This window comes from Mesonia algae, assembly GCF_003253545.1.
Taxonomy (GTDB): domain Bacteria; phylum Bacteroidota; class Bacteroidia; order Flavobacteriales; family Flavobacteriaceae; genus Mesonia; species Mesonia algae.
This window is the reverse complement of sequence record NZ_QKYV01000009.1, coordinates 1-57671: the sequence shown is the minus strand read 5'-3', so window position 1 is coordinate 57671 and position 57671 is coordinate 1. Positions and strand designations below refer to the sequence as shown.

Genomic DNA, 57671 nt, shown 5'->3' with positions numbered 1-57671 from the left:
AAACATATTGTCCTTTATCATTTGTTTTTCCGCTCATAGCATATAAACGTTCGATAAGTTTTTGACATATAGAAGATTTCTCTCCTAGCCAAATAGGTGTTCCTACAACCAAAATATCTGCATCCATTATTTTTTCAAATAAGGCTGGCCATTCATCGTTTTCCCATCCGTGTTCGGTCATATCAGGATATACTCCCGTAGCTACATCGTGATCTATTAATCGGATTTCTTCTACACTCACATTTTCTTTTCCCATAATTTCTTTAGAAACCTGAATAAGTTTAGAGGTATGACTTTTTTGCGGGGATTTTTTTAAGGTACAATTAATATAAATTGCCTTTAAATTACTGAAATCTGGCTTTTTCATCTTTTTACATTTTAGGTGCTATGGTAGCATGTTGAATCATTTTTTTACTAAGATAAGTAAACCGAATATACAACATTATTGCCGAAGCAGATAAACCTGCCAAAAGTCCTAACCAAATTCCCATACTTCCTAAGGCTTCTGCTTTCCCTAAATAATAAGAGATTGGGAAACCAATAATCCAATAGGAAATAAAGCAAATCATCGTTGGCATACGTACATCTTGCAATCCGCGTAAAGCACCTAAAATTACTACTTGCAAGCCATCACTCAATTGAAATAATGCCGCTACAATTAACAGTTGTGAGGCTAAAAAGATAACTTCGGCATTATCGATATAAATTAGAGGCAAGAGGTCTTTTAGCAAAATAAAGCCAATTGCAAATATCGCTTCTATGAAAAAAACCAACAGAAAGGTAGAGATAGCAATTCTTCTTAATTCTTTAAAGTTCCCCATCCCCTTTTGATTACCCACACGTATAGTTGCCGTAACTCCTATCCCTACCGCAATCATAAATGTCATGGAGGATAAATTGAGCGCCACTTGATTAGCCGCTTGAGGGTTTGTTCCTAAGGTTCCTGCTAAGAAAATAGAAGCGGTAAAAATTCCTACTTCAAATAACATTTGTAAAGCTGTAGGAAAACCTAAATCCCACAAACGTTTAAATACTTTCTTTTGAAGTGATTTTTTGGCCCATACAAAATAGGTGGCGAATTTTTTCTTCGATTTTAAAATATAGAAGAGAAAAAAGAGCATAAATACTCGAGAAATCAAAGTCCCTATTGCCGCTCCTTCTAATTCTAAACGAGGAAAAATCCAAACCCCGTAAATTAGCAAATAATTAAAAAGCACATTAACTAGGTTGGCTATAATCGTAGCGTACATCGCATACTTAGTTTGTGAAAGCCCGTCGCCAAACTGTTTAAAAGCTTGAAAAATCATTAATGGTATTAATGAAAAAGCAACTATATCTATATATGGCATCGCAAGGTTGACCACTTCTTCAGGTTGACCTAAATGATACAATAAGGGTTTACACGCTAATAGTAATAGAAAAAGTAGAATTCCGTTAAGGCAACACATCACAATCCCATGTTGAAAAAAAGAACGTCCTTTTTCAATATCATTTGCTCCATCTGCCTCTGCAATAAGCGGGGTAATAGCAAAACTAAAACCTATACCTATAGAAAGCGCTATAAATACCAAACTGTTTCCTAATGAAACTGCAGCCAATGGCGCGGCCCCTAATTGCCCTACCATAATATTATCTGCCAATCCTACTAAAACATGGCCTAACTGCCCCATCATTACAGGAAAAGCAATGTTTAGATTTTTCTTAAACTCCTTGGTATAATTAGATAGTTGCAACTTGCTAGATTTTGGGCAAAGATATTTTAAATATGTGCAACCTTATATAGTTTTGAAATAAGTTTTATGATGACTTTAATAAAAAATGGAGATGAATTGAATAATTTACTGAAAAAATAAAAACCGATTTGTACACTAACAAAGTTATTCCTAAAGTTATCTTGCCTGAAGTTGAAAAAGCACTTTCTTTTTATCCTGAATTGAAGGATGTTCCTATTACTTTTCAGTTTAAAAAAAGCATTAAAAAATCTACTATGCAGGCTCAACCCAAGTATAAAAGTTTTTTTATGCCGAAACATAAAAGGGAGTATATTATTTTAATTAGTAATAAATTTCATATTGAACAAGAGGAATACAAGATTACCGATATGGACAAAGATGTGCTTACTGGGTGGATTGGTCACGAATTAGGTCACGTGATGGATTATAAAGATCGCAGTACTTTTGGAATGCTTATTTTTGGATTAAAGTACTTATTTTCTTCTGCGCATATTCAAGAAGTAGAACGCGCTGCCGATACCTATGCTGTGCAACATGGTATGCATAAATACATTTTAGCCACTAAAGATTTTATTTTAAATAACAGCCATATTTCTCCTGAGTATAAAGCACGTATAAAGCGTTTATATATGTCTCCCGAAGAAATTATGGAGTTAGTAAATACGCTTGGTGCTAAAAAAACAGAAGAAGAAGTTGATAAAGAATTAGAAAAATCTGCTTTATAGGTTCTCTATAAAGGCTTGAAATTCTTTTAATTTTTCTTCTTTCATCACTTTTTCCATCTTTACTTGTCCGCCTTTTTTCTTATTGGCTCCACTCCATTCGTAAAAAGTGTTTAGCGGTAGAACTTTGACTTTTACCCCTTTCAATGCTTTTCCCCTAGCCACTCTATAGTTTTTATTGGCATTTTTTAGACTTTCATCTAACTTATTGGCCAGTTCTTCTTCACTGACATTTAATTCACTGTCTGAACCTAAATACCATTGGTGGTAAAACTCATTTTCAATTTTAATTGCTCCTACTGTAAACTCTGGCAACTGTATATCGTATATATCCTCTAAGTCTTTGATAGCGTCGTTCATTTTATTTACTGAAAGTTGAGAACCCACCACGTTGAGGAAAAATTTAGTTCTTCCTGTAATTTTGATTTCGGCTCTCTCTTTATCGGTAAATGCAATCGTATCTCCAATGATATAACGCCAAGCTCCAGCGACCGTACTCATTAGCAATACATAGTCTTTTCCCTCTTCTACCTCATCGATAGTTTGTACAGGAGCATCTTCAGTTAATGAACCATCTTGCTGAATATAATCTGGATGAAAGGGAACAAATTCAAAGAAAATTCCGTTATCTACCACTAATTTCATAGCGTGTGTTTCAGGTCTGTTTTGAAAAGCGATAAATCCTTCTGAAGCTAAGTAGGTATCGATCACCGTTATAGGTTTACCCAACAAGGCATTAAAACTTTTTTCATAAGGCTCAAAAGCGACTCCTCCAGAAGTATATACTTGCAAATTGGGCCATATTTCGTGAATATGAGCAGCTTTATGGTAAGCAATCACTTCTTTTAACATCAATTCCATCCAAGAAGGAATTCCGCTTAAAGCGCCAATATCCCAATTCTTAGCATTTTCGGCAATATGTTTTATACGTTCATCCCAGTCATCTATCTTTGCAATATCTTCTCCTGGCTTGTAATATCCTCTAAACCAAAAAGGAATATTACTCGCACTTATACCGCTTATCTCGCCTTCTAAATGTCCTTCGTGTTCTTTTAAATTGGTTGAACTCCCTAACATCATAATTTCCTTCTCAAAAAAATCTGATGGCAAATCAAAATTAGAAAGCGCGGTAACTTGTTTAATTCCTGCTTGGCGAATGGCATCTATCATTTCTTCTGTTACCGGAATTCTTTTGCTGGTTTTCCCTGTAGTACCCGAACTTAAGGCATAATAACTTGGAGAACCTGGCCAGGTAATATCTTCGCTACCTTCGTGCAACTGGCTCCACCAACGTTCATTTAAAGTATGGTAATCAAAATAAGGAACTTTCTCTTGAAAAGTTTTTACCACATCTTCTGATTCTAAAATACTTGAGAAGTTATAAAATTTACCAAAGGAAGTGTCTTGCGCTTTTTCTAGCAATTGTTTTAAAACTTTCACCTGACTTTCAGCTGCATTTACTTCGGTAGAAATGCTGCCCGTCACGTCAATAACTTTTTTAATGATAGATCCAATAATTGCCATAGCCTAATATTTTTATCAAATATAATTTTAAACTTTTTTGTGTAAGAAGAGCCCTCTATAAAAGTTTGTTAATAATGTTTGTTACTCATTAGACAATTCATTTATATAGTGTTGTAAATGTTCTAAAACCTTTGGTTCTACGGTTGGTTCTTGTACGTCTACATATTCTTGCAGTTTATCTTGTAATATTTTTGCTACCAAATACCGCGCGGTATCTTTATCGTCTGACGGGATTATATACCAGGGTGCGTTCTCTGTAGAGGTTTTATTGATTGCTTTTTCATAGCAGTTTTGATATTCTTCCCATAGTTTTCGTTCTTCTAAATCTCCTGGAGAAAATTTCCAGGTTTTCTCTGGTTTTTGCAATCGTCTAAGAAGTCGGTTTTTCTGTTCTTCTTTAGAAATGTGGAGAAAAAACTTAAAAATAATAGTGCCATTTTGAACTAGTGTCTTTTCAAAATTTTTAATTTCTTCCATTCTAGTTTCCCAAAATTCTTCATCTATATCTTCTAAACTATGAATGTGGGGTATTTTTTCTCCCAAAATATATTCGGGGTGAACCCTTGTAATCAATACATTTTCATAATGAGTCCTGTTAAACACTCCGAATTTCCCTCTTTCGGGTAAAGCAATATAATGTCTCCATAAGTAATTGTGCCGTAATTCTTTTTTTGAAGGTGTTTTAAAACTATGCACTACTACTCCTCTAGAGTTAAAGCCTTGAAACACCTCTCGTATTAAACTATCTTTTCCTGAAGTATCCATTCCTTGTAAACAAACCAATACCGAATATTTACCGTGTGCGTAAAGTTTATCTTGCCATGTGGCTAAGGCTTTTCTAGTGTTCTTAAGTTCCCTTTTTATTGTTTTTTCTTCCGCGTTAAGCGAAAATGAAGTACTTACTTCTTTTATTTTGATAGGTTGATTGACCCTAAACTGATTGCTTTTAATATCTTTCATCATAAATATGGATTAGAAACCTAAATATACAATCTTTAAGACACTTTATTTTTTTATCTTAGCGCCCTAAAATTTTCACATTGAATAAAGAAGTTATCATAAATCGTGTTGCCGAAATTTTAAAAGAAACACCGGCATCGATGCAGATTGTTAAAAAAGGTGGGGATCGTGATGCTCGTTTTAAATATTTGGCCCAACATATGGTTGAAAAAGCTATCGATAACGATGCATTGATTCTTTCTTCTAATAAAATGGGTATTGCTATTGTTTTACGCAAGAGTAAAAGTAAAACCAGTTTTTTTAAAGAAACCTTTGAAAATATTAAACTGGTGCTCAATGTAACTGGTTTTAAAAATGTGTTGACTATTTTAAAAAACCAGAAATACATAAAAAATCAACGTCCCGATAACGAAGATTATTTATATTGTTGGTTTTGGGGAATTTCTAAAGATGCTCGCGGTGCTGACACCCAAGTGGGTAAAGAGATGAAGGATGAATTTCTACGTCGTGCGCACTTATACAATTTACCTCTTTATGCAGAAACACAAACCCGAAGAAACACAATTGTTTATCAAAAATTTGGATTTAACTTGTTTCATACATGGAATCGAGAGGATGGGAAAACCATGTATTTTATGAAATACGACCCTACTACACAAGAAGATAAATTCACCAAATAACTTGTCCTAATGTTGGATAATCAAAACCAAGATTAAGGATAACGCAACATTTGCCTAGCGCTCACAACCTACCACTGTTTTAAATGAGCGCACTAATTAATTTTTTCAGTAGAAAAATAATTTTGTAGTATAGAGATTCGGTTCATTAATAAAAAGTTTTAGCTTGAGAAAAACTAATATTCAAAATCTGAATTAACCAACTATTACACGCCCACGAAAGATGTAATAATTTTAGGTTTTTGATCAATCACATTTTCTTAAACAAAGCTTGTAATCTCCGTAATGATTTCAGTTTTTATTAGGATGAAATTGCAGTTTATTTACCTGCAAATAATTTTACTGTTTTATCATCTATAGTTTGTGTGGTGCTTAATATAATTAAGCGCTCTACCACATTCCTCAACTCTCTAATGTTACCTGTCCAGTCATATTCTTTTAAGAGTTCTAAAGCCTCTTTGGAGAAGCTTTTCACAGCAGTACCTTGTTCTTTGGCTATTTTTTCAGCAAAATAAGAAATCAACAGAGGAATATCTGTTCTTCTATCGTTAAGCTGAGGTACTTCTATGAGAATTACCGCTAAACGATGGTATAAATCTTCTCTAAAGTTCTTTTCTTTAATTTCCTCTTTTAAATCTTTATTGGTCGCTGCAATTACCCTTACATCTACTTTTATATCTTTATCACTCCCAACACGTTGAATTTTGTTTTCTTGCAAAGCTCGCAATACTTTCGCTTGCGCGGAAAGCGACATATCCCCTATTTCATCTAAGAAAATGGTTCCTCCGTTAGCAGCCTCAAACTTTCCTGCCCTGTCTTTATTAGCGGATGTAAAAGCACCTTTAACGTGACCAAATAGTTCGCTTTCTATGAGTTCTGCCGGTATAGCAGCACAATTCACCTCTATAATGTTTCCTTTAGATCTATTACTTTTTTGGTGTAGCCAATGAGCTACCAACTCTTTTCCCGTTCCGTTGTCTCCTGTGATAAGTACTCGAGCTTCTGTAGGAGCTACTTTCTCTATCATTTCTTTGATTTTCTCTATTTCTGGAGAATCACCAATCATTTGATAGTTCTTACCTACTTTTTTCTTTAATCGTTGGTTTTCTACGACTAGTTCTTTTCGGTCTAAAGCAATTCTAACGGTATTCAATAACCTATTTAAATCTGGCGGTTTTGAAATGTAATCAAAAGCACCTTTTTTCATCGTTTCCACGGCAGTGTCTAAATCACCGTGACCCGAAATCATAACCATAGGAATTTCTGGTTTTATTTTCTTAATAGCTTCTAGCACTTCAACACCATCCATTTTTGGCATCTTGATGTCACAAAGTACCAAATCGTAATCTTGATCTTTTATTTTTTCTATTCCCTCAAGACCATCTTCAGCTTCAGCTAACTCATAGGTTTTACTTTCTTCTGATAAAATCTTCACCAATACTCTACGTATGGCAGCTTCGTCTTCGATTATTAAAATTTTAGGCATCTATATTTTAAATTTTATTCCTGTTCTTATGTAAAAAGTATTGTCGTTTTCTATAACGTACACATCTTCTCTATTGTTATCTCTAATTCTATATTCGTTGTATACCGTATGTCCTGCATAAAGGTAATACTGCAAGTGATCTGTAAAATAAAACTCGTAACCCAGCCCTAGTACTACGTTGGTCATAGAAATATTTTCGCCTACCCTATCGTTATTTGGAATTCTAACATTATCTTGAATATTGGCGAAAAAATTATCTAAAGTGGCAAAAGCCTGCAGGTGGTTTTTTTCGTTAAATGTATATCTTATTAAAGTTTTTGGAACTCCTACTGTATACGACCAAGTTTCGTTTATTTTTCTAAAATAATTTACTAACGGGATGGGGTAGTTCCTCCCTGGAGTCGTGCTATAAACCAAACCTAAAATTAACCTATATGGTTTTCCTATTACTGCACCTTCTTCGTTTCTTTCATTTACATCATTAATAGCGTACAGTGCTCCCATATAGATAAAGTCGTCTTTCCCTAAACTGGTATTTAAAGTAGATGCAATTCTTACGCCTCCCTTTCCTGCAATTCGCCAATTGGTGTTTTTAAGCTTTTTTACGTATCCTAAAGAAGCTTCTATTCTTTGTGTAGATTTAATTCTTTCTCTGTTGAAGGGAACGTCCTCTCTAAAGTCTAAATCTAATTTGCGATATTCCGCTCCAAAAATGAGGTAGTCATCCTTTATAGGAATGGGAGCTTGTATTAAAGCTCTAAATCTATTTAAAGACTGATCGCCATCGCTAAACGGAACTCGCATATATTCTATTCTTGCAAGATCTGTAGTTTGTGCTTTCAACCCAAATAGACAGGTAGAAAACAGCAGCAGCAATAAACTGTTAGCTCTAAAGAAATTTTTCATATAAATTTTGAAGTGGTTAGTTGGTACCCAATATAGGTATTTACAACAGACTCTTTAAAGCATTAACTTATATTTGACGCTATTTCGTATATTTTATTAATATTTTAACCATTTAAATAATTCTTTATAGGTTGGTTTTTTTCCATACATTAGAATACCAACACGATATATTTTTGCTGCCATCCAAATGACTAAAAATACCGAAGCAAACAAAATACCTAAAGAGATAAGAACTTCCCACCAAGCAACCCCAAATGGAATACGCATTAACATTACGATAGGTGATGTAAGCGGTATGTACGAAAATATAGTTGCCACAATACCATGTGGATTTTCTACTACCGAAAAGAAGCCTACATAAATCCCTAACATTAAAGGTAAAATGACAGGAAACATAAATTGTTGCGTATCGGTTTCACTATCTACAGCAGCGCCTATGGCTGCATAAATCGAACTATATAAAAAGTAGCCTCCAATAAAATAGACCAAGAAAGCTACAATAATACTCGCCAATGGGAGTTGAAGAACATCATTTACCAATAATTGTATTTCATCTGGATTTACAGAATTCGCCGCAGCCTCCCCTTGAATAGAAGTACTTTCTATCCCAAAAATGGCAGTGACAGAAAATAAAAGAATGCTTCCGAATATAATCCATATGACAAACTGAGTAATTCCTGCAAAACTGGTTCCCAAAATTTTCCCCAACATTAGTTGAATCGGCTTGACCGAAGAAATAATAATTTCTATAATTCGGTTTGTTTTTTCTTCAATCACACTGCGCATGACCATATTACCATAAATAATAATAAACATCATCAATAAATAGCCTGCTGCTCCGCCAAAAAACATTTTCACATAGCTTGCCATTTTAGAGGTAGCTTCTCCCGAAAAGTTTTCCATTTTAATGTTTACTTTCGCTTTAGCATTATCTATAGTCGCTAAATTTACTCCAGTGCTTTCTAATTTTCTATCGGTAAGCACATTGCTTATTTTCTGTTCCAAATCCGATAAGAAAAAGTTGCTGGGAGCTTCTTGTGCAAAGAACTCGATATGACTGGCAATCTCTTCATCTGTTTTGCCTGCGGGAATATAAAGCAACCCATAATATTCTTTTTTATCTACCGAATCTATGGCTGTGGTTAATTCTAAATCAGAAAAATTAAGGTATACGGTATTTTTTTTATCTTGAAGTTCATCAAAAACCATATTGGTAACATCGTGCACACCAATAATTTTTTCTTCGTCGTTATTTAAACTCGTAAGGTATGCGATTAACATAATCATACCCACCATAATCACAGGGCTTAAAAATGTCATAACCACAAAAGTTTTATTTCTTACTCTTGCTAAATACTCCCTCTTTATAATTAATTTAAGGTTACGCATGTTGTCCTACAGTTTTAATAAATATATCGTTTACAGAAGGTACTACTTCTACAAAATGATTGACTTGACCGAGTGTAATTAAATGATGAAGCAAATCGTTAGCGCTCGAATTTTCAGGAATTTTTATATGAAGTTTTACATCTTCGTGAATACTGTGATAATGCGCAGGAGTTACTTCAAAATGATGGTTTAAATTCTCTAACATTTCATTTCGCTGCCGCGGACTTATTCCTACTTGGTAGGTATTAGACCTAAAATCTTTCTTAATATCGGCCACTTTTCCATCTAACATTTTATTAGACTTATGGATGAGTGCCATATAATCACAAAGCTCTTCTACGCTTTCCATACGGTGAGTAGAAAATAGAATGGTTGCACCGTCTTCTTTTAACTGAAGTATTTGATCTTTTATTAAATTAGCATTAACGGGGTCAAAACCACTAAAAGGTTCGTCAAAAATCAATAATTTAGGTTGATGAATTACCGTAACAATAAATTGAATTTTTTGAGCCATGCCTTTAGAAAGCTCTTGTATTTTTTTGTTCCACCAATCCCCAATCTCCAATCGATCAAACCAATATTTTAGTCTAGAAGTAGCTTCTTTTTTAGAAAGCCCTTTTAATTGAGCTAAGTACAATACCTGTTCTCCTACTTTCATGCTTTTATATAGACCACGCTCTTCTGGCAGGTAACCAATATGTTGCACGTCACTAGGCTGCAAAGGCTGACCATCTAGTAATACCTTACCAGTATCTGGCATTGTAATTTGATTGATGATTCTTATAAAAGTGGTTTTACCAGCTCCATTTGGCCCTAAGAGTCCAAATATACTTTGTTCTGGCACTTCTATAGAAAGATTATTTATCGCTTTATAATCTCCGTATGATTTTGACACGTTTTGTGCTACGAGTAAATTCTTCATAGTTGCTTTTGAGTGGATAAAGGTAACAAAACTGAAGTCTTTTAAAATACAAAACCCACCCTTAAATCTAGCGGAAATAAGGGTGGGAAAAAAATTGCTATGAAAAAGAAAATACCACTATAATTAAATAGTGATATTCAAATATATATAAAATTTTGTTAATAAATTAACTTATGAAAACATATCTTTAACTTTTTCAAAAAATGATTTATCGCTTTTTTCAGGATTTGGCTCAAAGTTACTATCACCACTCATTTGTTCAAAAAACTCTTTTTGTTCTTTAGATAAGGTTTTAGGAGTCCATACATTTACGTGAACTAATAAATCTCCTTTACCATAACCATTAATGCTTGGAATTCCTTTTCCGCGTAAGCGTAAAATTTTACCACTTTGAACTCCTGGTTCTATTTTGATTCTTACTTTACCATTTACTGTTTGTATTTCTTTAGATGCTCCTAAGGCTGCTTCAGAAAAACTTACGTAAAGATCGTAATGTAAATTATCTCCTTCACGTTGTAATTGATCGTGTTCTTTTTCTTCAATGGCTACTAATAGATCTCCTGCAATACCGTTACCTGGTGCATCGTTTCCTTTACCAGAAACTTTTAACTGCATTCCTTCTACTACTCCTGGTGGAATTTTTATAGAAACTGTTTCTTCATGAACTTTTAAACCTTGAGCATCTGCATCGGCAGGTTTTTTATCGATCATTTGTCCAGATCCTCCACATACATTACAAGGAGCTGCTGTTTGCATTCTCCCAAGAATAGTGTTGGTTACTCGGGTTACTTGCCCCATACCATTACAGGTAGAACAGGTTTTATATGTAGTCCCTTCTGCTTGAACTTTTCTTTTAACTTTTATTTTTTTCTCGGCACCGGTAGCAATTTCCTCTAAGGTAAGTTTTACACGAATACGTAAGTTACTTCCTTTAGCGCGACGTTGACCTCCACCGAAGCCTCCAAAACCTCCGCCTCCGCCACCAAAGGCTGAGCCAAAGATATCGCCAAACTGACTAAAGATATCGTCCATATTCATGCTTCCTCCACCGCCAAAGCCACCAGAACCATCAAATGCAGCGTGACCCATTTGGTCGTAACGTGCTTTTTTGTCAGGGTTGCTCAAAACATCATAAGCTTCTGCAGCTTTCTTAAACATGTCTTCGGCTTTGGTATCATCTGGATTTTTATCGGGATGATACTTTACCGCCATTTTGCGATATGCTTTTTTAATTTCTGCTGCAGTAGCGCCTTTGCTAATTCCTAATATGTCGTAATAATCTTCTTTCATCAAATTTAATTTTTATGAGATACCTTATTTACCAGTTACTACTTTTGGATATCTAATAATTTTTTCTCCTAAGGTATATCCTTTTTCTACTACGTCAACAATCTTACCTTTCATTTTCTTATCTGGAGCAGGGATTTGTGTGATTGCTTCATGTAAATCTGCATCAAATTTATCTCCAGCTTTAACAGCGATAGGCTCTAATCCTTTACTCTTAAGAGTTTCTCTTAGTTTATTACTGATTAACTCTACACCTGTAAGCAAGTTTTTGTCTTCGGTTTTTTGGATTTCAACCAATGCTCTATCAAAATCATCTAATACAGGGAGCATAGATTGCATTACTTCTTGACCTGCTGTTTTGAAAAGCTCTATACGTTCTTTACTTGTTCTACGCTTATAGTTTTCAAATTCAGCAAAAAGACGTAAAAACTTATCTTTCTCTTTTTCTACTTCTTGTTTAAGTTTCTCCTCTTCAGACAGTTGCTCTTCTTCTGCTTCCGCGGAAGCTTCTTGATTTTCAACATCTTCAATTGCCTGATCTAAAGTCTCTTCTACTTGATCTTTCAAAGATTCTTTTGCCTGTGATTCTTTATCTTTACTCATCGATTTTCTAAATTTTTCAAACATAATGGCAAATCTACTGCCATTGTTGTAAAAATGTCAAAATGTCACCAGTATTTTTTTAATATTTTTTTATGATTTGAATTGATGCTCTTCATTTAAATTTGCCGCAAATTAAATAACTCAAAATCTTACACATGAAAAAAGTATTTTTAAATGCAATGCTAGTAGCTTTCATCGGTTTTACTACTGTTTCTTGTAAAAATGAAGCAAAGAATGAAACTAAAGCTAACGATGCTGAAGAAGTAGTAGAAGCTACTGAAGAAGCACAAACTTTTATGATTGACGCTGCTAACTCTAAAATTGATTGGGTTGGATCTAAACCAAGCGAAAACCATACAGGAACTTTAATGGTTAAAGAAGGTAAGTTTTCTACTATGGGAGAAGATTTAGAAAGTGGTACAGTTGTAATTGATATGACTTCTATTACAGTAACCGATCTTGAAGGTGATCAAAAAGCTAGCTTAGAAGGTCATTTAAAAGGAACTGCTGAAGGGAAAGAAGATCATTTCTTTAACGTAGAAAAGCACCCAGAAGCTACTTTTGAAATTACTAAATTAACAGAAAAAGAGGGTAAGAATTGGTTGTCTGGAAACTTAACTTTAAAAGGTACTTCTAAAAACGTAGAGATTCCTGTTACTTATTCTATGAATGACGATCAGTCTACTTTAAAAATAGAAAGTGAGCCTTTTACAATTGATAGAACAGACTGGAATGTAAACTACGGTTCTAAATCTGTTTTTGACGATTTAAAAGACAAATTCGTAAATGACGAAATTGAGATTACTTTTATGCTACAAGCTAAAAAAGCTTAATCTTTTTTTAAATTTATAGAAAAGCCACAATTTAAAATTGTGGCTTTTTTTATTTTAATAGGTTCTTTAATGCAGGAATAATATGCGTATATCTATACTTAAACCCGTGAGTATCTATTTTTTTATTACTTACTAATTGGCTAGACAATACGATGAGAGACATTTCTCCTAAGATTAATTTAAGCATAAACGCTGGCACATTCGGAAGCCAAAGCGGCTTATCTAATATTTTTGCAATCGTATAGGTAAATCTTTTATTACTTACAGGGTTGGGAGCTACGCCGTTAAAAACTCCATCTAAGTTATTTTCTAAAGCAAAGACAAATATTCTAGATAAGTCTTTAATGTGAATCCACGATTGCCACTGCTTTCCGCTTCCTAGAGGTGCTCCTAAGCCTTTTTCTATAGGTTCTTTCATTTTCTCTAATGCTCCTCCATTTTTAGCTAAAACCACACCAATCCTAATTTTAGCTACATCTATCCCGAGTGATTCAAATTGATTGACGGCTCGTTCCCATTTTACTACTACATTCCCTAAAAAATTATCGGCTACTTGCGGACTGTCTTCGTGATAGAGATTTGTAAGACTATCTGGATAAATCCCAATAGCACTTGCAGATACTATTTGTGTAATCTTATTTTCTTGGGAGGCTAACAAATTGTAAAGTACATTGGCAGAATCTACTCGGCTATCTATAATTTTCTTTTTCTGCTTTTGCGTCCATCGCTTAGAAACACTCGCTCCTACGAGGTTGATAATTTTATCTACGCCCTCAATACAATTAGCATCAATTTCATTTTCTTTAGGGTTCCAATAAAATCCCTTATAGTTTTTAGAGTGTTCTATCTTTTCCTTACTGGTGGTAAGGTAATGAACTTGATAGTTTTTCTCTAAGCAAAGCTGTGTGATAGAAGATCCTATTAGCCCTGTCGCCCCAGTAATTAATATCTTCATTTTTTATTTTGAAAGTAGTAAATTGTAAGCGTGAACATCCTATGTTTAATATAGGTTTAACAGCCAAAAATGAAATTTATGATTTGTTTATCAATTGTTTTTCGTCGCTCTTAGCATTTCCCGTTTTCCAGGTGGACCTTCTAATCTTTCTACCGTAAAACCTACGTCTTGCATAGCTCTTCTTACACTACCTTTAGCAGCATAAGTAACTAAAACTCCTTGATTTTTTAAAGCTTCATACATTTTTTTGAAAATAGAAACCTCCCATAATTCTGGTTGTACTCTTGCTCCAAAAGCATCAAAATAAATAAGGTGGAATTCATTTTTATTTTCAATTTTATCAAACATTTTTTCTTCTTTGATCAATTGAAAGTTCTCATGAATTAATAATTTCTCTTCCCATTTTCCTGCATGCATGGTTTTAAAGTACGCTTCCGCGGAAGCGTGATCTAAAGCAGTAGCATAATTAAGTTGTAAGACTTCTTCTTGAGATACCGGGTAACCTTCTACACCACAATAGTCAATTTTTCGATTTTGATTTTTGGCTTCTAAGCAAGTAATAAGTGCATTTAGACCCGTACCAAAACCAATTTCTAAGATATGTAGTGCGTTGGTCGTAATGGGAATATGAGAAAGCCCCATTTTTATAAACACGTGATAGGCTTCTTGAATAGCTCCGTGTTTAGAATGATACTGTTCATTCCAATCGGGTAAATGGATGGTGGTAGAACCATCTGCCGTGGTCATTATTTCTCTTTTCACAATTTAGCGAATAAGCAGTTTCTTAATTCGTGGGATAGGCCCCGTACATTTTATTTGGTGACAACTAATGCAAAGATTAACCGCTTTATTGTAAATTTCTTTTTGAGAAAGCGAGTCTTTTATTAGTTGTTCTTCATATTCTACAAACAGCTTTGCTTTTTCTTGATAAAAAATATCATTATCGGTGCTGTCTGTCATTCTAGCATAAAAAAGCTTTGTTGGCTCAAAGTTTAAAGTATCTACTTTTTCTCCAGCTACAATTTGACTTTTTATACGCTTATGATCTGCATACATTTTTTCCATAAAAGAAGCCATTTCAGACATTTGATATAGCTGAAATGGCTCTTCTTTTGAAATACTTTCTTCTTTACTTTTTTTATTTTGTTCCTTGTGATTACAAGCCACTAAAGCCAATATAAAAAGAATGTAGAACGCTTTCTTCATACTTATTCTTGGCTAGGCTCTTCCATTAAAACCCCTGTTGCCATAAAAGCATATTCTACTTTAGGTGTTGTTATTGCAGCAATTTCTTCTTCAGATTTTCCAGCATCTTTAGCATAATGCTGAAGTTCTTCTATAGAAGTTTCTGTTACAAAGGCTTTTCCTTCTACAATAGTTTCTCTGTTTTCTGCGTTCAAAGGAACGAAGAAACTGTAATCTTTAAAACGCACGAAAGAGCTCAAAGAATCATCTAATTTTAACGTCATCCAACAACCCTTCTTTTTACAAACCTTATCAACTTCAGATTTAAATTTTACCTCTACCGTATCTCCAGTCTTCATCGAAGTAAACTTCTCCTTCATTTCTGATGCAGATAAACCCCCTTCTTTATCTATATTCTCTCCAAAATTAGCATAAGTAACCTCTGCACTTGCTATAATTTCGTTTGTGTTTTCTTTCTCAACTTCTCCTGAAGTATTTTCCTTTTTATTAGCATCTTGGCAAGCAATTAAAGCTAAAGCACTTAATACAAAAATTATTTTTTTCATAAATTAAAACGTTATTAATAATTTGTTTATATTTTGTCAAAATTAAGAAATACATTAGTTTTTCTTATACCTTTATTTTAATACTTTTGTAAAAATTAAATATTACTCCATGAACACTCCACATAAGGGCTTAGATATTACTACAGCTAAGTCATCTCGATTAGACCAAGTAGATTTTGACAATCTAGTTTTTGGTAAGTATTACGCTGACCACATGATGATTTGCGATTACAAAGACGGGGCTTGGCAAACACCACAAATTATGCCTTACGGACCTATGGAAATGGAGCCTTCCTCAAAAGTTTTTCATTACGGACAAGCTGTTTTTGAAGGAATGAAAGCTTTTAAAGATGCAGATGATAAGGTGTGGTTATTTAGACCTGAAGATAATTTTAATCGTATTAATATTTCTTCTAAGCGTATGGCTATACCAGAGTTTCCGAAGGAGTACTTTTTCGATGCTTTAAATACGTTATTAAAATTAGACAGCGAATGGATTAAAAAAGGAGACGGTAACTCTCTTTATATTCGTCCGTTTGCGATTGGTACCGAATATGGTGTATCTGCTTCTCCTTCTAATGAATATAAGTTTATTATTATTTGCTGTCCAGCGAAAGCTTATTATTCTACTCCAGTGAAAGTTTTAATATCTGATCATTACAGTAGATCTGCAGATGGTGGTGTAGGTTATGCAAAGGCAGCTGGTAATTACGGAGCTTCTTTTTACCCAACAAATTTAGCTAAAGAAAAAGGGTACCAACAAGTTATTTGGACCGATGCTAATACACACGAATACCTTGAGGAAGCAGGAACTATGAACGTGTTTTTTAGAATTGGTGATAAATTAATCACAGCCCCTACTAGCGACCGTATTTTAGACGGTGTTACTCGTAAAAGTATTATCGATTTAGCTAAACACGAAGGAATTGATGTAGAAGTGCGAAGAATAAAAGTAGGCGAAATTGTAGAAGCCGCAAAAAACGGTACCCTAAAAGAAATTTTTGGTACAGGAACTGCTGCTACTATCGCTCAAATTTCTGGTTTTGAACAAGACGGTACTTTCTATGATCTTCCCGAAGTAGAAAACCCTTACAATGTAAAATTGAAAAAAATGCTACAAGATATTCAGTACAACCGAGCCGAAGATCCTTTCGATTGGCGTTATGCTGTTGAAACAAAATAAATTAAAAAAACGCTGTAAATTATTACAGCGTTTTTTTATATAATTAATAATAAAAAGTATAATTTAAGAGTTCTATTTTTATACAAACCAACACAGATTGAAAAATGAAAAAGCGCATTTTAAATATTTTTATTTTCTCCTCTATTTTAACAACACTCGGATTTATAATGGATGGTGATCCCAAAGAACCTAGCATGCTTTTAAGGTTTGTTGAATTCTTTGGGATGCTTGCCATTGTATTTCTATTTACCACTAGCATCTACTTTTTACTATCTTTTATCACTAAGCAGCTAAGACGCTCGTAGATAAATTGTTTATTTACCTAAAATGTCATCTATATTAGGTTTAAAATAGTTAGGTCCTTTTAACACCTTACCATCCTCTCTGTAAATCGGTTTCCCATCAGCTCCCAATTTACTCATATTGCTGCGTTGTATTTCATCAAATACCTCTTCAATTTTATATTGCATACCGTGTTCAATAATAGTTCCGCAAAGTATATATAACATATCACCAAGCGCATCGGCTACTTCTGTCAAGTCATTATTATTAGCTGCTTCTAAGTATTCTTCATTTTCTTCTTTCATTAAATGATATCGTAGTAAATTTTTAGCTTCTCCTAGATCTGCTACAGGTTTCTCCTTTACTCCTAATCCAAATGCTTCGTGAAATTGTTTTACCGCACTTATTCTTTTTTTCATAATGTTTATAGTCTTAATTTTGCACAAAAATAAACGATATGTTTACCCAAGGACAATATTTTTTTGCAGGCTTTTTTGTTGTAGCCTTTTTTATTTTAATTGTAATCAGTTATCGTAAAGATTTAAAATTACACAAAAAATATTATAAAGGAAGTTTATACGTACTTGCCGGATTTCTACTTTTTATTGGTCTTTTATTTGTGATTAAAAAATTCTTGCACTAATTCTATCTTTCTTTTTTAGAAATAAGAATTATGTATCTTCGTAAGGAGAGCACAACTTATGAGAGCAAAAGTACAAATAGACCACAAAGAATTTACTGTTAACCTCAATCTACCCATAGATATTTCTTTAACGCTTAGCGCGGAAAAAAATAATCCCTCTGCTTGGTATGTAGATGCTCCTAAAATACAACCTGTTAAAGATGGAGACTGGGACGCAAAAGTGAGTGAAGGAGCCTCGGTTAACTTTAATAACATATATTTTAATCCGCATGCACACGGTACGCATACCGAATGTGTCGGACATATTTCTAAAGAATTTTACAGCATCAACGATTGCTTAAAACAGTTTTTCTTTACCGCCAAAATCATCACTTTAACTCCTGAAACATTGGGTAAAGATTTAGTTTTTAGTAAAAAACAAATCGAACTAAAATTCCGTCAAGGAGAAGCGCAAGCTATTATAATTCGAACTCTTCCCAATTCTGAAGCAAAGAAAAACCGACAATACAGCCATACCAATTGGCCCTATTTATTGGAAGAAGCGGCAGAATATCTTAAAGAATGTGGTGTTGAGCATTTATTAATCGATTTGCCATCGGTAGACAAAGAAAAAGATGACGGAAAACTTTTAGCACATCACGCCTTTTGGAATTATCCTGAAAACACGAGATTTTCAGCTACGATTACCGAAATGATTTATGTGCCAGAAAATGTGGCTGATGGAAATTATTTACTTAATCTACAAATAGCATCATTTCAAAACGATGCTAGTCCAAGTAAACCTGTATTATATAAAATTGAACCTTAACGTATGGAATTATTGTTTTTAGGCCTCGCGGGGGGAGCAATAGCCGCTTATTTTATCTATTCTTTTTTCAATAAAAATAAAAAGAAAGAAAAGGAACAGCAACAATCGGTTGTACTGATGGAAAAAATAAGGGCAGTTTGTAAATTTATAACTGTAGAAGGTGACTTTTCTGAAATTTACCACTACGCTAATGTTAAGGACAAATGGATCAACCTATTTTTAGGAAGTAAAAAAGCTTTAGTATTAATTGAAGCTAAAGCACATATTGGGTTTGATTTAACGAAAATTAAAATGAATTCTGATGTGGAGAAAAAAACCATTTATTTAAGCAACTTCCCACAACCCGAATTACTGTCTATAGAAACCGATTTTAAGTACTACGATAAGAAAGAAGGCTGGGCAAATCCTTTCACCTCTTCAGATTTGACTGATATTAATCGAGAAGCTAAGCAATATATTGTAGAGAAAATTCCGCAAAGCGGATTGTTAAAAGAAGCTTCTAATCAGGCTTTAGATACCATTCAACTCATGGAAAAATTGGTAGAAACCATCAATTGGAAACTGGACTATTCTTCTTTAGAAACCGGAGAAAATCCCACATATTTGAAAGACAGTAGAAATACCATTGAAAAACCATAAGCATGCAAATTGATGAATTAAGAGATTATTGTCTTGCTAAAAAAGGTGTTACCGAAGATTTTCCTTTTGATGAACATACTTTGGTGTTTAAAGTAATGGAGAAAATGTTTGCGTTAGTAGGATTAAAAAAATGGGAAGCAGGAGATTGTGCCATTAACTTAAAATGCGATCCCGAAAAAGCGATTGAACTCCGTGAAGAATATCCCGATGAAATTTACGGGGGTTATCATATGAGCAAAAAACACTGGAATACCGTTGTCATTAATGGTCCGCATTTAACACGTAAAGAAATACAACATTTTATCAACCATAGTTATGAATTGGTAATAAGTAAACTGACTAAAAAACAAAAAGAGGAATTGAATAAACTTTCACAACCTAAACTAATTTAAATGCAAGATCCAAATCATATTTATTCTTCCCATATAAAAGAATTTCAGCTTCAGCTTAAAAAGTTAAAAAAACAGCTTTTTGCGTCGAGCATGTTAAGGTTAGTCATCTTTTTACTTTTTGCTTTTTTAATTTATTTCTATTCTAGTACGACTTCTCTCGTTTTACTTTTTGTTTTTCTAGGAATTGCCTCTTTTCTGTTTTTAGTTTCAAGGCATAGCGATCTTCAGCAGGAAAAAGAGAAATTAAAACAACTTATTGAACTGAATGAAACCGAAATTAGAGTTTTAAATCGGGATTTTCATGATCTACCTAACGGAAAAGAATTTGTTAATCCACAACACGAATTTAGTCAGGATATAGATTTATTTGGCAGTCGTTCATTTTTTCAATACCTCAACCGTACCGCACTGGCTTCAGGTAAACAAAAATTGGCCGATTTATTGAGCAGTAATAATATTCAGTATATTCAGGAAAAACAAAAAAGCATTCAGGATCTTGCTGAAAAAATAAATTTTAGACAAGAATTCACAGCCATCGCTAAAATGGCTAAAGTAAAGATTAAAGCCCCTATTATATTACAGTGGTTCAAAAACTACGAAGCTTTTGTTCCTTCGGTATACAAATGGTTACCCAAAGCATTTTCAGTGGTATCCTTACTATTATTTATAGCATTAGCCTTAGATTATATTCCTTGGTTTTACTTGGGAGCTTGGTTTATTGTAGGCTGGATAATTATTGGACGATTTGCTAAAAAAGTAAATGAACTTTCGGGTTACGTAAGTGAAATACAAAGTACTTTTCAGCAATATCACTTGTTATTGGGCTTGATTGAGGATACTAATTTTCAAGCAGAATTTAATAAGGATCAACAAACAAAGATTCAAATAAAGCATAAAAAAGCTTCTACCTTAGTCAAAGAGTTTTCTAAAATTATTGATGGCTTAGAACGAAAGAATTTTATGATTTTCGGTCAGGTGATTAGCGGGTTTATGCTTTGGGATTTGTGGAAAGCTTATGAAATCGAACAATGGATTGAAAAATACGCTCACCGTACTGAAAATTGGTTTGATGCCATAGATTATTTTGATGCTTACAATTCGCTTGGAGGGTTTGCCTTTAACCATCAAAACTATACATATCCAAAAATTAAACAAAACGGTATAGTTTTGAAAACAACCGAAGCTGTGCACCCACTAATTCATCCAAAAGATGCGGTAACCAATGATTATCAAATTGATCAGCAAGAATTTTTCATCATTACTGGTGCAAATATGGCAGGTAAAAGTACGTTTTTACGTACCGTATCTCTACAATTGGTAATGGGAAATGTAGGACTTCCCGTTTGTGCCAAAACTTGTGAATATTCGCCCATTAAACTTATTACTAGTATGCGAACGGTAGATTCTTTAGCAGATGAAGCTTCTTATTTCTTTTCGGAATTAACTCGATTGAAATTTATTGTAGATGAAATTAAAACCGATCGTTATTTTATTATTCTCGATGAAATTTTAAAAGGAACCAACAGCACAGATAAAGCCATAGGTTCACGAAAGTTTGTTGAAAAATTGGTTGGCTCTCACTCTACTGGAATTATAGCTACACACGATCTTAGCCTTTGTGAAGTTGCTAATGAATTACCACAAGTAAAAAATCATTATTTTGATGCCGAAATCATTAACAACGAACTTCATTTTGATTATAGATTTAAAAACGGAATTTGCCAAAATATGAATGCTTCATTTTTACTTAAAAAGATGGAAATTGTAGATTAATGGATTCACTCACTCAAATTGTTTTAGGAGCCGCTGTAGGCGAAGTGGTTTTAGGAAAAAAAGTAGGCAATAAAGCGATGTTATACGGAGCTATTGCTGGAACCATCCCCGATTTAGATACTTTTGCTTCCTACTTTACCGATACCGTTACAGCGCTCGAAATTCATAGAGGGTTTACCCATTCTATCTTTTTCTCTGTTGTTTTTGCGCCCATTTTTGGCTGGTTGGTTTCTAGGTACGATAAATTAGGTAATTTTAAAAATTGGTCGTGGTTATTCTTTTGGGGTTTTATTACGCATCCGCTGTTAGATGCACACACCACTTGGGGTACCCAGTTATTTTGGCCGTTAGATCTTCGGTTGGCGTATAAGAACATTTTTGTAATCGATCCTTTGTATACCCTTCCTTTTTTGGTCTGTGTTATCTGGGCGATGCGTTTGCCTAAAACTTCCGCTAGACGGAGGAAAATTAACCGCTTAGGTATTATTTTAAGCTCCTCTTATCTAGTGATTACATTAATTCTTAAAGCTTATACCTATCAAAAGTTCACAGCCGCTTTAGGCGAACAGGAAGTTAATTACACTTCCGTGGAAACGAAACCGAGTGCTTTTAATAGTGTTTTGTGGACCGCAAATGTAGACACTCCTAATGCTTATCTTATTGGGCACTATTCAATTTTTGATACACAACCTATTCAATTTGCATCTTACCCTAAACAACACGAATTATTGGGAGATTTAAAGGAAGAAGAGAAAGTACAACAACTCTTTAAAATCACTCAAGGTTGGTACACCGTAACTCAAAAAGAAGATCAAATTTTTATAAACGATCTAAGGTTTGGGTTATTAGGTTTTCAACCAACAGAAAATCGTTTTGCTTTTAGCTTCGAACTTATTAAAACTCCAAATGGTCTGAAGGTTAAAGAAGTTGAAAAAAACCGTACGCAGGCAAAAGAACTGCTTAGTGAATTAGGAAACCGCATAAAAGGAAATTAATTTTCCCTATTTACCAGTGTACTTATAAACTTCTAACGTCGCTTACAAGTTGTATTTTTTTGTGAGTTCGTTAACTCTAATTTTTCTCAAAAACATAGAATTTAGCTTAAAAGCAGAGCTATGAGTAAAGTACAAAAGAGAAAAAAATATAAAAAGAAAAGGTATATTTTACCAATTACTATTATTGTACTGCTCATTGCTTTTAGAATTTATCTACCCACATTGGTGAAAAATTATATGAATGATGTGTTAGCAGATATTCCTGGATATTACGGTCAAGTTGAAGATGTCGATATTTCTTTGTGGCGTGGTGCTTATCAATTAAACGGACTTTACCTCAACAAAAAAACTGCTCAAAGTGAAGTTCCTTTTCTCAACTTCCCAGAAACCAATATTTCTATAGAATGGAGAGCTCTTCTCAAAGGAAAAATTGTCAGCGAAATTGAGATGCACAGTCCAGAAGTTATTTATGTATTTGAAGATCAAGAAAAAACACCTACAGAAGGAGAACCCGATGTAGAAGATTGGACCAAAGCCTTAACCGATATTGTTCCGCTAGATATTAACAACTTTCAAGTTTATAACGGGAAACTGGCCTTTGTACAATTGCAAGCCAATCCCAATATAGATTTATTTATTAATGATCTAAGATTAAGTGCAAAAAACCTAAGAAACGTAAAGCAAGAGAACAAAGTTCTCCCCTCTCCCATCATTGCAACCGGTACCAGTATTGGGAATGGTAAACTAAATCTTGACGGAAAAATTAATCTTATCAAAGAAATACCTGATATGGATATTTCGCTTTCGCTGAAAGAAGCTGATGCCACAGCACTCAATGATCTTACTAATTTTTATGCAGGTCTCGATTTTGAAAGTGGTAGCGTAGGCGTTTTTACTGAAATTGCTATAGCAGATGGTTATCTTAAAGGTTATATAAAACCTCTTCTTACCAATACTAAACTTATAGGAAAAGAAGACGGTTTTTTAGAAACGCTTTGGGAAGGTTTTGTAGGGGTGTTCAAATTCATCTTAAAAAATCAGGGAACAGATACTGTTGCTACAAAAGTACCTATTGAAGGAGATCTTAGTCAAGTGGGGTCAAAAGTATTTCCGACGGTTTTAAACATCTTTAAAAATGCTTGGATACAAGCCTTCACTGGGAATGTAGATGATAATATAGAATATAAAGATGCTTTTCAAGAGGATAAAAAAGAAAGCCGAAAAGAATCTAGGAAACAACGAAGAGAAGAACGCAAAAAAAAGAGACAAGATAAAAAGGAAGAATAAAACTTTTTAAATCTAATCTTGACGATAATAACTCTTGGTATATAGGTTTATTTGAAATTCTGGTAAAGCATCATTCTCCAATTTCGTCTCATAATAACGTTTAAAAAGAACAGGAGAAATTGTTTTTAACGTATCATTTTTCACCTTTACATCGTCAATAACTATTTGATAATTATTAGAAAAGCTCCATTTGTCTAGTAATTGCTTAGTAATATCTTTTTGAAAAACAGTTTCGGTTACAAAGGGTAAAAAGTCGGGTAACTTTTCAGCATTAATTCGCTGCTCAAAACTCATATTATTATAAATAAACTCTACCAAATTAAGGTCTTTAGCTTTTAAATTTCTTTCATTTTCTGGCATTGACTTCCAAGAACGAACCAAGCTATCATATACTGCTATTTTAGTTTCAGAAATCACACTAGTTTCTTGAGCAATCTCCCTTTTCTTTTGAAGATTGATAATATTTATTTTAGTTTTTTTAATCTGCTTTTTAACCTTATCAATTAATTCTTGCGAAGCCCCTTCCATCACAATAATGGTGGCAGTGTATGCGTCAGGTGAGTCGGTCGCTATAGTTTGTTGTAATTCTATAATTTTTTCTGCTAAGAAATTTAAAGCAACTTCTTTATCATTTAAATACACTAAACCTTCATCTGTAATTCTAATTACAATTTTCTCACTCTTAAGGTTTTCTTCGACCTTAGTTTTTGTTGTTTTTGCTTCCGCGGAAGCGAAATTGCAAGTACCTAAAAAAATGCTTATGAATAATATTACCGAAAAGAAGCGTGGAGAGATAGTCATAAAATTAAATCTTTATACCCGTTTATAATGGCTATTTTTTTACGAAGATAAAGGTAATTATTTAATAAAATGTAGGGTTTAATTTTTTAAAATAAGCTTATACACGAATAAAAAATAATCCTAAATGCAAGAAATCTCTAAATTCTATTACCTTTACTTTTTTAAATAAATTATGAGCTTAGACCAAGATTTAATGCAACGCGCAGACTCTAAATGTGAACTCTGCGGAAGTAAAGACAACTTAGAAATATACGAAGTTCCTCCCTTAAGTACTGCTAGCGTAGATACTGCAATTCTTACGTGTGAAACTTGTTTTGAACAGCTACAAGATCCTGAAAAAGTAGAGCCTAACCATTGGCGATGCCTTAACGATAGTATGTGGAATACTACTCCTGCTGTACAAGTAGTGGCTTGGCGTATGTTAACCTCTCTCAAGAATGAAGGTTGGCCCCAAGATTTGCTAGATATGATGTATATGGAAGATAGCACGCTAGAATGGGCAAAATCGACCGGGATTGGACAAGACGATACTCCAAAAGGACTTGTTCACCGAGATAGCAACGGTGTAATTATTGAAGCGGGTGATAATGTGGTGCTTATTAAAGATTTACCTGTAAAAGGCTCTAGTTTGGTAGCTAAAAGAGGTACGGCAGTGCGAAGAGTATCTTTAGTGCATGATAATGAAGAGCATATTGAAGGAAAAGTAGAAGGACAGCAAATTGTTATTCTTACTAAGTTTGTAAAGAAAATGTAATTATTTTGATTTTTCCGTTAAACGGAAATTATAACTATATAAAACCTCGATTAGAAAAGTTATCTCTAATCGAGGTTTCTTATTTTAAAATTGGTGGTGAAAGCTTAATTGTAGCTGTCCTTTATTTTGTGTATTCACATTTTGATTCATCCAAGCCAATTGAAATTTCATCTTATCATTAAGTGCATAACCCAAACCTAAGTAGGTTCTATTTCTATCAAAAATTTCAACTTTTCTACCGTCACCAATATCTCGTTGTCCATTAATAAACAACTCATTATACAATGCTAAATACAGCGTGTTATTAGTCATCGTAGGTTTTGATAAAGGAACATTTAAAAATAAATTATACCTATAACGAGTTCTAAAGTCCTGATTCTCTACCCAACGTTGTTCATACCTAAAACGGTGGGTAAGTAAAAAACGTTCACTTATTTTTTGAGGTATCAAAGCTTCTTGATATATACGACTCTCCATACTGGTATCATCGCTATCTCCAATAACTCCAGAGGTTATATGTGCGTAACCTAGAGTAAGCATAAGAGGTGTTTCGGGAACCTTATAAGTTACTCCAGATCTTAATAGTAACTGTTCTAAATCTCCACCTAAATTCCAATTTCTATATTGTACATCTCCTTGTATTCCCCAATTGCTTTCTTTAAATTGGGTTTTATAGAAATACATATACCAAGCTCCTGTTTTTTTTTCTTGTGCTACTGCCTGCATAAAAAACAAGCAAAAAAATGCTCCTAATAATCTCTTTAACATCATTCTATTTTTATTATGACAATTATCTATAGAAACTCTTTAATGTCATTACTCAAATCTAACACTTCTACTTGAGGTAATTTTAATTCTAGAATGCTACTCCCTGCAGCACTTCTATATCCTGCAGCACAGTGTACAACTACAGGTTTATCTGTAGGTACTTCTTGAGCTCTTTCTCTCAACTCGTGTAATGGGATGTTAATTGAACTTTCAAAAGGTTTATTGTCCTCAACCTCAGGTTGGTTTCTTATATCTACAATAGTATAATTAGTTTCGTTTTCTTTTAATTTTTTACCAGATATTGTTGAAGAAGTTTTTAATAACCTATGTTCTAAAGTAAGAATTCCTCGAAGCTGTCTTTCGTATCCTATTTTAGCAATTCTTTCCAAATATTTATCGAAGTTTGTTACAGAATCTACTACTAAATAAAAAGGTTCTTCTGGCCTTACAATAGCTCCTAACCAAGTTTCTAGTTTTTGTGCATCTCGTATAGCTTCAATGTTAATACTATTTGGTAAATGTCCTGCTTTAAACTCATCAATAGCACGAGTATCAACTACAATAATTTGATTATCTACCTGAGAACGATTGACTAATCTCGGGGCTTCTCCAATACTTCTTTCAAAATTGACTGCTCCCGCTTTATTAGTATCTACATCAAACCCAAAGTAATGCGGTATCATAGGTTGATCTTTCAAAATTTCATTGACAAAATCTTCTTCTGTTTGTTTTTGAAAAGCCCAATTACTCATGCGTTCTTGTCCTAATGTTGAAGAAGAAGCATCGCTCATGTTTTTTCCGCAAAGAGAACCTGCTCCGTGGGCTGGATAAATTACCGTTTCATTTGGTAAATGATTAAATTTATTGTTTATCGTGTGGTACATAGATTTCGCCAGCTCTTCTCGTTTAGCCCGCATATTTCCTGCTTTCTCTCTTAAATCTGGTCTTCCTACATTTCCTATGAAAATAGTATCTCCCGTAAAAAGCATTTTTTCTTTATCATCATCTGCTAAAATACAAATGCTATCTGGTGAATGTCCTGGAGAGTTGATTGCAGATAATTGTACGTTCCCTAAAGAAATATTATCTCCGTCATCAAAAGTATTATGAGGATATTCTGCTCCTAGCAGTTTACTAGCATAAATAGTTGCTCCTGTTTCTCTATGGATCTGTAAGTGACTACTTATAAAGTCTGCATGAGGATGCGTTTCTATAACTGCTACAATTTTAGCGTCTTCCTCTTCCGCGTAAGCGTAATATTGTTGAGGATTTCTAGACGGATCTATGATTGCCATATGACCTTCTGAAACTATTGCGTATGAGTAATGTGCTAATGCTTTATCGTTAAATTGCTTTACTTTCATTGTATAAGATTTTTATTTCTGTGTTGTTTTTTGTGTTTTTTTAAATGGGTACGCTAATTGTTCTTGAAAACTTTTAGGAAAATTTTCATCTCCGTGAAAGCCAAGTTCTATATTTTTTCCATTTTTAGGAATATACGCTGTACCAAATAGATAATCCCATATACTTAAACTCAATCCGTAGTTCATACCGTAAGGATGCTCTTTAGGTAATTCTTTTGAGTGATGCCAAATGTGCATTTTTGGGTTGTTTAAAATATATCCCAACCAACCATAGCTCCAGCCTAAATTAGCATGATTTAAATGACCTATAAATACCGAAAACATATGAACTACAAAAAATTGTTCTATTCCAAAACCGATCATAGCTAGCGGAATATATTGTACTGTTTTATAAACAATAGTTTCCATAAAATGGAAGCGAAACTGTGCGGCAAACCCCATTTCTTTAACGCTGTGATGCACTTTATGAAATTTCCACAACCAAGGTTTTTTATGTAGTTGGCGGTGAACATTCCATTGTATAAAATCGGCTATAAAGAACATAATAAGCAATTGTGCCCAAACTGCAAAATCTTGTACCTCTATGGCTACAATATTTTTAATTCCGAAAAGACCTAAAAAGTCATTGAATAATTCTACTCCTACATTAGAAAGTGCATTATAACCTACTAAAGAAAAAAGGAAAAAATTAAATATGATATAGAAACTGTCTAACCAAAATCCCTTTCTAAATATAGCTTGGTTTTTTCGCCAAGGAATAAAAATTTCTAGTAGCCACACCAGCAAGGATAAACCTATTAACCAATAAAAATAATTGGTCCACGACGGATTGGTAATTTCACTAACCAAATAGTTAAAATACCCCGAAAAGGATTCTTCAATTATTTGTAAATATTTCTCTAGCATTATCATATCGATTACAGAACAAAAATACACAATATCTTTACTTATATAAGTAACTCGAGTTACATTGAAGAAATTTTCTTATTATGTGACCTTTGTTACTAAGAAGTCTAATTCTAATATGTTATTTTGTAGTTGATGAAGTTGAAAACTTACATAGCGTTTATTTTATGCATCTTATTTTGCAGCAAATTACTATTAGTAGAAGCTAAAGCTTTTAGTTTATGGGACAATGTAGATGGAATAACACTCACTAACCCATATTGTAAAAAAAAGAATGCCAAATCATCTTCTAAAGAATTAGATGTATCTGCTAGTAAAGACCATAGTTTACTAGTTTTTAGCTTTACTTGCCAACAAAACTTTCAGTTGACATCTCCATATCAAGAGATATGGTTTCAAGAAAAGCAAGTTAAAGAATATGCTTACCAGCATCCTCAAATTTTAGTTCTTTTTAAAGAATTACAACTACCACCTCCCAAACTCGTATAATTTCATTAGATCTATTAGAAATTATTCATTTACATAAAAATTATGGCTAATCAAGTATTGGTGAGTTTGCGCTCTATTCAAGTACTTAGAATTATGCTTAGCGGAATTTTTTTAGTAGCGGGTTTTAATCATCTTATTCATCTAAATAAAACCGTAAATCGTCTTAACACTGCTCGTTTAAAAGATGTAGCTTACTTTTTTGGAGATCCAAAATGGTTGATTATTATTTCTGGAGTAGTTATGCTTTTTGCTGGGTTTAGTTTAATGATGGGTTATAAAACTAAAATTGCTGCTAGTATTCTTTTGCTAATATTAATTCCTATTACAATCACAATCCAAATAGGACAAATGTCCACATTAGGTCCGTTGTTTAAAAATCTAGTTATTATGGGCGGACTACTATTTTTCATTACCAACAATATTCAATATAAACACAAATAATCATGAGAACATTTATTATAAGCAGTTTAATATTACTATTAAGTATCACTAATCTTACTGCTCAAGAAAAAAGTAATATCAGTATAAAACAAGATTATATTGTACTTACGCGAAAAATACCTCAGTTAAAACCCATTCTAATCACTGCTAAAGAGCTACAACAAGAAGCTCTGCAAACATTTGGTGAATATGAAGTAGTAATTTGCGGGAAAACCGTAAAAGATTTAGAAGATCATACTAAAATTCAACCCTTTTTAGATCAAGCTAAACAATTGGGTGTAGAAATTTTTGCTTGTGGATTTAGTTTAGAAAAGTTTAAAGTAAATCAAAATAAACTACCTGAAGATTTACAAGTTGTAAAAAATGGAATTCTTTACAATTTCAAAAAGCAAAAAGAAGGTTATTTAAGTATTGAACTTTAAAAAAAAATTATGAGACCATTAAGTATAATATTCATATCAATAATTTCAGTATTATCTTTTTCTTGTAAAGAAATAGCTTTAAAAAAAGATAATCATACTGCAAATAAAAAAGATACCGTAAAGATTAGTGTTTTACAAACTGCCGATATTCACGGTCAATTAGATACTCACCCCGAACTTTTTTGGGAGAACGAGAAAATTGTATTTAAAAATCGTGGAGGTTTAGCACATATTAAAACGCTATTTGAGGAAGAGCGAGCGAAAAATCCAGGAAATACGATTATCGTAGATGGAGGTGATTTAATACAAGGTAGTGGTTATACTGCGCTTTCTAAAGGGGCGGTTTTACCAGAAATTATTAAACACATGAATTATGATGTACTCATCCCTGGAAATTGGGAAGTCGTATACGGTAAAAACCAGATGTTATCTATTTTAAATAATTACGAAACTCCCGTAATTGCACAAAATATGTACCATGAAGAAAGTCATAAAAATCTTTTTCCTTCTCATTGGATTAAAGAAATTGACGGAGTAAAACTAGGTTTTATTGGCGTGAATGATCCCGATGTTCCTATAAGGCAAAATCCAGAATTTAGTAAAGGAATAGAATTTTCAGGGTTAGATGAGACTTTAAAAGAGCAAATTCAGCAATTAAAATCTAAAGAAAAAGTAGACGTTTTATTTTTGGTCACCCATTTTGGGATATTTAAACAAGTAGAATTAGCCAACAATCCTGTATCTAAAAAGGTTGATTATATTTTAGGAAACGATACACACGAAAGATTGAGAACTCCTATTGAAGGGAAATTTGCTAAAGTAACAGAACCTGGTGCTTTTGGTTCTTTTGTTGGAAAGCTAACTTTGTACGTAGTTGACGGAGAAATTGTTCTTGATGAATATGAACTCATCGACGTAGACCCCGATAAATATAAAGCAGATCCTCAAATAAATGAATTAATTACAAAAGCTAAAGCTCCATATAAAGAAGAAATGGAGGAAATCATAGGCTATACCAACGTTCCTTTATTTAGGTATTTAACCGTTGAAAATCCTTTAGATAATATGATTACTAATGCAGCTAAATGGAAAACCGGCGTTGACATCGCAATTTCTAATGGCTTTAGGTTTGGAAATCCAGTTGTTCCTATAGATGGAAAACCAGCTCCTATTACCAAAGCTAATCTTTGGAACTGGTTACCTGTTAATGAGAAAATAAAAACAGGAAAAGCGAGTGGAAAGCAAATTAAAAATTGGTTAGAGCAAGAGATTCATAATGCTTTCGCGGAAAAAGCCACCGAACGGTTTGGAGGCTGGCTCGTAAGATTTGCAGGGATGCAAGTAGATTTTAAAATTAATGCAGAAAAAGGAAAAAAAATCAATTGGATTAAAGTCGGAGGTCAGCCAATTCAAGATGATAAAATGTATAGTATCTCGGCTTGTGTACGTCCTGGAGATCCTATTCATAATCTATGCCGAATGTCTAATGTAGAAGATGTAGAGGTTAAAGATTATACTATTCACAATGCAGTAGAAGATTATTTAGCTAAATTTTCTCCCGTTTCACCAAAACTAGAAAAAAGAGCTTATTGTGATGATTTAGGTGTACATTCGTTCTCTACAGTACCTAACACAAAATATAAATTTAAGTAAGATGAAAAAAATTAAATTTATTATCAATATCCTTTTTTGGGTGGCTCTTATTGCTGTTATCTTTTCTACCGATTTAAGAGCAGAAGTTTTTGGGTTTATTCAACGTGGAGTTATTGAAATTGGTTTAGTAAATCCTACAATCGAAGAAAATCACAAGACTTTAAAAAAGAATGAACCTTATCAATTAACTTTAAAGAACCAAAGAGGAGAAATGGTTCAACTTTCAGAGTTTGAAGATAAAATAGTTTTTATTAATTTTTGGGCTACTTGGTGTCCGCCGTGTATTGCAGAAATGCCTAGCATTAATCAATTACATGAAAAGTTTAAAAATGATAAGGAAATAGTTTTTCTAATGATAAGCCAGGATAAAGATTTTGGGAAGGCTAAGGATTTTTTAGAAAAGAAATCTTTTGGTTTTGATATTTTTCAAAGTCAAACTTCACTCCCGAAAGATTTGAGAAGTAATAGTATTCCTGCTACGTTTGTATTAGATAAATCTGGAAATATAGTTTACGAACATATGGGAATGGCTAATTATAATTCAGATAAATTTATTTCTTTTTTAAACGAATTGAAAAAACAGTAAAAAAGAAAAGCTGCTTGAGTTGTTCAAGCAGCTTTTTTTAAAATCTAGATTTGGTTATTGAGGAAAATCTACGTGAGTTCTTATTTCTTCTATTTGAGCTATATGACGCTGAGTATGTCCGTTTGTAAATAGTAAAAATTGGTAGGCATCTACAAAACCTGCAGGGGATAGCACTACTTGCTTCCGTAGTTTTTCACTGCTATAATTTTCTATAAGACCTTCAAAAACTTCTCTATCTGCATTAAAATCTTCCAAGATACCCTGTACTGTTTTATAAGAATTTTCTCCCTGAATTGCCTTGGGAGCTTTCGCTTTTTGCTCTCTGTTAGTAATGTATTCTACTACTTCCATATCAGTTAACTGGATGGAGTCTCTAGAGGTTTGTTTTGCTTCCGTTAAGGCATTGGTAAGCATCTTGGTTAATGCTATTTCTGTCTTAATTATATGATCGGCACATTGACCTATTGACCAAGTAGAATCGGTGCTTTTAAATTTTAATTGTTTTTCGTTTAAGCCTTTTATAGCCTGGGAAAGGTTTTCTCCACTTTTTTCATATTTAGTAATAAGATGGTTCAATTCATTATCATACATAATAGTTTCTTGAGCTTCTAAAATTTCTTTTAGGTTCTCTAATCCTTCTTCAAAATCATCTCCCATATCTATAAATAAATTAATGGTATTAAAAGGATAGTTCATAACTCCTTGATTTTGCCAAGTCACTTTGGTTTTATTTTTTCCAATAGATTCTGTACTTATTTTGGCAGTCATTGGGTCACCATAATCGTCTATTGCAATTTCGGTAGTCATACTTTTACCTTCCTCTATGGCAATTATTTTTTGATTTCCTTTTCCTACTTGCCAGTCATCACTTTCCCAAAAAACAGTAAATCCTACAGCTGCATCTTCTCCTTTATAGGTTTGTTTAATTTCGGGATCCATTAAATTCCAAGTGCCATAATTATTTTGATTTTTTAAATATTTTACATAATTAAACACTTGCTCTTGAGGTTTATTAATAATAATATCTTCGCGGTTACTAAATTCTTTTGGCATTATTAAACCTGCAATCAAGAAAAAACCAATAATTAAAATAATTAGAACTCCAATAAACTTTAAAACTTTCATGATTTATTTATATAGCTTGTGAATGACCAAATATCGTGATAAAATTTTAACTTTAAATACCAAAAAAAATTATGAAAACGTATGTAGCTTTTCTTAGAGGAATAAATGTAGGCGGTCACCATAAAGTGCCTATGAAAGATCTAAAATATTTATTAGAAAAAAATAACTATAAAAATGTAACCACTTTATTAAATTCTGGCAATATTATTTTTGATGGAGATGAAGCTTCCGCGGAAGAAATTCAGCAGCAATTAAGCCGTATGTTAGAAGAGAAATTTGGTTTTTCGATTCCTACATTGGTTAAAACCAAAAATGAGATAATAACAATTTTAGAGCATAACCCTTTCCTATCTGTTAGTTCAAACAAAGATTTAAAGTTATATGTTAGCTTGGTATTTGACCCTCTGCCTAAACAATTAAATTTAAAAGATTTAGAAACTGAATCTTTTAAAATAATAAAGATTAATTCTCGTGAAATCTATTCGGTTTTAAATACCAATAAGGGTAAAACTACAAAAGCTATGGAAAATATGGATAGATACTTTAATAAATCACTTACCACTCGCAATTGGAATACTATAGTAAGAATAGGTAAAAAGTTGAGAGATTAATTACCACAATTCTTTCCAGAAAATATAAATTCCCATGACAAGTACCAACCCTCCAAATCCTTTCTTAAGTTTGGCACCGTCAATAAATTTATTTAAATAAATCCCCAAAAATATTCCCACAATAGCAAATGCTGAAAAAGACAATAAAAAAGACCAATTTATCGGCATGTATAGAGCATCTCCTGCAAATCCTACCAAAGAATTAATGGCTATTACAAATAAAGATGTTGCTACCGCTTGTTTTATGGGAAGTTTTGCTAAAAAAATAAGAATGGGTACAATTATAAATCCGCCGCCAGCGCCAACTAAGCCAGTAATTATTCCTACCAAAGCACCTAAACTTACAAGAGGAAAATAGTTTATTGTTTTAGATTTTGTAATCTCTTTTTGATGAACTCTACGTTTTTTATCTAAAATCATAGAGAAAGATGCTGCCAGCATTAAGATTGAAAAAAACACCATAATAGCAATATCTTTAGTTAGCAAAAAACTGGCGTTACTGTAAATAACCTCAGGTATAGCAGGAATAATAAACTTGCGGGTAGAAAAAACCATTATAGCCGCTGGAATAGCAAAAAATAGAGAGGTTTTAAAGTTTACTAGTCCTTTTTGAAGATTTTTGATAGCTCCAAATAGAGATGAAATTCCCACAACAAATAAAGAATAGCCTGTCGCTAAAACAGGCTCTATTCCTAATAAGTAAACAAAGACTGGCACAGTAAGAATAGAACCACCTCCACCCGTAAGTCCTAAAACAATACCGATAATTAACGCACCTATGTAACCTAAAATTTCTATCAATGTTTTTTAATTTTAAAACAAAACTATCAAATTATAAAATTGATTTAAGTAATGTGGGTTACACAGTTAGAATTTTTATTTGATTTCTATGAATTTCTATTTGGTTTTGATTTTCTAATTTCTTTAATAATCGGGAAATAACTACTCTTGAAGAATTTAAATCTTTAGCTATTTCTTGATGGGTTATTTTTAAATCGCTGGCTTGCGCAAACTTTTGTTTATCTTTTAGATAATCTATAAGCCTATCATCTAGGTTAGAAAACGCTATTTTATCGATAGAGTTTAAAGCTTCCATAAGACGAGTGTGATAACTCTCAAAAACATAATTTCGCCAGCTTTTGTACTTAGAAGCCCATTCTTCCATTTTTTGAACGGGAATCATTAAGAGTTGAGCATCGGTTTCTGCTGTAGCTTTAATTTCACTTTTATTAATTCCTAAACAGCACGTAAGAGTCATAGCACAAGTTTCTCCTTCTTCAATAAAATAGAGTAATAGTTCATCTCCATTTTCGTCTTCACGCAAAATCTTAATGACTCCATTTAAAATTAAAGGCATTGATCGTATATAATCTCCCTTTTGAATAAGCTCCTCTCCTGCTACCACATTTTTTATAATAGCATCTTTTTCTATTTCCTCTAAAAGCTCAGGTTGAAATAATCCTGAAAATTTTTGCATGATAATTTCTTTCATGAGCTTTATTTTTTCACTGCTTTCACCTCTTCTAAAGTAACTTTTTGCTCTTGTTTATTCTCCCAGGCATTCATGACATAATTCATCACCTCTACCACTTCTTCATCACTTAACCCTAAAGGAGTCATTATATTCTCATAAGTTTTACCATTTACAGTAATCTCACCACTTAACCCATACTTTACAGCGTGTATACTTTCTTTTCTTTTTTCGGTTAACCAATTAGAACCTCTCAAAGGCGGATAAATTTTTGGAATTCCTTTTCCGGTGGGTAAATGACATTGAGCACAAAACTGATTGTAAATTTCTTTTCCTTTTTGATGCTGAGCAGTTTTTTTAATTTTTGTATCTGAAGAAACCACATAAGTTTCTTCTTTCTTCTCTGTGTTTTCTTTACAGCTTAATAATAAAATTCCGAAAAGAATTATGCAGCAATATTTAATCATTTTTTATGGGGTTTAATTTTACGATTCCTAGATTTTCAACGCCAATGTAAATATAACCATCTTCTGCTTGATTTACACTTCTAACTCGCCCTATATTTTCTAATAATTTGGTTCTTTTTACTATTTTTTTTCCGTCTAATTTTAAGTACTCTAAATACTGAAACTTTAAAGACCCTACTAAAAGTCCGCCTTTTAATGTGGGATATTTGTTTGAGGTTACAAAAGCCATTCCGCTGGGAGCAATACTTGGCACCCAATAATGAATAGGTTGCTCCATTCCTTTCTGGGCGGTTTTATCGGTAATAGGTATACCGCTGTAATTTTTTCCGTAAGTAATTATTGGCCAACCATAATTGGCTCCTTTTTTTACCACATTTATTTCATCACCTCCCATCGGTCCGTGTTCGTGCAACCAAATTTCTTTGGTTTCAGGGTGTACTTCCATTCCTTGTGGATTTCTATGTCCGTAACTATATATGGCTTTTTTCGCTTCCGCGGAAGCATAAAATGGATTATCGGTCGGGATGCTGCCATCATCTTTTAGTCGGTAAACCTTACCTCCATCTCTAGTTATATCTTGTGGATTTTCGTCTCTATTTCCTCGCTCTCCAATTGAAAAGTATACGTTGTTTTCTTCATCAAAAACGATTCGACTTCCAAAATGCTGCCCTTTAGTAGTATTAGGGGTAGCTTTATAAAGTAGTTCCTTTTGCACTAAACTATTATTTTCTAGTTTAGCTCTCATTAATGCAGTATTGCCTCCATCACCTTCCCCTTCCGCGGAAGCATAGGTAAAATAAATCCATCCGTTATTATTGTAATTGGGATGCAAAGCAATATCTAAAAGACCTCCTTGTCCTCTATTATAGACCGCTGGCATATTTTTAACAAGAATTTTTTTATCATTTTTTACTAAAACCAAATCTCCTTTTTTCTCATTAATTAAAATAGAACCATCGGGTAAGAATACAAAGCTCCAAGGGTTTTCTATATCACTTACAACAATTTCATAATCATATTTGTTAGTAGGGTTTTGTATTTTTTTATTGTTTTCTGCCTTTTGTATTTGTCCGCATGCAACAAGTGTAAAGGATAAAATTATCGATAAAATGAATGTCTTTTTCATAACTTACTTTTGCTTTAAATATAAATAGATTGTTAATAAACGACCAGTTAAATTATTAGAAGTGCAAATTAACCGTTAAGATTCATTATAATTGCAGAAAAATAATATATAAATTATGAAGAAAATTTTATTCTTATTAAGTATTTTCTCTTGTTTTTCATTTTTTGGACAAGACATAAAACCTATTCCGCAAAAAATAGAAACCTATAAGCAAAATGATGGTGAGTTTATATCTTTTCAGCTTTTCACAGAAATAGAAAATAGTGAAGAATTGGAGAAACTCTCTACGCTTGCCACTGATGCCACAGTTTTAAAACTCGATAATAATCAGTTACAAAAGTTAATTTCAGAAAAACCAAAAGCAATTGAGGTTTCTTTCTTCTATCAACAGCAAGAAGTTAAAGTTCAACTTTTAAAAACTAACGTATTTACAGAAGATTTTAAAGCATTTGATGAAAAGAAAAATTTAATTAATTATGATTTAGGAGCTTATTACCAAGGTGCAATTGCCAACAACCCTAACTCTTTAGTTGGTTTTAGTTTTTTTAATAATGAGGTTATGGGAGTTACTTCTTCATTAGATCTTGGAAATATTGTGTTAGGAAAAATAAAAGGTTCTAACCACTTCATTACCTACGCAGATAATAATTTAACGAAAGAAAATCCTTTTGAATGTGGGATAGATGAAATACAGGAAAATCAAAATTCTGAAAAAGCTTATGAGGATAGTTTAGAGGCAAGGTCAACTAATACTACTAATTGTGTAAGAGTTTATTATGAAATTGCTTATGCACCTTATACAAATAATAATAGTGATACTACACAAACCTTAAACTGGTTAACGGCTATTCATAACAACATCGCCACTTTGTACTCTAACGATAATATACAAACTGCTTTGAGCGAAGTAATGATTTGGACAAATCAAGATCCTTATCAATTTGGCTATTCTGGTAACCTTTCTTATTTCTCTACAACAAGAACAGGTTTTAATGGAGATTTAGCGCATTTAGTAAATTACCCAACAACCACATCTGTTGCTTATTTAAATTCTTTATGTACACAAAATAGATTTGCATATTCTGGTATTGATCAATATTATGAAGATGTACCTACCTATTCTTGGACTATCATGGCTATGACACACGAAATGGGCCATGCTTTAGGATCTCCACATACTCACGCTTGTTCTTGGAATGGCAATAATACTGCTATTGATGGCTGCGGACCAAACTCTGGAAACGGGGAAGGATGTGATGCTGCTTTACCTACAAACGGTGGTACTATTATGAGTTATTGTCATTTAGTACCTGGAGTTGGAGTTAATTTCCTTAACGGATTTGGTTCTCAACCTGCTACAAGAATACAAAATACTGTAGATTCTAAATCATGTCTAGGATCTAATTGTTCTACTTCTTCTTGTATCGCAAGTGTATATGATGCCACTTTTAGTAATATGACACAAAATTCAGTAACTGTTAATATTGTAGATAGCTATTCCACCCAATGGGAATATAGAGTTTACCCAATTAATTCTACAAGTAATAACTGGATAAATACTACCACGCAATCTGTCAATTTAACACAGTTACAATCTAATTCATATTACGTTTTTGAAATTAAAAATGTCTGTAATAATGGAGGTTCATTTAATACTAGCACTAGGAGGATCTTTTTAACCGATGGTGATTATTGCAATGGAGATGCATTTACAGATACAGGAGGTATAAATGGTTCTTATAGTAATGATGAATATTTAGTAAAAACTTTTTATCCTCCCGCAGGAAAAACATATACGATGACATTCTCTCAATTTGATTTAGAATTAGATTACGATTTTATGACCATCTATGATGGAGACAGTACAGATGATCCTATTTTTACTAATGCTAATTTAATCTCTGGAAACAATATTGGAGGTCCTTTTGTCTCTACTCACCCTTCTGGTGCAATTACGGTAAAATTTGTATCCGATGCAGGAGTAACTCAGGGTGGTTGGAACGCTTCTTTTTCTTGTAATAATTTATCTACCACTAATTATGCATCAAATTTATTCAATATATATCCTAATCCTACTTCTGCTAAAGTTCAGATTTCTGCTGAAGAGAATATCAATGAAGTAAATGTTTATGATACTACAGGTAGATTAGTGAAATCTTTAAAAAGTATAGAGTCTAAAGAAGCTCAACTTGATTTAAGTAAGCTTTCTAGCGGAGTGTACTTTATTAAGGTTTCTTCTTTAACTTCTAATGGTACTAAACAGATTATTAAAAACTAAAGATTTTACTACTTATTTTATCTAATATAATTGATACAGGCTAATAAGTGTTAAATAAAAAAGCAAAACAATGATCTCATTGTTTTGCTTTTTTATTTAATCCAAATTCCATCCTCATACAGGAATATGAAAGATATAAGTATATTCTTATTTCATGATTAGAATATTCATCATAAAAAAAGCCTCCCTGTAGATACAGAAAGGCTTTGTAATATGATATAAGCTATATTTCTACATCTTAGCAAACATGTTTTGCATTTTAAGCTTTTCTTCCTCAGCTAACTCTTGATCAACCAAAATTCTACCACTATGCTCATCGGTAATTACTTTCTTACGACCTGCAATTTCCATTTGAATTTGTGGTGGAATCGTAAAGAATGATCCTCCAGAAGCACCTCTTTCGATAGCCACTACTGCCAATCCATTCTTAACATTTTCTCTAATTCTAGTATAAGCCTTTACTAAACGCTCTTCCATGTTATTTTTGTAGTCTTCAGACTTTTTGATAAGCGCTTTTTCTTCTTTCTCGGTCTCGTTCAAGATCTCATTCAATTCTCCCTGCTTATGCTCTAAGTGAGATTGTCTTTGCTCCATTTTATCTTTGGTAGCTGCAATCACTTCTTTCTTTTGCTCTATCTGTGCATAAAATTCTTTAATATGCTTTTCAGCCAATTCAATTTCTAATTCTTGAAATTCAATCTCTTTAGAAATGGCATTAAACTCACGGTTATTACGAACATTTTTTTGTTGCTCGTTGTATTTTTTGATTAAACCGTTAGCTTCTTCTATTAAGATTTTTTTACCCTTAATATCAACATCTACTCGCTCTAAATCTGAACTTAATTTTTCTAATCTTTTATTTAATCCAGCGACTTCATCTTCCAGATCTTCTACTTCTAGAGGTAACTCTCCTCGTACATTTCTAATTTCATCAATACGAGAATCTATTAATTGCAAATCGTATAATGCTCTAAGCTTTTCCTCTACGGTAACCTCTTTTTTCTTTGCCATAATCAACTATATTGAATTGGGTTGGTATTTTTTTGTGATAAAACGATTGCAAAATTAGGGAATTTTTTTGTAAGATAAGAATGTAATAAGTTTTTTGTGTACTGTTCACTTTCATAATGTCCTACATCTGCCAAAAGAATCTTAGCTTCGGCTTTAAAAAAATCATGATATTTTAAGTCGGCAGTAATGTAAACATCTGCTCCTGATGCAATTGCAGCTTGTATACCAAATGCTCCGCTACCTCCCAAAACAGCTACTTTTTTAATTTTATTTCCCAACCTATTAGAATGTCGCACTACTCCCGTGTTAAAGACAGTCTTAATATGCGCTAAAAAATCGCTTTCATCCATAGGATTTTTTAATTCTCCCACCATTCCTATCCCAATATGCTGATTGGTATTTTCTAAACTAGATACTTCATACGCTACTTCTTCATAAGGATGACTTGCTTTTAATGCAGATAAAACTTGTTTCTCTACATGGGTGGCCAAAGTAACATGTATTTGATTTTCTTCTTCTATTTGTAATTTGCCGTTTTCCCCCACTACAGGATTGGCTTCATTATTTGGCAGAAAACTTCCTTTTCCTTCTTGTGTAAAACTACAGTGATCGTAATTACCAATATTTCCTGCTCCTGCCGCAAATAAAGCATCCAATACTTTTTGGGTATTTTTTTTAGGCACGTAAGTAGTAAGTTTCTTGATCGTTTTGCTTTGCGGAATTAAGACCTGACGTTGGTGTAAATTTAACTGTTCGCAAATCATATCATTTACTCCCTTAAAGCAATTATCTAAAGCTGTATGAATAGCATAAATCGCAATATTATGTTGTATAGCTTTAATTACTACGCGCTCTACATAAGATTTACCCGTTAGAGATTTTAACCCATCAAAAATAATAGGATGAAAGGCAACGATAAGATTACACTTATTTTCAATCGCCTCGTCAACCGTTACCTCTAAAGTATCTAAACTTACTAAAACGCCAGTGACTTCTTGTTGATCATCGCCAACCAAAAGGCCTACATTATCAAAATCCTCCGCGTAAGCGAGAGGAGCTAAGTCTTCTAGGCTTTTTGTAATATCTTTTACTATCATAAAAATTCTTTAAAAGGTAAATATAAAAATTATACCTTCGTCTTATGCAAATACTAAGAAAATTACTCTTTCCTTTCTCTATTCTTTACGGAATAATAGTTTGGTTTCGGAACAAGTTTTTCGACTGGGAAATTTTAACCTCGGCATCCTATGATTTCCCCGTCATTACAGTGGGAAATTTAAGTATGGGTGGGACAGGAAAATCGCCTATGATAGAGTATCTCATTGGCTTACTGCATCATAATTACCCTATTGCAACCTTAAGTAGAGGTTACAAACGAAAGACAAAAGGCTTTTTATTATTGGATTTAGCCAGTGATGCAAAAGATGTAGGTGATGAACCGCTACAGTTTAAAAACAAATTTCCTGAAGTTTTGGTAGCGGTAGATGAAGACCGACAAAACGGAATTAAAAACTTAAGAGCTTTGGAGCAACCACCCGAAATTATTTTGCTAGATGATGCTTTTCAACATCGAAAAGTAACAGCAGGGTTCTCTATATTATTAACCGCTTATGGTGATCTTTACTCTAAAGATATGATTTTACCTGCAGGTAATTTAAGAGAAACTGCATGTGGTGCCCATAGAGCTCAAGTAATTATTGTAACCAAATGTCATTTAGATATTTCTAAGGAAGAAAAGAGAAAAATTAAAGCTTCTTTAGCTATCAAATCACATCAAAAATTATTTTTTACAGGTATTCATTACGAAAATTATTTTACCAATGGAGTGCAGCAAATACCATTGCAACTCATGGAAAATTTTAGTCTCGTTACCGGAATTGCAAAACCACAACCTTTAGTAAAACATTTAAGGGATAACCGACTTGATTTTAAACATTTCGCATATCCAGATCATCATCTCTTTACGGAAAAAGAACTCCAAGAACTAAGAAGTCTTTCGCTAATCGTTACTACCGAAAAAGATTTTATGAGATTGAAGGAGCATTTACCTCATGAAAAATTGTTTTATCTCCCCATAAAAACTGTATTTCTCGAAGATCAAGAGGTTTTTGATAAGGAAGTTATGAGTTTTGTTGCGCAAGCTTAAGCACCTTGTATATCTTTTGGTAGAAAAGTTCAGTTTTGTAAGGTTTAGGAATAATATCAGTAAACCCGTGATGAAAAAACTGATCGTCTTTATCATCTAAACTTACTGCTGTTAAAGCTATGATTGGTGTAACACTGTCATTTTTTCTAATGATTTCTGTTGCCTCTATACCATCCATCACAGGCATGTGGATATCCATTAAAATAAGATCATAACTAAATTTATTGACAAGGTCTAACGCTACTTTTCCATTTTCGGCAACCTCGCAAATAATATTTTTTCGCAATAAAATTTTCTCGGTGATTTTTTGATTTAGTTTGTTATCGTCTACAATTAATATTTTTTTGTTATGAAGAACCTTAACAATATCGTCTTCCAAAACACTTAGATTCGTTTCTGTCTGCTGTTTATTTTCTATGCTCCTTAATACCTTCTTAAATGAAATATCAAAGTAAAATTTAGAACCGCTATCTTTTTCACTTTCAAAATAAATTTTACTTCCTAAAAAGAGGAGTAAGTTTTTTACAATAGGAAGACCGAGTCCTGTTCCTCCATAAGTTACGCTGGTCTCGTCATCACCTTGGTTAAAATTTTTAAAGATAGATTTATGATATTTTTGCTCTATACCTACCCCATTATCTACAATTTCAAAACGCACATAGGCCTCATCTTTATCTTCCTTAAGTAAGCTTAGATTAATCCACACATCGCCGTCTTCTGAAAACTTGATGGCATTGGAAACCAAGTTCATTAAAACCTGAGATATTTTAAGCATATCTCCGTTTAATTTATCGGGGATCTGCTCATCAATATTCATATGTATTGCTACATTTTTATCTCGAGCTAATTTTTTAAAGGACTTATAAAAATCATCCATCCTTAGCCTTAAATTAAAATCTGTATCTATCTTTTTTACTTTCTTTGCCGAAAGCTTATTCAAGTCTAAGATGTTATTAATAAGAGATAATAAATGTTCTCCTGAATATTTGAGAGAATTTAAATGTTCTTCTTGGTCTTTATTAGGATTTTCTTGCAATAACAAATAGGTTAATCCTGTAATTGCATAAATTGGGGTCCTTAACTCATGCGTAATAGTAGAGAGAAAATTTTCTTTAATTTTATTGGCTTGCTCTGCTTTTTCTTTAGCTTCAAAAAGTTGCTTATTCTTTTTTTGAAGCAACTTATTTGCTCCCGCTCTTAAGTTATTATTTTTATATAAGGAAAGAGTTAACAAAGATAAGATAGTAATGAGAAGCACGCTTAAAACAATCGCTAACTGATTAAACTTAAGTGACTTTTCTTGCTCTAAATTGGTTTTCTCTAACTCTAAGATCTTACCTTCTACCACTGGGAAAGTTTCATCATTTAATATGGTCTTACCCGTAACATCTTTTAAAAAAGCGTTTTTAACGCTATTTACTTTTTTTAGGCACTCTAAAGCTTTTTCTAAGTTATTTTCTCGCTCATAGATGATACTCAATAAATTTAAACTCTTGACTTGCATCGAGTAATCTTTTCTTCTTTGAGCTAACTCATACGTGAGTTTTGCATATTCAAAAGAGAGCTCTAATTCTTTTTTTTGAAAATAACCTGTCGCAGATTCATAATAATTTTCTGTAAGTATAGCTAAGCTATCTGTCTGTACATTTTGTATTGAAGCTTTTTCGCCATCAACAGTTTTTTCTTGCGAAGAATAAGACGGGGTATACTCATAGTTAATATTACCTGAAATTACAGGTAATGCAAGTAGCGAAAAAAGTAAAAAAAGAAGTATTCTAGTATTCACATGCTAATTTAAGAGAATAAATATAGTCAATTTAATTTTTCAATGCTATAATCATATCTATAATCCTATGGCTGTAGCCATACTCATTATCATACCAACCTATTAATTTCACTAAATGTCCATCAATTACCGAGGTCATTTGTGCATCGAAGGTACAAGAATATGGCGTTCCTACAATATCTATAGAAACAATAGGATCTTCTGTATATAGTAAAATTCCTTTAAAATGATTTTCTGAAGCTGTTTTAAAAAGTTGATTGATCTCTTCTATAGAAGTTTTATTTTTCACATTTAAGGTCATATCCGTTAAAGAACCATTAGGAACTGGTACCCGAATGCCACATCCCCCAATAACCGAAGCTAAATCTGGAAAAATTTTGGTTAATGCCTTTGCTGCTCCTGTGGTAGTAGGAATAATAGATTGTGCTGCCGCACGAGACCTTCTTAGATCTCTATGAGGTTTATCGTGCAAGCTCTGGTCTGAGGTATAAGAGTGTACCGTAGTAATATAAGCTTGTTCTACTTGAAAAGCATCATGTACTATTTTGAGCATCGGGGCTGCATTATTAGTAGTACAACTTGCGTTGGATATAATTTGATCTCCTTTTGAAATGGAGGAATCATTGACCCCAAAAACAATGGTTTTAATATCATCATCTATAGGAGGAACAGAAAGAATAACATGTTTTACGTTGTTCTTAAGATGACTTTCTAACTCCGTTCGTTTTTTAAATTTTCCCGTAGACTCCACAACCAATTCTACTTCTTGTGGCCACTTTATTTCTTTAGGAGACTCATAATTTAATAAATCATAAGATTGCTGATTTACTAAAATTGCCTGCTCAGTACAACTTACCTCGAGAGGTAAAACCCCATGAATACTATCATACTTAAGGAGATGTGATAAGGTTTTAGCATCAGCTAAATCATTTATCGCTACTACTTCAATTTCAGGATGGTTCAATAAGATTCTAAAAAGACCTCTACCAATTCTCCCAAAACCGTTTATTCCAATTTTAATTTTATTGGCCATCGCTTTGCTTATGTAAGCTTAAGTTAAATGTTTTTGAGCTTTATAGGAAGAACGCACCAAAGCTCCGCTTTCTACGTGTCTAAACCCTAAATCTAACCCAATCTCTTCATATTTCTTAAATTGATCTGGTGTAATAAACTGCTGAACCGGTAAATGTTTCTTACTAGGTTGGAGGTATTGACCAATGGTTACAATGTCTAGGTTGACGCTACGTAAGTCTTTTAACGTTTGTATCACTTCTTCTTCCTTCTCCCCTAAACCTAACATAATTCCAGATTTGGTTCTTTCAATACCATTATCTTTTAAGTATTTTAAAACCGCTAAACTTCTATCGTATTTCGCTTGTATACGCACTTCTCTCGTAAGTCGCCTTACCGTTTCCATATTATGGGAAACCACCTCTGGTTTTACTGCTATAATTCTATCGATGTGTCTCTCTACTCCTTGAAAATCGGGAATAAGCGTTTCTAAGGTAGTGGTTGGATTCATTCTTCGAATAGACTTTACCGTCTCTTCCCAAATAATAGAACCCATATCTTTTAAATCATCTCTATCTACACTTGTAATTACCGCGTGTTTGATATCCATCAATTTTATAGAACGGGCTACTTTCTCTGGTTCATCCCAATCAACATTTTCTGGACGTCCTGTTTTAACTCCGCAAAAACCACAACTACGCGTACAAACATTTCCTAATATCATAAAAGTAGCAGTACCTTCACTCCAACATTCTCCCATATTAGGGCAGCTCCCAGAAGTACAAATAGTATGCAAATCATACTTATCTACTAATTTTCTAAGATTGGTATACTTTTTACCTGTAGGTAATTTTACGCGTAACCACTTAGGTTTTGCTTTTGGTTTTTCTTTTACAAGAGTTTCAACAGACATATAAGAAAATTTAGAAAGCAAAGGTAAAGAAATTTGAATGTATATGGAATGGATTTTACGTCTTATTGATTGCTTTTACAGATGTAAATATCAATAAAACTTATTCCCGATGTGTAATACTTTCAGCTAACAATTTTTTTGCGCGTAACAGTTTAACCTTTACATTATTAATAGGCTCGTTAAGTATTTCTGCTATCTCTTTGTAGGACATCTCTTTAAAATACCTATAGCGAATAACTTCTTCGTAGTGGGGTTTTAATTTTTTGATGTGAAAAAGTAAATTAGCTAAGTTTTGTTCTGCTATAAGTTGATCTTCCACCGTCGGACTCTCGTCGACAATGTTTTTAGCGGCTAATTTATCTACTCGAGTGGTTTGAAGCGAATTAACTCTCTTAGAGTCTATATGAATATTTTTTGAAATGGTAATAAGCCAAGTTTTAAACTTATAATCCTCATTATAAGTGGCTATTTTATCAAAAGCACGACTAAAAGTCTGTATACTAATTTCTTCGGCTTCATATTCGTTATTGGTCTTTTTTAACTGAAATCTATACACATCATTCCAAAAGAAATCTAATAAGAATTGGAAGGAAATTTGATTTCCTACTTTAGCTTTTGCGATATGATCTTTTATTTCTGTCAAAAAATTATTTCCAATGTATGGGTTTTGAAAACTTGTTATGCATAAAGATAATCATTTGCGTACTCAACAATACTATTTCTTGAAAAGGTAAGAAGCATAAGAGTCCTTTCTCTTTTAATAATTGGGAAGCTTTACCAATAATTATGTATTGTAATGCTATTTTTATAAACATAAATGAAACTACCCAATAAAGAAAATCAAAATTGATAAAAGCTAAAACAATTGCTAATACCCAAAACAACACTTGACTTACATAATATAGACCCAGTAGAAGTTGGTGTTTAGTTTTATAATGTTGTGAAGTAGATACGTGCCTTCTTTTTTGAATGTACCAATCTTTCCACGTTTTTTTGGGTTCACTTTTAGTAAATCCTTCTTCCTCTAAGAGCAGGGCTACATTTTTAGAGGTCGCAACAGCGTTTACGAAAAGGTCATCGTCTCCAGATAAAACATTCATATGATCTACAAACCCATTATTAGCATAAAAAAGCTGAGAGGTATAAGCTAGATTTCTACCTACTCCCATATATGGAGTACCCAAAAAAGCATAAGAAAAATACTGAGTAGCTGTAATTAAAGTTTCGTAGCGAATTATCTTATTTAAAAATGATTTCTCTACCGTTTCATAGGCTCCGTATCCTAAAACAATTTCTTTATCGGAATTAAATTGAGCCGACATCAAAGCTAACCACTCTTTGCTTTCTGGTTTACAGTCCGCATCGGTAAATATTAAATGGGCATGACTAGCCTTTTTTATTCCCAGTGTAAGTGCATATTTTTTATTTCCCCAGAAACGTTCATTATTTTGAACATTCACAATTTTTATTCTAGCGTCTTTTTTCTGAAAAGACTCCATAATATCTAATGTGTTATCTACAGAACAATCATTAACAAGTACGATCTCAAAATCTGGATGAGATTGATCTAAGAAATAAGGTATATTTAGTTGTAAAGATTCAGCTTCATTCTTTGCACAAATTACAAGAGAAACTGGTAGATGGTTTTGTTTTGAGGCAATAACTCTTTTCTTCTTGTATGAAAACAAGAAGCTTCCGAAAAAAAGAAAATACAAAAAGTTAATCGCTGCGATGCCTACAAAGACAAAGAAAATAATTTGCGACATTAATATTTCTTATTGCACATTTTCTTTACCACATTCTGCTTCGTCTGGCATTTTACCACAAAAACCACAAGGCTCACCTCCTTTATTAAGAAACGGACTTTGACTAGCGCAAGTTCCTGCAAACTCACCGTCTTTTTTGGCCCAAATTTTTATAGCGATTCCTGCGAAAGCTACTGCTAATAATACGATTGTTAAGACTATTAATTTCATAATGCAAAAATACGACATTAGTAGGTTATAGAAAAATGTTGAGGATATTTAATAAAGAATTTACACTATTTAACTAAAATTTAGGGCGTTGAAAAACAGCTGTGCATTCTAATCGTATATCTTAGCATCATAATTCAACTAAAAATTATTATTATGAAACTGAACAAATTAGTAATGTTAGCTCTAGTGTCTCTATTCACTTTCGCTTCTTGTCAAGATGAAAAAAAAGATAAAGAAAATGAGATAGAAATGAATGAGAACGAAATGGATGCTAACGAAACATCTATGGAGGCTGAAAAGGAAGCTGAAAAAACTGAGATGAATTTAGCACAGATCACCATGAATTCTAACAAGCACACCACTTTGGTTTCTGCCGTACAAGGTGCAGGAATGGTGGCAAAATTAGAATCTGAAGGTCCTTTTACCATTTTCGCTCCGACAAACGAAGCATTTAATAAACTTCCAAAAGGAACAGTTGAGAGCCTAATGAAACCAGAAAGTAAAGAAAAGTTAGAAGGTGTATTAAGCTACCACATTATTCCAGGAGAAGTAGATTCTAAGAAATTAGTAGATCTTATCAATTCTAACGAAAATAAAAAATATACAATTGTTACCGCTAATGATGGTAAGATTGACGCTACAATCGAAGACGGAAAAGTAATGTTAACCGATGCAAAAGGTAACAAAGCTACTGTAACAGATGTAGATATGAAAGGATCAAATGGTTACGTGCATTCTATCGATGCCGTTTTAATGAGAAAGTAAGAGTAAGTTAAGTAAGTAGATTGAGTTAAGTTAGATTGAAGAGCAGGTTTTGAAATTTCAAAACCTGCTTTTTTTTATTCAATAATATTTACTTCCATTTCTAAATGAATACTAAACATTTTAAATATTTCTGCTTGTATTTCTTGGGCTAATTGATACAGCTCTTCTCCCGTGGCATTACCATAATTCACCAATACTAATGCTTGATTTCTATGTACTCCTGCATCATCCTTTCGAATTCCCTTAAAACCTGCTTTTTCAATAAGCCATCCTGCAGGAACTTTCACTTCAGTAGTTGAAATAGGATATGAAGGGATTTCGGGATATTTCTCTACTAGCTTATTAAAATCTGTTATCGTAATAACAGGATTTTTAAAAAAACTTCCACTATTCCCAAGTTCTTTTGGATTAGGTAATTTGGAAGAGCGAATAGAAATAACGGCATCAGAAACATCCTTTATGCTAGGCTTACTGATATTTTGTTTTTCTAATTCCGCTAAGATTGCTCCGTAACCCGTATAAAGCTGGTGTTCACTTTTCGTTAACCGAAATAACACACTAGAAATAACGTACTTATCTTTATTTTCATTTTTAAAAGTAGAGTTTCTGTATCCAAAATTACATTCTTCCTTTGAGAAAGTTCGGGTTTGCAAGGTCTGCTTATGAACAGCTTCGCAACTCACAAAAGAGTCTTTTAATTCTACTCCATAAGCTCCTATATTTTGTATAGGGCTAGTACCCACATTTCCTGGAATTAAAGAGAGGTTTTCTATTCCTCCAAAATCTTGTTCTATACACCAGCGTACAAATTCATGCCAGTTTTCACCCGCCTGCGCTCGTACATAAACAAACCCCTCTTCTTCTTTTTCTATCGTTTTCCCCTTCAGGTCGATATGAAGAATGGTTTTGTCTATATTCTTTAAAAGTAAAATATTACTTCCTCCCCCCAAAACCAATATTTCATGAGCGTAAACCTGTTGCAGAACTTCTTTTAGTTCGTCCACACTGCTCACAGATACAAACGCTTTCGCGCAAACATCTATACCAAAGGTATTGTGGTTTTTTAAAGAATAATTTTTATGATGCTCCATGAATTTCGTTATACTTTTTCAAGGCAGCTTTTAAAATTTCAATTGCTTCTAAAAGGTGTTCTTTTTCTAAAACATAAGCAATTCTTACTTGGTTCATTCCTGTTTTTGGAGTAGAATAAAATCCTTCTGCAGGAGCGACCATGACAGTTTTTCCATCTTTATCAAAACTTTCTAATAACCATTTTGCAAAATGATCGGCATCAGCTACAGGTAGTTGCGCTATGCAATAAAATGCTCCATTTGGTTTTGCTACTTCTACACCTTCAATAGATTTTAAACCTTCAATTAAAGTATCTCTTCGGTCAACATACTCTTCAATTACATCATCAAAATAGGATTGTGGTGTATCTAAAGCTGCTTCACTAGCGATTTGAGCAAAAGTCGGCGGACTTAATCTTGCTTGTGCAAATTTCATCGCCGTACTTATTAATTCTTTGTTTTTAGATACCAAACACCCTATTCTTGCTCCACACATACTGTAACGCTTAGAAACAGAATCGATCATGATAGCATTTTGCTCTAATCCTTCTTGGTTCATTACCGAATGATGTTTTAATCCTTCGTAAGCAAACTCTCTATAAACTTCATCTGCCACTAAAAACAAATCGTATTTTTTCGCTAAAGCGGAAAGCTGATCCATTTCATCTTTTGTATATAAATAACCTGTAGGATTACCAGGATTACAAATAACAATTGCCTTGGTTTTATCGGTGATTAATTTTTCAAATTCAGAAACTGGAGGTAGGGCAAACCCATCTTCAAATTTCGCTTGTACAGGCACTACATTAACACCTGCGCTGGTAGCAAATCCGTTATAGTTAGCGTAGAAAGGTTCTGGGATAATTACTTCATCATTAGGATCGGTAATACTACCCATCGCAAATAATAAAGCTTCAGATCCTCCTGTGGTAATGATAATATCTTCTGCTTCAACGGGAAGACCTACTTTTTGGTAATATTTAGCAAGTTTCTCACGGTAGGTAGCAAATCCAGCAGAATGACTATAAGAAATAATTTCTAAATCATTATTTTTAACCGCATCTAAAGCAACTTGCGGGGTTTTAATATCGGGCTGACCAATATTTAAATAAAATATTTCTTTTCCTTGCTTTGTAGCTTCTTCAGCATAAGGAACTAATTTTCTAATTGGAGATTCTGGCATAGCCAGACCTTTGGAAGATATTGAAGGCATAATTAAATTTTTACGCAAATTTGCAAAAAAATAAAGAAAATACCTTCATTCTTGGGCATAAAAAAAGCCCTTTAAAAAAGGGCTTTCTAAGTCTAATTTTTTATTATTTTTCTAAGACACTTCGAGTATCTTTTTTATTGATAGTTCCTTTTATCTTTAATGGAATAGGAGAATTATCAACGTTTGCATAAACCGTTACCGTTTTTCTAATTGGCCCAGGTCTTTTTGTGTCATACTTCACTTTAATCACACCAGTTTTTCCTGGAGCAATAGGATCTTTTGGCTTTTCTGGCACTGTACAACCACACGTAGACTTTACATCACTAATTACTAAAGGCTCATCACCTACATTAGTAAATGTAAAAGATCTAACACCATCACTTCCATATTCGATAGTCCCATAATCAATGGTTTCTTCATCAAACTTAATTTCAGCTTGAGCGCTAACTGCTAAAGAAGTAAAAAGTGCTATTGCACAAACAATAAGATTTTTCATAATTTTTAAATTTGTGACTAAATTAAAAGTTATTTTCAATTATACCAAATAATAAGAATAACAAATTTTAATCTTTTAAAATAGTCATTATATAAGTACTTTTGTATACTTAATTCAAAAATTAGACCAAAATGGCTATTGCTGCTACCTATAACGCTAAAGAAACAGAAGATAAATGGTATTCGTATTGGATGGAAAATAATTATTTTCATTCAGAAGTCAACGATAAAGAACCTTACACCATTGTAATTCCTCCGCCAAACGTTACAGGAGTATTGCATATGGGACATATGCTCAATAACACCATACAAGATGTTTTAATACGTAGAGCAAGACTCAAAGGTCTTAATGCATGTTGGGTACCAGGAACAGATCACGCCAGTATTGCTACAGAAGCTAAAGTAGTAAACAAGCTAAAAGAAGAGGGCATTAATAAAAATGATCTTTCTCGTGAAGAGTTTTTAGAACACGCTTGGGAATGGACCCACAAACATGGAGGTATAATTTTAGAACAGTTAAAAAAACTCGGAGCTTCTTGTGACTGGGAACGTACCAAATTTACCATGGATGATGACTTATCTAAATCGGTAATTAAAGTATTTGTAGACCTTTATAAAAAAGGACACGTTTACCGAGGATATCGAATGGTTAACTGGGATCCGCAAGCAAAAACTACCCTGAGTGATGAAGAAGTTATTCACGTAGAAAAAGAAGGTAAATTATACTATATCAATTATGCGATTGAAGGAAGCAGTGATGTTTTAACCATCGCTACCACTAGACCAGAAACCATTTTTGGAGATACCGCAATTTGTATTAATCCTAATGATGAGCGGTTTGCTCATCTAAAAGGTAAAAAAGCAATTGTACCTATATGTAACCGAGTAATTCCTATTATTGAAGATGAATATGTAGACTTAGAATTTGGGACAGGCTGCTTAAAAGTGACACCAGCTCACGATGAAAACGATAAAAACCTAGGAGATAAACATCAATTAGAGATTATAGACATTTTTAATGATGATGCTACTTTAAATAGTTATGGTTTACACTATGAAGGGAAAGATCGTTTTGATGCTCGAAGAGATGTAGTAAAAGAACTAGAAACACTTGAGCTTTTAATTAAAACTGAAACTCACATTAATAAAGTAGGAACTAGCGAGCGTACAGGCGCAGTAATAGAGCCTAAATTAAGTGATCAATGGTTCTTAAAAATGAAAGAACTTGCACAACCTGCTCTAGATGCAGTTTTAGAAAAAGAGGTTGCTTTAGTTCCCGAAAAATTCATCAATACTTATCGCCATTGGATGGAAAATGTTCGAGATTGGAACATCTCACGTCAGTTATGGTGGGGTCATCAAATTCCGGCTTATTTCTACGGAGATGGAAAGGAAGATTATGTCGTAGCAGAAACTAAGGAAGAGGCGTTAAAAATTGCCCAAGAAAAAACAGGTAATAAAGAGCTTGCTTTAGAAGATTTAACTCAAGATGAAGATGCATTAGACACTTGGTTCTCTTCTTGGTTATGGCCTATGAGTGTGTTTAACGGAATTTTAGAGCCCGACAATAAAGAAATTAACTACTACTACCCTACTAACGATTTGGTGACAGCTCCCGAAATTCTATTTTTCTGGGTTGCCCGAATGATTATTGCAGGTTATGAATATCGTGGAGAAAAACCTTTTAATAGCGTTTACCTTACCGGAATTGTAAGAGACAAGCAGCGCCGTAAAATGAGTAAATCTTTAGGAAACTCTCCAGATCCTTTAATGTTGATAGAAAAATATGGAGCAGATGGAATAAGAGTGGGGATGTTACTTTCTTCTCCTGCCGGTAATGATTTAATGTTTGATGAAGATTTATGTAAACAAGGAAGTGGCTTTGTAAATAAAATCTTTAATGCATCTCGACTTATACTTAATTGGGAAGTTGATGAAAACAAATCACAACCAGAATATTGTAAAACGGCTATTACTTGGTACGAAGCTAAGTTTCAAAAAGCCTTAAAAGAGCTGGAAGATCACTATAGCAAATATAGAATTAGTGATGCTTTAATGACTACCTACAAATTAGTGTGGGATGACTTCTGCTCTTGGTTCTTAGAAATGATTAAACCTCCATTTGGAGAAAAAATAGATGCAACCACTTACCAGAGTGCCATTAGCATATTAGAAGATAATCTAAAAATCTTACATCCTTTTGTACCTTTTATTTCCGAAGAAATTTGGCAAAATATTAAAGATCGAAGTAGTGAGGAAGCATTAATTATTGCAGAATGGCCAAAGCAAACATCTATCGATGATAAATTTATTACTGATTTTGAGACGGTAAAAGAGATTATATCAGGAATAAGAACTATTAGAAAAGAAAAAAACATTTCTTTTAAAGACACTATTAAATTAAGTGTGATTAATAATGAAAAACTGAGTAATTCGTATGATAGTATTATTGCTAAATTAGGAAATATTGAAGAAATCACTTATGTGGAAGAGCAGTTAGCCAATAGCATGTCTTACCGAGTAAAATCTAATGAGTACTTTATTCCTATGATCGGCGCAATTGACGTAGAGGAGGAAATAAGTAAGCTGACGGAAGAGCTAAAATATCAACAAGGATTTTTAAATTCCGTAAAGAAAAAACTTTCTAATGAACGCTTTGTAAATAACGCTCCAGAAAAAGTAGTCGCTATCGAAAAGCAAAAACAAGCAGATGCTGAAGCTAAAATAGAAGCTATCGAACAAAGTTTAGCTAGTTTAAAATAAATCTTATAGAAAACATAAAATATTTTGTAAGTCGGTTTATTCACGTAGTTTTGGACAAACCAAAAATTATATTATTATGATAAAAGTAGTTAGAACATTAGCAGTAGCAGCTATCGTAAGTGTATCTCTTGTTAGCTGTAGAGAAGAAAGTAAAGAAACTAAAACTGTAGAAGGCATCGAGGTTACCGAAGAAGCTCAAGTTGAAGTTAGCGAAGATGGAGAAAAGGTAGAAATTCAAGATGGGAATACCGACATCAAAATAAAAAAGGATGAAAACGGAAACATTGAGAAAAAGAAAATCGATGGAGAAAATAAAGATGTAAAAATAAAAATGGAAGACGGTAACGTGGAAAAGAAAAAGGTAGATATAGATAACTAATCTCCATTTTAAAAAAACAAAACCCCCAAAATATATATTTTGGGGGTTTTGTTTTTTTATTAAATGATGCTAAAGAACTTTACAGCGTTTTAGCATTCTTTACCTTTTGCTTGGTAAGACCTTTATCTAACACATCTTTCATATCAGATACATAATGAAAAATTAATCCTTTTAGGTAATCTTCTTTAATCTCTTCAATATCTTTTTTATTCTCTTCACAAAGAATGATTTCTTTTATATGAGCACGTTTAGCTGCAAGAATTTTTTCTTTAATTCCGCCAACAGGCAAAACTTTTCCACGCAAAGTGATCTCTCCTGTCATCGCCAGACTTTTCTTCACTTTTCGCTGTGTAAATAAAGAAACTAATGAAGTTAACATGGTAATCCCAGCACTAGGTCCATCTTTAGGTGTTGCCCCTTCTGGTACGTGAATATGGACATTATATTTGTCGAAGATATCAGCAGGAATACCAAATTCGTCTGCATTTGCTTTAATATATTCCATAGCGATTGTCGCCGACTCTTTCATCACCTTACCTAAATTTCCAGTAACACTAAGGTTCCCTTTTCCTTTCGATAAAATAGACTCTATAAATAAAATATCACCACCTACTCTTGTCCAAGCAAGACCAGTTACTACACCAGCAACTTCATTATTTTCATATTTATTTCTTTCTAAACGTGCAGGCCCAAGAACATCTACAATATCTTCATTACTAATCTTAACATTGTATTCTTCTTCTAAGGCTATGCTTTTTGCTACATACCTAACTACTTTAGCAATTTGTTTTTCTAAGCCTCGAACTCCAGATTCTCGAGTATATCCTTCTACAATTTTAGTTAACTGCGCTTTACCGACTTTAATTTGGTCTGCATTTAACCCATGCTCAGTAATTTGCTTAGGTAATAAGTGGCGTTTAGCTATTTCTACTTTTTCTTCAATAGTATAGCCAGTCATGTTTATGATCTCCATTCGATCCCTAAGCGCCGGTTGTATAGTATTTAAACTGTTAGAGGTAGCGATAAACATTACTTTAGATAAATCGAATCCCATTTCTAAGAAATTATCGTGGAATTCAGAATTTTGTTCTGGATCTAAAACTTCTAGTAATGCAGATGAAGGATCTCCTTGATTGCTATTACTTAATTTATCAATTTCATCTAAAACAAATACTGGATTACTAGTTCCTGCCTTTTTTAGACTTTGAATAATCCTACCTGGCATAGCACCAATATAAGTCTTACGGTGACCTCTTATTTCAGCTTCATCGCGAAGTCCTCCTAAAGAGATTCTAACATATTCTCTACCTAAAGCTTCAGCAATAGATTTTCCTAAAGAAGTTTTACCTACACCTGGAGGTCCGTAAAAACATAAAATTGGTGATTTCATATCATCACGTAACTTAAGTACAGCAAGATATTCAATGATACGACGTTTTACTTCTTCAAGTCCATAATGATCTCTATCAAGTATTTTTTGCGCTCTTTTTAAATCAAATTTATCTTTACTGAATTCATCCCAAGGCAATTCTAAAAATAGATCTAAATAATTGCGTTGAATAGAATACTCAGCAACCTGAGGATTCATACGTTGCATTTTAGCCAATTCCTTTTTAAAATGCTCTTCTACTTTCTTTCCCCATTTTTTCTTTTTAGCCAACTGGCGCATGTCTTCAATTTCCGATTCTGAAGAAACTCCGCCCAATTCTTCTTGAATCGTTTTCATTTGTTGATGCAAGAAATACTCACGCTGTTGCTGGCTCATATCACTCTGCACCTTAGATTGAATATCGTTTCTAAGTTCTAACTTTTGAAACTCTGTATTCATATACTTTAAAGTAGCTAAAGCTCTATTTCTAAGATCATTCATTTCTAAAAGCTCTTGTTTTTCCTTAACGGAAAGACTCATATTAGAGGAAACGAAATTGATAAGAAATGAAGGACTTTCTATATTCTTTATAGCAAATGACGCTTCAGAAGGTATTGACGGACTGTCTTTAATGATTTGTAAAGACAAATCTTTGACAGAATCTACTATCGCAGAAAACTCTTCATTATCTTTCGCAGGTTTTTCTTCTTTTATTGATGAAATACTTGCTTTTAAATAAGGGTCTTCTTGTAAGATCTCTTCAATTTGAAATCTCTTTTTACCTTGGATAATTACAGTCGTATTTCCATCAGGCATTTTTAAAACTCTCAATATTTTAGCAACTACTCCAACTTTATTGATGTCTTTTGCTTCAGGATTCTCTACCTCGCCATCTTTCTGAGATACAACACCAATAGTTTTAGATCCGTTATTAGCATCATTAATTAAAGTTATAGATTTGTCTCTACCTGCGGTAATAGGAATTACCACTCCTGGAAATAAAACCGTATTCTTTAAAGGAAGTATAGCTAACTCATTTGGCAAGTCTTCTTTATCAATTTCTTCTTCATCTTCTGGTGTCATTAGTGGAATTAATTCTGCATCTTCATTAATATCTTGAAATGACAAATTGTCTAAGCTAAATATATTTGATTTTCCCATCTTATATCTTTGGTCAAACTGTCAGTAAAACAGTTTATAATTTATAATAATTCATTTATTTGTATCTCCCTAAGCCTACTGTAAGGATAGTCTATAATAGGACAATTCTTATGCCAATAAAATATTTAAAGGATATATCTATTGAAATTTAAATATTACTATTTAATGTTTATGTAACTTATTGGATAATTAAGTACTAGTAATTGCTGACTGAAGACAAGGATTAAATTGAGATTTAAAAAAGGGGGTAAAAAAAAACCCTTCACTTGTATCAAGTGAAGGGTTTATAAACTTACCATTTGGTAAGTAAAAAAGGCGGCGACATACTCTCCCACAATTAGCAGTACCATCTGCGCTAACGGGCTTAACTTCTCTGTTCGGAATGGGAAGAGGTGAGCCCCGTTGCCATAACCACCTTAAATCGGTGATAACTGTTCTTTTATTTAAAAAGAAACAACCATCTAATAAGTTAACATATTGAAAAAATAAATAATACTTTGAGGGTAAATATACATAGCAATAGGATTTCACCTCCCCCGGTTGCCCGGGGGAAGAGTACATAAGCTATACGGGTTATTAGTACTACTTGGCTATGACATTA

58 protein-coding genes and 1 rRNA gene (1 of these 59 running past the window's edge) are annotated in these 57671 nt (G+C 33.1%); 22 read left to right on the top strand and 37 right to left on the bottom strand.

The features are described 5' to 3' along the window. Nucleotides 1-367: the start of a flavodoxin family protein gene (locus LX95_RS13500; protein WP_111541993.1), read on the bottom strand. It extends 368 nt beyond the left edge of the window; only the first 367 of its 735 coding nucleotides appear in the window; it begins with the start codon at nucleotides 365-367; its stop codon lies beyond the left edge, outside the window. A 4-nt stretch (nucleotides 368-371) separates the two neighbouring features. Next, nucleotides 372-1733, bottom strand: a complete 1362-nt coding sequence (locus tag LX95_RS13495) for an MATE family efflux transporter (protein WP_111541992.1) — start codon at nucleotides 1731-1733, stop codon at nucleotides 372-374. Between the two features lie 128 nt (nucleotides 1734-1861). On the opposite strand from LX95_RS13495, the gene LX95_RS13490 reads away from it, so the two are divergent. Further along, nucleotides 1862-2458, top strand: a complete 597-nt coding sequence (locus LX95_RS13490; RefSeq protein WP_111541991.1) for a hypothetical protein — start codon at nucleotides 1862-1864, stop codon at nucleotides 2456-2458. Here the strand turns inward: LX95_RS13490 and LX95_RS13485 are convergent. Both LX95_RS13485 and LX95_RS13480 read right to left on the bottom strand, forming a co-directional pair. Then, nucleotides 2453-3979, bottom strand: coding sequence for a GH3 family domain-containing protein (locus LX95_RS13485; protein ID WP_111541990.1), 1527 nt, complete (start codon nucleotides 3977-3979; stop codon nucleotides 2453-2455). The two genes, LX95_RS13490 and LX95_RS13485, sit on opposite strands and share 6 nt — an antisense overlap. A gap of 81 nt (nucleotides 3980-4060) precedes the next feature. Beyond that, on the bottom strand, nucleotides 4061-4939 hold the full coding sequence (locus LX95_RS13480) for a PPK2 family polyphosphate kinase (RefSeq protein WP_111541989.1): 879 nt from the start codon (nucleotides 4937-4939) through the stop codon (nucleotides 4061-4063). Between the two features lie 80 nt (nucleotides 4940-5019). Here LX95_RS13480 and LX95_RS13475 point away from each other — a divergent pair, with 80 nt between their 5' ends. After that, nucleotides 5020-5619, top strand: coding sequence for a hypothetical protein (locus tag LX95_RS13475; protein ID WP_111541988.1), 600 nt, complete (start codon nucleotides 5020-5022; stop codon nucleotides 5617-5619). A gap of 316 nt (nucleotides 5620-5935) precedes the next feature. Here LX95_RS13475 and LX95_RS13470 read toward each other — a convergent pair whose 3' ends face one another. From LX95_RS13470 to LX95_RS13445, 6 genes are all read right to left on the bottom strand, one after another. Further along, entirely contained in the window at nucleotides 5936-7102 is a 1167-nt protein-coding gene (locus tag LX95_RS13470) for a sigma-54-dependent transcriptional regulator (protein WP_111541987.1), read from the bottom strand. Continuing rightward, nucleotides 7103-8008, bottom strand: coding sequence for a DUF6268 family outer membrane beta-barrel protein (locus tag LX95_RS13465; protein ID WP_111541986.1), 906 nt, complete (start codon nucleotides 8006-8008; stop codon nucleotides 7103-7105). Between the two features lie 96 nt (nucleotides 8009-8104). Next, nucleotides 8105-9397 (bottom strand): ABC transporter permease, encoded by a 1293-nt coding sequence (locus LX95_RS13460; protein ID WP_111541985.1) that lies wholly within the window; start codon nucleotides 9395-9397, stop codon nucleotides 8105-8107. Further along, nucleotides 9390-10319 carry an ABC transporter ATP-binding protein gene (locus LX95_RS13455; RefSeq protein ID WP_111541984.1) on the bottom strand — a complete coding sequence of 310 codons (930 nt, stop codon included), beginning with the start codon at nucleotides 10317-10319 and terminating at the stop codon, nucleotides 9390-9392. Before LX95_RS13455 ends, LX95_RS13460 begins: the two co-directional genes overlap by 8 nt. Before the next feature lie 171 nt (nucleotides 10320-10490). After that, complete coding sequence (gene dnaJ, locus LX95_RS13450; RefSeq protein WP_111541983.1) at nucleotides 10491-11609, bottom strand: molecular chaperone DnaJ; 1119 nt, start codon at nucleotides 11607-11609, stop codon at nucleotides 10491-10493. A gap of 24 nt (nucleotides 11610-11633) precedes the next feature. Further along, nucleotides 11634-12233 carry a nucleotide exchange factor GrpE gene (locus LX95_RS13445; protein ID WP_245924783.1) on the bottom strand — a complete coding sequence of 200 codons (600 nt, stop codon included), beginning with the start codon at nucleotides 12231-12233 and terminating at the stop codon, nucleotides 11634-11636. Between the two features lie 131 nt (nucleotides 12234-12364). On the opposite strand from LX95_RS13445, the gene LX95_RS13440 reads away from it, so the two are divergent. Then, on the top strand, nucleotides 12365-13042 hold the full coding sequence (locus LX95_RS13440) for a YceI family protein (protein ID WP_111541981.1): 678 nt from the start codon (nucleotides 12365-12367) through the stop codon (nucleotides 13040-13042). Nucleotides 13043-13091: 49 nt separating this feature from the next. On the opposite strand, the gene LX95_RS13435 is transcribed toward LX95_RS13440, so the two are convergent. The 4 genes from LX95_RS13435 to LX95_RS13420 all read right to left on the bottom strand — a co-directional run bounded on the left by LX95_RS13435 (nucleotide 13092) and on the right by LX95_RS13420 (nucleotide 15748). Continuing rightward, nucleotides 13092-13997 (bottom strand): TIGR01777 family oxidoreductase, encoded by a 906-nt coding sequence (locus tag LX95_RS13435; RefSeq protein ID WP_111541980.1) that lies wholly within the window; start codon nucleotides 13995-13997, stop codon nucleotides 13092-13094. A gap of 90 nt (nucleotides 13998-14087) precedes the next feature. Continuing rightward, nucleotides 14088-14759: a tRNA (5-methylaminomethyl-2-thiouridine)(34)-methyltransferase MnmD gene (gene mnmD / locus LX95_RS13430; RefSeq protein WP_111541979.1), complete on the bottom strand. Its 672-nt coding sequence runs from the start codon at nucleotides 14757-14759 to the stop codon at nucleotides 14088-14090. Nucleotides 14760-14762: 3 nt separating this feature from the next. After that, nucleotides 14763-15203, bottom strand: coding sequence for a hypothetical protein (locus LX95_RS13425; protein ID WP_111541978.1), 441 nt, complete (start codon nucleotides 15201-15203; stop codon nucleotides 14763-14765). Nucleotides 15204-15205: 2 nt separating this feature from the next. Then, on the bottom strand, nucleotides 15206-15748 hold the full coding sequence (locus tag LX95_RS13420) for a DUF4920 domain-containing protein (RefSeq protein ID WP_111541977.1): 543 nt from the start codon (nucleotides 15746-15748) through the stop codon (nucleotides 15206-15208). Between the two features lie 109 nt (nucleotides 15749-15857). Between LX95_RS13420 and LX95_RS13415 the strand changes: the two genes are divergently transcribed. After that, the gene (locus tag LX95_RS13415) at nucleotides 15858-16931 is read left to right on the top strand and encodes a branched-chain amino acid aminotransferase (RefSeq protein WP_111541976.1); all 1074 of its coding nucleotides are present in this window, start codon (nucleotides 15858-15860) and stop codon (nucleotides 16929-16931) included. Nucleotides 16932-17245: 314 nt separating this feature from the next. On the opposite strand, the gene LX95_RS13410 is transcribed toward LX95_RS13415, so the two are convergent. Next, nucleotides 17246-17632, bottom strand: a complete 387-nt coding sequence (locus tag LX95_RS13410) for a pyrophosphohydrolase domain-containing protein (RefSeq protein ID WP_111541975.1) — start codon at nucleotides 17630-17632, stop codon at nucleotides 17246-17248. 282 nt (nucleotides 17633-17914) lie between these two features. Here LX95_RS13410 and LX95_RS13400 point away from each other — a divergent pair, with 282 nt between their 5' ends. The 6 genes from LX95_RS13400 to LX95_RS13375 all read left to right on the top strand — a co-directional run bounded on the left by LX95_RS13400 (nucleotide 17915) and on the right by LX95_RS13375 (nucleotide 23750). Beyond that, nucleotides 17915-18664: a cyclase family protein gene (locus LX95_RS13400; protein WP_111541973.1), complete on the top strand. Its 750-nt coding sequence runs from the start codon at nucleotides 17915-17917 to the stop codon at nucleotides 18662-18664. Nucleotides 18665-18667: 3 nt separating this feature from the next. Further along, nucleotides 18668-19303, top strand: coding sequence for a DUF4230 domain-containing protein (locus LX95_RS13395; protein ID WP_111541972.1), 636 nt, complete (start codon nucleotides 18668-18670; stop codon nucleotides 19301-19303). A 2-nt stretch (nucleotides 19304-19305) separates the two neighbouring features. Further along, a complete protein-coding gene (locus LX95_RS13390; RefSeq protein ID WP_111541971.1) occupies nucleotides 19306-19695 on the top strand; it encodes an MmcQ/YjbR family DNA-binding protein in 390 nt (129 codons plus the stop codon). Beyond that, nucleotides 19696-21468 carry a MutS-related protein gene (locus LX95_RS13385; RefSeq protein WP_111541970.1) on the top strand — a complete coding sequence of 591 codons (1773 nt, stop codon included), beginning with the start codon at nucleotides 19696-19698 and terminating at the stop codon, nucleotides 21466-21468. Next, complete coding sequence (locus tag LX95_RS13380) at nucleotides 21468-22463, top strand: metal-dependent hydrolase (protein WP_111541969.1); 996 nt, start codon at nucleotides 21468-21470, stop codon at nucleotides 22461-22463. The genes LX95_RS13385 and LX95_RS13380 overlap by 1 nt, the downstream gene beginning before the upstream one ends. A gap of 120 nt (nucleotides 22464-22583) precedes the next feature. Next, nucleotides 22584-23750 (top strand): DUF748 domain-containing protein, encoded by a 1167-nt coding sequence (locus LX95_RS13375; RefSeq protein ID WP_111541968.1) that lies wholly within the window; start codon nucleotides 22584-22586, stop codon nucleotides 23748-23750. Between the two features lie 12 nt (nucleotides 23751-23762). On the opposite strand, the gene LX95_RS13370 is transcribed toward LX95_RS13375, so the two are convergent. Next, nucleotides 23763-24551, bottom strand: a complete 789-nt coding sequence (locus LX95_RS13370; RefSeq protein WP_111541967.1) for a hypothetical protein — start codon at nucleotides 24549-24551, stop codon at nucleotides 23763-23765. A 172-nt stretch (nucleotides 24552-24723) separates the two neighbouring features. On the opposite strand from LX95_RS13370, the gene LX95_RS13365 reads away from it, so the two are divergent. Continuing rightward, on the top strand, nucleotides 24724-25305 hold the full coding sequence (locus tag LX95_RS13365) for a PhnA domain-containing protein (RefSeq protein ID WP_111541966.1): 582 nt from the start codon (nucleotides 24724-24726) through the stop codon (nucleotides 25303-25305). Between the two features lie 84 nt (nucleotides 25306-25389). Here the strand turns inward: LX95_RS13365 and LX95_RS13360 are convergent, their stop codons facing one another. Genes LX95_RS13360 through LX95_RS13350 form a run of 3 tightly spaced genes read right to left on the bottom strand, consistent with a single transcriptional unit; the run spans nucleotide 25390 to nucleotide 28343 of the window. Beyond that, complete coding sequence (locus LX95_RS13360) at nucleotides 25390-26073, bottom strand: DUF2490 domain-containing protein (RefSeq protein WP_245924782.1); 684 nt, start codon at nucleotides 26071-26073, stop codon at nucleotides 25390-25392. Between the two features lie 26 nt (nucleotides 26074-26099). Next, nucleotides 26100-27437, bottom strand: a complete 1338-nt coding sequence (locus tag LX95_RS13355; protein WP_111541964.1) for an MBL fold metallo-hydrolase — start codon at nucleotides 27435-27437, stop codon at nucleotides 26100-26102. A 12-nt stretch (nucleotides 27438-27449) separates the two neighbouring features. After that, nucleotides 27450-28343 carry a sterol desaturase family protein gene (locus tag LX95_RS13350; protein ID WP_111541963.1) on the bottom strand — a complete coding sequence of 298 codons (894 nt, stop codon included), beginning with the start codon at nucleotides 28341-28343 and terminating at the stop codon, nucleotides 27450-27452. A 141-nt stretch (nucleotides 28344-28484) separates the two neighbouring features. On the opposite strand from LX95_RS13350, the gene LX95_RS13345 reads away from it, so the two are divergent. Genes LX95_RS13345 through LX95_RS13325 form a run of 5 tightly spaced genes read left to right on the top strand, consistent with a single transcriptional unit; the run spans nucleotide 28485 to nucleotide 31934 of the window. After that, entirely contained in the window at nucleotides 28485-28832 is a 348-nt protein-coding gene (locus LX95_RS13345) for a hypothetical protein (protein ID WP_146240794.1), read from the top strand. A gap of 42 nt (nucleotides 28833-28874) precedes the next feature. Beyond that, nucleotides 28875-29273 carry a DoxX family protein gene (locus tag LX95_RS13340; RefSeq protein ID WP_111541961.1) on the top strand — a complete coding sequence of 133 codons (399 nt, stop codon included), beginning with the start codon at nucleotides 28875-28877 and terminating at the stop codon, nucleotides 29271-29273. Nucleotides 29274-29275: 2 nt separating this feature from the next. Beyond that, entirely contained in the window at nucleotides 29276-29695 is a 420-nt protein-coding gene (locus LX95_RS13335; protein ID WP_111541960.1) for a sulfur reduction protein DsrE, read from the top strand. 9 nt (nucleotides 29696-29704) lie between these two features. Beyond that, nucleotides 29705-31348, top strand: a complete 1644-nt coding sequence (locus LX95_RS13330) for a bifunctional metallophosphatase/5'-nucleotidase (RefSeq protein WP_111541959.1) — start codon at nucleotides 29705-29707, stop codon at nucleotides 31346-31348. Nucleotide 31349: 1 nt separating this feature from the next. Further along, on the top strand, nucleotides 31350-31934 hold the full coding sequence (locus tag LX95_RS13325) for a TlpA family protein disulfide reductase (RefSeq protein ID WP_111541958.1): 585 nt from the start codon (nucleotides 31350-31352) through the stop codon (nucleotides 31932-31934). Nucleotides 31935-31988: 54 nt separating this feature from the next. On the opposite strand, the gene LX95_RS13320 is transcribed toward LX95_RS13325, so the two are convergent. Further along, complete coding sequence (locus LX95_RS13320; protein ID WP_111541957.1) at nucleotides 31989-33059, bottom strand: DinB family protein; 1071 nt, start codon at nucleotides 33057-33059, stop codon at nucleotides 31989-31991. A gap of 71 nt (nucleotides 33060-33130) precedes the next feature. On the opposite strand from LX95_RS13320, the gene LX95_RS13315 reads away from it, so the two are divergent. Further along, the gene (locus tag LX95_RS13315; protein WP_111541956.1) at nucleotides 33131-33670 is read left to right on the top strand and encodes a DUF1697 domain-containing protein; all 540 of its coding nucleotides are present in this window, start codon (nucleotides 33131-33133) and stop codon (nucleotides 33668-33670) included. On the opposite strand, the gene LX95_RS13310 is transcribed toward LX95_RS13315, so the two are convergent. The 4 genes from LX95_RS13310 to LX95_RS13295 are packed head-to-tail and all read right to left on the bottom strand — an operon-like array spanning nucleotide 33671 to nucleotide 36734. Further along, nucleotides 33671-34471 (bottom strand): sulfite exporter TauE/SafE family protein, encoded by an 801-nt coding sequence (locus tag LX95_RS13310; protein WP_111541955.1) that lies wholly within the window; start codon nucleotides 34469-34471, stop codon nucleotides 33671-33673. It abuts the gene before it with no gap. 58 nt (nucleotides 34472-34529) lie between these two features. Next, nucleotides 34530-35162 carry a Crp/Fnr family transcriptional regulator gene (locus tag LX95_RS13305; protein WP_111541954.1) on the bottom strand — a complete coding sequence of 211 codons (633 nt, stop codon included), beginning with the start codon at nucleotides 35160-35162 and terminating at the stop codon, nucleotides 34530-34532. Nucleotides 35163-35167: 5 nt separating this feature from the next. Next, nucleotides 35168-35608: a c-type cytochrome gene (locus LX95_RS13300; RefSeq protein ID WP_111541953.1), complete on the bottom strand. Its 441-nt coding sequence runs from the start codon at nucleotides 35606-35608 to the stop codon at nucleotides 35168-35170. Continuing rightward, nucleotides 35601-36734 (bottom strand): PQQ-dependent sugar dehydrogenase, encoded by a 1134-nt coding sequence (locus tag LX95_RS13295; RefSeq protein WP_111541952.1) that lies wholly within the window; start codon nucleotides 36732-36734, stop codon nucleotides 35601-35603. The genes LX95_RS13300 and LX95_RS13295 overlap by 8 nt, the downstream gene beginning before the upstream one ends. Before the next feature lie 115 nt (nucleotides 36735-36849). On the opposite strand from LX95_RS13295, the gene LX95_RS13290 reads away from it, so the two are divergent. Then, the gene (locus LX95_RS13290; RefSeq protein WP_111541951.1) at nucleotides 36850-39012 is read left to right on the top strand and encodes a T9SS type A sorting domain-containing protein; all 2163 of its coding nucleotides are present in this window, start codon (nucleotides 36850-36852) and stop codon (nucleotides 39010-39012) included. A 231-nt stretch (nucleotides 39013-39243) separates the two neighbouring features. Here LX95_RS13290 and LX95_RS13285 read toward each other — a convergent pair whose 3' ends face one another. Continuing rightward, nucleotides 39244-40023: a zinc ribbon domain-containing protein gene (locus LX95_RS13285; protein WP_111541950.1), complete on the bottom strand. Its 780-nt coding sequence runs from the start codon at nucleotides 40021-40023 to the stop codon at nucleotides 39244-39246. Nucleotides 40024-40025: 2 nt separating this feature from the next. After that, nucleotides 40026-41120: a Nif3-like dinuclear metal center hexameric protein gene (locus LX95_RS13280; RefSeq protein WP_111541949.1), complete on the bottom strand. Its 1095-nt coding sequence runs from the start codon at nucleotides 41118-41120 to the stop codon at nucleotides 40026-40028. Nucleotides 41121-41164: 44 nt separating this feature from the next. Here LX95_RS13280 and lpxK point away from each other — a divergent pair, with 44 nt between their 5' ends. After that, nucleotides 41165-42169, top strand: coding sequence for a tetraacyldisaccharide 4'-kinase (lpxK, locus tag LX95_RS13275; protein WP_111541948.1), 1005 nt, complete (start codon nucleotides 41165-41167; stop codon nucleotides 42167-42169). On the opposite strand, the gene LX95_RS13270 is transcribed toward lpxK, so the two are convergent. From LX95_RS13270 to LX95_RS13245, 6 genes are all read right to left on the bottom strand, one after another. Then, nucleotides 42144-43955 (bottom strand): response regulator, encoded by a 1812-nt coding sequence (locus LX95_RS13270; RefSeq protein WP_111541947.1) that lies wholly within the window; start codon nucleotides 43953-43955, stop codon nucleotides 42144-42146. The two genes, lpxK and LX95_RS13270, sit on opposite strands and share 26 nt — an antisense overlap. Nucleotides 43956-43986: 31 nt before the next feature. Next, complete coding sequence (gap, locus tag LX95_RS13265) at nucleotides 43987-44988, bottom strand: type I glyceraldehyde-3-phosphate dehydrogenase (protein WP_111541946.1); 1002 nt, start codon at nucleotides 44986-44988, stop codon at nucleotides 43987-43989. Nucleotides 44989-45006: 18 nt separating this feature from the next. Then, on the bottom strand, nucleotides 45007-45879 hold the full coding sequence (gene lipA, locus LX95_RS13260) for a lipoyl synthase (protein WP_111541945.1): 873 nt from the start codon (nucleotides 45877-45879) through the stop codon (nucleotides 45007-45009). A 100-nt stretch (nucleotides 45880-45979) separates the two neighbouring features. Beyond that, on the bottom strand, nucleotides 45980-46522 hold the full coding sequence (locus LX95_RS13255; protein ID WP_111541944.1) for an RNA polymerase sigma factor: 543 nt from the start codon (nucleotides 46520-46522) through the stop codon (nucleotides 45980-45982). A 4-nt stretch (nucleotides 46523-46526) separates the two neighbouring features. After that, nucleotides 46527-47645, bottom strand: a complete 1119-nt coding sequence (locus tag LX95_RS13250) for a glycosyltransferase (RefSeq protein ID WP_111541943.1) — start codon at nucleotides 47643-47645, stop codon at nucleotides 46527-46529. Between the two features lie 9 nt (nucleotides 47646-47654). Then, nucleotides 47655-47855, bottom strand: a complete 201-nt coding sequence (locus LX95_RS13245) for a membrane or secreted protein (RefSeq protein ID WP_111541942.1) — start codon at nucleotides 47853-47855, stop codon at nucleotides 47655-47657. Nucleotides 47856-48008: 153 nt separating this feature from the next. Between LX95_RS13245 and LX95_RS13240 the strand changes: the two genes are divergently transcribed. Continuing rightward, nucleotides 48009-48620: a fasciclin domain-containing protein gene (locus LX95_RS13240; protein ID WP_245924781.1), complete on the top strand. Its 612-nt coding sequence runs from the start codon at nucleotides 48009-48011 to the stop codon at nucleotides 48618-48620. Nucleotides 48621-48694: 74 nt separating this feature from the next. Here LX95_RS13240 and murB read toward each other — a convergent pair whose 3' ends face one another. From murB to LX95_RS13225, 3 genes are all read right to left on the bottom strand, one after another. Continuing rightward, nucleotides 48695-49711 (bottom strand): UDP-N-acetylmuramate dehydrogenase, encoded by a 1017-nt coding sequence (gene murB / locus LX95_RS13235; protein WP_111541941.1) that lies wholly within the window; start codon nucleotides 49709-49711, stop codon nucleotides 48695-48697. After that, on the bottom strand, nucleotides 49698-50903 hold the full coding sequence (locus LX95_RS13230; RefSeq protein ID WP_111541940.1) for a pyridoxal phosphate-dependent aminotransferase: 1206 nt from the start codon (nucleotides 50901-50903) through the stop codon (nucleotides 49698-49700). The genes murB and LX95_RS13230 overlap by 14 nt, the downstream gene beginning before the upstream one ends. Before the next feature lie 103 nt (nucleotides 50904-51006). Then, nucleotides 51007-51399 carry a DUF1573 domain-containing protein gene (locus tag LX95_RS13225; RefSeq protein WP_111541939.1) on the bottom strand — a complete coding sequence of 131 codons (393 nt, stop codon included), beginning with the start codon at nucleotides 51397-51399 and terminating at the stop codon, nucleotides 51007-51009. 131 nt (nucleotides 51400-51530) lie between these two features. Between LX95_RS13225 and LX95_RS13220 the strand changes: the two genes are divergently transcribed. Both LX95_RS13220 and LX95_RS13215 read left to right on the top strand, forming a co-directional pair. Further along, nucleotides 51531-54161 carry a valine--tRNA ligase gene (locus LX95_RS13220; protein ID WP_111541938.1) on the top strand — a complete coding sequence of 877 codons (2631 nt, stop codon included), beginning with the start codon at nucleotides 51531-51533 and terminating at the stop codon, nucleotides 54159-54161. Between the two features lie 76 nt (nucleotides 54162-54237). Then, nucleotides 54238-54540 (top strand): hypothetical protein, encoded by a 303-nt coding sequence (locus LX95_RS13215; protein ID WP_111541937.1) that lies wholly within the window; start codon nucleotides 54238-54240, stop codon nucleotides 54538-54540. Nucleotides 54541-54619: 79 nt separating this feature from the next. Here the strand turns inward: LX95_RS13215 and lon are convergent, their stop codons facing one another. Further along, nucleotides 54620-57070: an endopeptidase La gene (lon, locus tag LX95_RS13210; RefSeq protein WP_111541936.1), complete on the bottom strand. Its 2451-nt coding sequence runs from the start codon at nucleotides 57068-57070 to the stop codon at nucleotides 54620-54622. A gap of 310 nt (nucleotides 57071-57380) precedes the next feature. Next, a 5S ribosomal RNA gene (gene rrf / locus LX95_RS13205) occupies nucleotides 57381-57489 on the bottom strand. Nucleotides 57490-57671: the final 182 nt, after the last annotated feature.

Bases quoted from the DNA above. Each gene is read 5' to 3' on its own strand.
- LX95_RS13485 (WP_111541990.1), bottom strand. From the start codon at position 3,979: ATGGCAATTATTGGATCTATCATTAAAAAAGTTATTGACGTGACGGGC.
- LX95_RS13480 (WP_111541989.1), bottom strand. From the start codon at position 4,939: ATGAAAGATATTAAAAGCAATCAGTTTAGGGTCAATCAACCTATCAAA.
- LX95_RS13470 (WP_111541987.1), bottom strand. From the start codon at position 7,102: ATGCCTAAAATTTTAATAATCGAAGACGAAGCTGCCATACGTAGAGTA.
- LX95_RS13465 (WP_111541986.1), bottom strand. From the start codon at position 8,008: ATGAAAAATTTCTTTAGAGCTAACAGTTTATTGCTGCTGCTGTTTTCT.
- LX95_RS13460 (WP_111541985.1), bottom strand. From the start codon at position 9,397: ATGCGTAACCTTAAATTAATTATAAAGAGGGAGTATTTAGCAAGAGTA.
- LX95_RS13455 (WP_111541984.1), bottom strand. From the start codon at position 10,319: ATGAAGAATTTACTCGTAGCACAAAACGTGTCAAAATCATACGGAGAT.
- dnaJ (WP_111541983.1), bottom strand. From the start codon at position 11,609: ATGAAAGAAGATTATTACGACATATTAGGAATTAGCAAAGGCGCTACT.
- LX95_RS13445 (WP_245924783.1), bottom strand. From the start codon at position 12,233: ATGTTTGAAAAATTTAGAAAATCGATGAGTAAAGATAAAGAATCACAG.
- LX95_RS13440 (WP_111541981.1), top strand. From the start codon at position 12,365: ATGAAAAAAGTATTTTTAAATGCAATGCTAGTAGCTTTCATCGGTTTT.
- LX95_RS13435 (WP_111541980.1), bottom strand. From the start codon at position 13,997: ATGAAGATATTAATTACTGGGGCGACAGGGCTAATAGGATCTTCTATC.
- LX95_RS13425 (WP_111541978.1), bottom strand. From the start codon at position 15,203: ATGAAGAAAGCGTTCTACATTCTTTTTATATTGGCTTTAGTGGCTTGT.
- LX95_RS13420 (WP_111541977.1), bottom strand. From the start codon at position 15,748: ATGAAAAAAATAATTTTTGTATTAAGTGCTTTAGCTTTAATTGCTTGC.
- LX95_RS13415 (WP_111541976.1), top strand. From the start codon at position 15,858: ATGAACACTCCACATAAGGGCTTAGATATTACTACAGCTAAGTCATCT.
- LX95_RS13410 (WP_111541975.1), bottom strand. From the start codon at position 17,632: ATGAAAAAAAGAATAAGTGCGGTAAAACAATTTCACGAAGCATTTGGA.
- LX95_RS13400 (WP_111541973.1), top strand. From the start codon at position 17,915: ATGAGAGCAAAAGTACAAATAGACCACAAAGAATTTACTGTTAACCTC.
- LX95_RS13395 (WP_111541972.1), top strand. From the start codon at position 18,668: ATGGAATTATTGTTTTTAGGCCTCGCGGGGGGAGCAATAGCCGCTTAT.
- LX95_RS13390 (WP_111541971.1), top strand. From the start codon at position 19,306: ATGCAAATTGATGAATTAAGAGATTATTGTCTTGCTAAAAAAGGTGTT.
- LX95_RS13385 (WP_111541970.1), top strand. From the start codon at position 19,696: ATGCAAGATCCAAATCATATTTATTCTTCCCATATAAAAGAATTTCAG.
- LX95_RS13380 (WP_111541969.1), top strand. From the start codon at position 21,468: ATGGATTCACTCACTCAAATTGTTTTAGGAGCCGCTGTAGGCGAAGTG.
- LX95_RS13375 (WP_111541968.1), top strand. From the start codon at position 22,584: ATGAGTAAAGTACAAAAGAGAAAAAAATATAAAAAGAAAAGGTATATT.
- LX95_RS13370 (WP_111541967.1), bottom strand. From the start codon at position 24,551: ATGACTATCTCTCCACGCTTCTTTTCGGTAATATTATTCATAAGCATT.
- LX95_RS13365 (WP_111541966.1), top strand. From the start codon at position 24,724: ATGAGCTTAGACCAAGATTTAATGCAACGCGCAGACTCTAAATGTGAA.
- LX95_RS13360 (WP_245924782.1), bottom strand. From the start codon at position 26,073: ATGTTAAAGAGATTATTAGGAGCATTTTTTTGCTTGTTTTTTATGCAG.
- LX95_RS13355 (WP_111541964.1), bottom strand. From the start codon at position 27,437: ATGAAAGTAAAGCAATTTAACGATAAAGCATTAGCACATTACTCATAC.
- LX95_RS13350 (WP_111541963.1), bottom strand. From the start codon at position 28,343: ATGCTAGAGAAATATTTACAAATAATTGAAGAATCCTTTTCGGGGTAT.
- LX95_RS13340 (WP_111541961.1), top strand. From the start codon at position 28,875: ATGGCTAATCAAGTATTGGTGAGTTTGCGCTCTATTCAAGTACTTAGA.
- LX95_RS13335 (WP_111541960.1), top strand. From the start codon at position 29,276: ATGAGAACATTTATTATAAGCAGTTTAATATTACTATTAAGTATCACT.
- LX95_RS13330 (WP_111541959.1), top strand. From the start codon at position 29,705: ATGAGACCATTAAGTATAATATTCATATCAATAATTTCAGTATTATCT.
- LX95_RS13325 (WP_111541958.1), top strand. From the start codon at position 31,350: ATGAAAAAAATTAAATTTATTATCAATATCCTTTTTTGGGTGGCTCTT.
- LX95_RS13320 (WP_111541957.1), bottom strand. From the start codon at position 33,059: ATGAAAGTTTTAAAGTTTATTGGAGTTCTAATTATTTTAATTATTGGT.
- LX95_RS13315 (WP_111541956.1), top strand. From the start codon at position 33,131: ATGAAAACGTATGTAGCTTTTCTTAGAGGAATAAATGTAGGCGGTCAC.
- LX95_RS13305 (WP_111541954.1), bottom strand. From the start codon at position 35,162: ATGAAAGAAATTATCATGCAAAAATTTTCAGGATTATTTCAACCTGAG.
- LX95_RS13300 (WP_111541953.1), bottom strand. From the start codon at position 35,608: ATGATTAAATATTGCTGCATAATTCTTTTCGGAATTTTATTATTAAGC.
- LX95_RS13295 (WP_111541952.1), bottom strand. From the start codon at position 36,734: ATGAAAAAGACATTCATTTTATCGATAATTTTATCCTTTACACTTGTT.
- LX95_RS13290 (WP_111541951.1), top strand. From the start codon at position 36,850: ATGAAGAAAATTTTATTCTTATTAAGTATTTTCTCTTGTTTTTCATTT.
- LX95_RS13285 (WP_111541950.1), bottom strand. From the start codon at position 40,023: ATGGCAAAGAAAAAAGAGGTTACCGTAGAGGAAAAGCTTAGAGCATTA.
- LX95_RS13280 (WP_111541949.1), bottom strand. From the start codon at position 41,120: ATGATAGTAAAAGATATTACAAAAAGCCTAGAAGACTTAGCTCCTCTC.
- lpxK (WP_111541948.1), top strand. From the start codon at position 41,165: ATGCAAATACTAAGAAAATTACTCTTTCCTTTCTCTATTCTTTACGGA.
- gap (WP_111541946.1), bottom strand. From the start codon at position 44,988: ATGGCCAATAAAATTAAAATTGGAATAAACGGTTTTGGGAGAATTGGT.
- lipA (WP_111541945.1), bottom strand. From the start codon at position 45,879: ATGTCTGTTGAAACTCTTGTAAAAGAAAAACCAAAAGCAAAACCTAAG.
- LX95_RS13250 (WP_111541943.1), bottom strand. From the start codon at position 47,645: ATGTCGCAAATTATTTTCTTTGTCTTTGTAGGCATCGCAGCGATTAAC.
- LX95_RS13245 (WP_111541942.1), bottom strand. From the start codon at position 47,855: ATGAAATTAATAGTCTTAACAATCGTATTATTAGCAGTAGCTTTCGCA.
- LX95_RS13240 (WP_245924781.1), top strand. From the start codon at position 48,009: ATGAAACTGAACAAATTAGTAATGTTAGCTCTAGTGTCTCTATTCACT.
- murB (WP_111541941.1), bottom strand. From the start codon at position 49,711: ATGGAGCATCATAAAAATTATTCTTTAAAAAACCACAATACCTTTGGT.
- LX95_RS13230 (WP_111541940.1), bottom strand. From the start codon at position 50,903: ATGCCTTCAATATCTTCCAAAGGTCTGGCTATGCCAGAATCTCCAATT.
- LX95_RS13225 (WP_111541939.1), bottom strand. From the start codon at position 51,399: ATGAAAAATCTTATTGTTTGTGCAATAGCACTTTTTACTTCTTTAGCA.
- LX95_RS13220 (WP_111541938.1), top strand. From the start codon at position 51,531: ATGGCTATTGCTGCTACCTATAACGCTAAAGAAACAGAAGATAAATGG.
- LX95_RS13215 (WP_111541937.1), top strand. From the start codon at position 54,238: ATGATAAAAGTAGTTAGAACATTAGCAGTAGCAGCTATCGTAAGTGTA.
- lon (WP_111541936.1), bottom strand. From the start codon at position 57,070: ATGGGAAAATCAAATATATTTAGCTTAGACAATTTGTCATTTCAAGAT.